Origin of the sequence: Chryseobacterium sp. KACC 21268 (assembly GCA_028736075.1) — a bacterium.
GTDB lineage: Bacteria > Bacteroidota > Bacteroidia > Flavobacteriales > Weeksellaceae > Epilithonimonas.
Map to the genome: position 1 here is coordinate 2,133,850 of CP117875.1, position 57,671 is coordinate 2,191,520.

Consider the following 57,671-nt stretch of genomic DNA (forward strand, 5'->3'; position numbering starts at 1 on the left):
TTCCCGGGATTCCATTAGCGATTCTTTTCCCAAATGCACAATTCACTTTGGTGGACAGCATTGGCAAAAAAATCACCGTTGTGAAAGGCGTTACGGAAAGTCTCGGTTTGAAAAACGTCACTGCACATCATATGAGAGCGGAACAATTGAAAGAAAAATTCCATTTCGTGGTGAGTCGTGCGGTCACACAAATGCCAGTTTTCCTCACTTGGCTGAGAGGCAAATTCGAGAAAGAACAATTCAATCCGAAGCACAATGGCGTTTTGTATCTCAAAGGAGGAGATCTTGGAGAGGAATTGGCAGGTTTACGATGTGAAATCTTCCAGCTGAAAAATTATTTCGAGGAAGAATTCTTTGACACCAAAAAAGTCGTATATCTATCAAAAGGTAATTTCAATAATTAATAAAAGAAACGATGATGAAGAAAGCACTTATTTTATCAATGATTTCCCTGTCTTTTGCAAGCTTCATTTCCTGCAACGACAATGATGATTATCCACAGATTCAAGAAGTTTTTGCCACCAAAATAGACAGCGTCAAAATCCCGATAGACACGATGACTTTGGGTGTAGCACAGGATTTTAAAGTATATTCTACATTTACCAGAACCTGCGAAGGGATTTATAGTTACGACTATCAATATACCAATGATTCTGTAAGAACGATTGCCAATTTTGGCTACAAAACCAACGAAGCCTGCTCAGACGGAACTTATGTAGATGGCAGCCGAATCAGCTTCAAACCTACAAAAACGGGTAACTATACGTTCAAATTCTTTACAGGAAAAGATGCAGCAGGCGCTAGTACTTTCCTTGAAAAGAAGGTTGTGGTTGAGTAGTATTTTTTAATTACTCTCTTAATTTCAAAAGACAATTCTAAATGAGATATTTTATTTCACTATTATTAGTAACAATTTTTTGTTCTTGTTCTAAGGAGATTAAAGAGAAAAATTATACTGACAAAGACCTTGAAATAGATTTACCTGTAGGTTGGACAATTTCGGATCAGGAGGATTTTGGAACTGGGAAATATTTTGCGATTGAAAAAAACGGATTTAATTCCAGTGGAGTAGTGACTATTTCATTTGTGGAAAGCGATCGTAATCTGGAAGAATGGATAGAGATGAATATGGATGAATTAAAATCAAGTTTTATCCTTAAGAAAGCTGATGTGAAATTTGGAAAAATTATACAAACCAAATTTCAAAATATGGACGCTCTTTCTTCAGAATATCGATTAAATTTATTAGGTGTAGGTCATAGCGGAGTCATTTATGCTTTTTCGAAAAACGGCAGAGTGTTTGCGTTTATGCAGCAGGGAGCAGACGAAGATAGTGATGACAACGAAAGTGGTTTTGCTCACCTTCAGAGTAATCTTATTATTAAATAATTTTAAACAAAATTTACGCACTTTGCGATAAATATTTTCCCAAAATCAGCAAAAAATTAATTAAATTGAGCCTTTACTTCAAAAGGCTTTTTTATGCAGTTTCTCCACAGGATTATTTCAGAATTATTAGAAAATCACAAAGACCTTTCAGTGTTGGACATCGTCTTACCCGGAAAGCGTCCAATGGTTTTTATCAAAAGAATCTTGCAGGAAAAGCAATACCAAGGCCTTCTTCCCAACTTTGTCACGATAGACGAACTCATCGCAGAACTCTCCGAAAATCTGGAAATTAAAGGAATCGCACTCTGGCTTTTCGCTTACCGAACGTATCAAAAAGTAGATACATCCGAAGATTTTTCCGGCTTCCTCAAATGGTTTCCAACCTTGCAAAAAGATTGGGACGATATGATGAAATTTTCAGAAAATGACCAAAAGATCCTCGAATGGATGTTGGACGAGGAACGCATCAAAAACTGGGGCGAAGACCTTGGCGATGAGGACAACGCAAGAAAAAGAAACCTCAATTTCTGGCGAAAAATGAACGAGTTCCTACCGCTTCTAAAATCAGACTTAAGGAACGAGAATCTCGCCACTTCCGGAATGATCTATCAGGAAGCATTTTCCAAATTAGAAGCTTTCGCTAAATCGACTCAAAATCACTTTGTTTTCTGTGGTTTCAACGCATTATCAAGAGTTGAGGAGCAACTCGTCAGAAAATTACTGCAATGGAACAAAGCCGAAACCTACTTCCAGGCCGACAAATATTACATTGACGATGCAAGACAGGAATCCGGAAAATTCCTAAGAGAAACCATCACGTGGAAAGAATTCGACCTTTACAGAAATTTCAATTGGATCGATGACCAATTCTCTCAACCAAAAAATATCAAGACCTACGAAGTCTCCGGAAACATCGTTCAGGCAAAGGTTTTACCAGAACTTCTGAGGAAAATTCCAAAAGAAGAATTGTCAGAAACCGCTTTGGTCTTGTTGGATGAGAATCTTCTGCCAGCGGTTTTGGACAGCTTGACTTCTGTTGAAAGCGTGAACATCACGATGGGTTTTCCGTTGAAGAATTTGTCGTTCAGCAACGCGATCAAGAAACTACTTTATCTACAAAAACAGCAGGAGAAAAAATCTTCCAGCTATTATTATGCCGATGTTTTACCAATCTTGGAAGAACTTCCAAATGATGAAATCGATGGCGCGATCATTCAAGATTTCATTGCAAAGATCGAGGAGCGGAATATCGTTTATATTTCCAAAAATCTATTGGCAGAATTACTTGGAAAGCTAAGCTATTTCCAGCTTCTTCAAAAACCAGGGTCAACTCAGGATTTTCTCGATCTCTTAATTAAATTCTGTTACGAATTGAAGTTCAAGGAATTGGATGATATTCAGTATGAGAATGTGGCACATTTTGAAAAGGTTTTCAAAGTCATCAAAAACCAATTGTTGCCTTATAAAATTGATATTAAAATTGAGACTTTAGAAGTGCTCATCAATCAACTGGTCAACACAGAAAGCATTGATTTTGTGGGAGAACCGTTAGCGGGATTTCAGATTATGGGACTTTTGGAAACCCGACTTTTGAACTTCAAAAATATCATCTTGCTTTCAGTTAATGAAGGAAAATTACCTTTAGGAAATACACAAAACACATATATTCCGTTTGATGTCCGCAAGAATTTCGGTCTGAATACTTTTCTCGAAAATGACAGCATCTACGCTTATCATTTTTACAGATTAATTCAAAATTCAGAAAATGTCCATCTGCTTTATAATGCATTGAGTTCTGGCGTCAACACAGGTGAAAAAAGCCGTTTCATCACACAATTGGAAATGGAAAGTCCACACAACATTGAACATATCATCATCGAAAATACTTCCGAACCAATCTCGCAAGAACTGATGAAGATCGAGAAAAATGAAGCCGTAATGCAACTTCTGAACGAATGGAAAAACCGCGTTTCAGCTTCGCATCTTGTGACTTATCTTTATAATCCGATTGATTTTTACCTTAATCAAATTCTGAAAACGCGAGAAACCAACGAGATCGAGGAAGAACTTTCTCAAAGAAATTATGGGAATTTGGTTCATTATGCTTTACAGTTTTTGCACGAACCAATCAAAGGTAAAATTCTATCAATAAATGATTTAGAAGATTTACTTCAAAAAGTAGATGAATCTATAGAAGATGCGATTGAAAAACTAAAACACCAATCGGAATTCTACGAACGCGGAATGAATTTCATTCATAAAGAAATCGCCAAAAGGGTAGTGCGCAACATTGTAGAGTACGATCTGGAATTGGTGAAAAATGGCTCGGCGTTAGAGATCATCGACCTCGAAAAAGAGATCAATTGTGATTTTTATCTTGATGAAAACCGAACTGACAAAATCAGCTTCTACGGCTTCATCGACAGAATTGACCGCCTGGACGGAGTAACTCGAGTGATTGATTACAAAACGGCGAAACCAAAAAAATTAACTGTTAGTTTAGGAAAGAATAAAGAAGAAAAATTGCCGGAATTGTTTTTTAACGACGACTACAAACAAGCTTTACAACTTTCGATCTATAAATATTGCATCACCAATTCACTCAACATTAAACCAGAAAATGTGGAAACCGCCATCTGGTCTTTCGCAGAAGTGAATAATGGTCCGCAAAAACTCAATTTCATTGATATTGAAGATTCTGAAGTGGAAGATTCCATCAGAAATCTGATTGCAGAAATTTTGAATCCTGAAGTTCCGTTTGAGGAAAAGGAGAAAGTGAGTTGGTAAAATCTAGGAAGCATTTAAAAACACAATATTTGTCATTCCGTAGGAATCTCGACTTGGTAGTTTAGATTCCTACGGAATGACAAAATGCGATAAAAAAACTATTCTTTAGAAAAATTACGGCTGACTCTTCAATTTCAAATCCGTCAATTTACTTCTCACCTTTTTCATAAAATCATCACCTGGATCCGCTTTGCCTGTGAAATATTTCGGGTCAGATTCTTTCCAAAGTTTTGAATTGCGGAAAATGCCATATTCCGAATGTCCAATAACGTATTCAATCGGATATTTTTTTGTTAAGTATCTTACCAGTTCTGCGTTGGCTTCCACTTGTTTGTCGGTCAAAGGTTGCGCTTTGCTTCCAATATTTTCGACGCCGATGGCGCAATAATTAAGGCCAATCGTGTGTCTGGCGAATAGTTCTGGATCAACCAATTGATAGATTGTTCCGTCTCTGTCGATGATGTAGTGGGAAGAAACATTGAGCGAACTCTGTTTTTTCAAAGTCGATCTTTGATTTTCAAGATGAAGATTGTTGAAATATTTGAAATTGGATTCTACCGTTCCGCCAGCTGTGTAATGCAATACGATGATCTTCGGAGTGATCTTCGGAGTTTTCTGATCCAGACCGTGATGTTCCTTCATATATTCCAAACTCAACTCAATTTTTTCTTTAAAATAATCAATTGGTTTTTGAATGATTTTGATGTTCTGAGCCTGAACCAAGAAACAAAAACTCAACATTAATATTTGGAAAAGTTTATTCATAAGTATTTTAAAATATCAATTATCACTCATCAATTATCATTGATAAAAATAATGTCCCGTGATCGTCCAACTAAACAAACAATCCTGCAAAACCTGCCCAGCGCCGATATTGTGGACAATCAGATAACGTTTCCCGTCAGGTGATTTCTTGTTAACCACAATTCCGATATGCGTTAGATTTTTCGGCAGATCCCAAGTTACGATGTCGCCAGGAACGTAATCATTGGGATTGTTTGTGATTGGTTTCACTTTTCCAAATTTAGCAAAAAATACCTGCAGGTTTGGAACTCTGCGATGATCGATATTAGAATCAGCTCTTTTCAATCCCCATTTTTTCGGATATTTTGAAAAATTCTTCACCATATCTTCGTGAACTTCCTTTTGCAGATCTATTCCCAATTTTCGGTAAGCACGAATCACAACATCGGTACAAACGCCTTTGTCAGCGGGAACATCGCCGTTCGGATATTTCAAAACGAAGTAGGCTGGGTCATAAACCACTTTATCTTTGGTCAACTCAAGCGCTGCATTGGAAAGTTTGGAAGGGAAATTCTGTCCAAAATTGAAAATTGAAATCAGAACAAATAGGAGAACATATTTTTTCATTTAGAAACTATTTTTCTTTAATATCAGCAATAAATTTGTAATCAATTTGATTACCTTCTTTTGTAATTCTCGTAATTTCAATTACATCTTTTGGTAAATTTTTATGATATTTTAGATCTCCAATCCTCCAATTGTAATATTTAACTGAATCTGATTTAGCATCATTTAATGACAGTTTCTCGTTGGGTCTTTTGAAACTTGATGACTTAATATAAATTGAATCTTGAGTATTTGCATTATGAACTTCGAAAGTTTTATTCAAATACATACAATGAACTAATAGTTTCAAATCATCTTTATTATTAACTTCTTTATATGAGTGCTGATGAGGAGCGCCGGTTATAGCTAAGAAACAGGAGTTCAAAGTGGAAATCAACAATAAAATTGTAATTATTCTTTTCATTTATGATAATTGATATAAATATAGAAACGAAAAAACCTACGAAATTATTCCGCAGGTTGCTGTTAAAAATATATAAGATTGATTTGGTCTTATCCAAAGGCATTGATGCCTGTAATATCCATTCCTGTGATCAGCAAATGGATGTCGTGCGTTCCTTCGTAAGTAATCACAGATTCCAGATTCGCGGCGTGACGCATCATCGGAAATTCTCCCATTATGCCCATACCGCCAAGCATTTGACGCGATTCTCTAGCAATGTCAATCGCCATTTTTACGTTATTTCTCTTAGCCATTGAGATTTGTGCTGGCGAAGCTTTATGTGCATTTTTCAAATTGCCCAGTTGGAAACAAAGCAATTGTGCTTTCGTGATTTCAGTAAGAAATTCAGCTAATTTCTTTTGTTGAAGTTGGAATCCGCCAATTGGTTTCCCAAACTGTTTTCTCTCTTTGGAATATTGAACAGCCGTGCAATAACAGTCGATTGCCGCCCCAATGACACCCCACGAAATCCCGTATCTCGCTGAGTTGAGGCAAGAAAGTGGTCCTTTCAAACCTTCAATATTAGGAAGTAGATTTTCTTTCGGAACTTTCACATTATTGAAAACCAATTCTCCCGTTTTGGAAGCTCTCAAACTCCATTTGTTGTGCGTGGTTGGTGTGGTGAAGCCTTCCATTCCGCGTTCCAGGATCATTCCTCGGACTTTTCCGTCTTCGCCTTTTGCCCAAATTACGGCGATGTCGGCAATTGGAGAGTTGGTGATCCACATTTTAGCACCATTCAAAAGATAATGGTCGCCTTGGTCTGTGAATTTCGATTCCATTGAGGATGGGTCAGAACCGTGATTGGGCTCCGTCAATCCGAAACAGCCGATCAAATCGCCTGATGCCAATTTTGGTAAATATTTCTTTTTTTGTTCTTCAGAACCAAATTCAAAAATAGGAAACATCACCAATGAAGATTGTACAGAAGCTGCCGAACGAACTGCCGAATCGCCTCTTTCCAACTCCTGCATTATTAGACCATAGGAAATCTGGTCAAGTCCAGGACCGCCATATTCCTCGGGAATGTAAGGTCCCAAAGCCCCAATGTTGCCCAATTCCTTCATCAACCCTGGAATATCGGTGTGATTCTGCGCTGCTTCATCAATCTTAGGCATTACAAAACTTTCGACCCAACTGCTTACAGATTCGCGGATAAGCTTGTGTTCTTCGGTCAATAGGCTGTCTATGGAGTAATAATCTGGTATGCTGGTTAATGGATAGTACGACATTGTTTTTGTTTTGCCTAAAAATAAAGCTTTTCTTGAATTACCAAAAAGTTTTGTTCACAAATAATTCATTTTCTGATTTTTTGCATTTTTCTACTTTGTTATTTTAAATTAAATGTTTCTAATGCTCATTGAGACTCATAATTATAATAAAAATAAAATCTGATAGGGGGTGGTTCCGAAGGGGGGTAACCCTGGTTCGGAACTACCCTTACTCTGGTTCGGAAATGGTTGCAACTGGTTCCGAAGTACCTGCAACCAGTTCCACAAATGGTCTCGACCATTTTACCAACCGCCTTTGGGTAGTCTTCAACCGCCCGAGACCACTTAGATAACCGCCTGCAACAAGTTATTGAAGTATCCATAGGTGGTTCTGAACCGGTTGCGACCACTTGACCAACCAGCTTTTACCACTTCGGAACTTGCTGAGGATTGTTTTTGTTGAATGGTGTTGGAATTAATGTTATTTTTATCACTGAATATATCGCTTACAAATCTCCGATAAAATTTAATTTTAGATAGCTTAATATAAAGATGAAAAAAATATTTAAATTATTACTGATTCTAAATTTTCAAATAGTATTTGCACAAAATGATTATTTTGAAAAAGGAAATGATTTACTACAAAATGGGAAATATGAAGAAGCTCAAAAAATATTTGAAATTGGGCTTAAAGAAAATCCAAAAGATTTGATGTACAAAAATCAAATTGCTTTAGCATTAATTAACCAAGGTAAAAATAATGATGCGGAAGAAACTATTAAGGAAGTTTTGAAAATTGATAGCTTGAATGTTGCAGCTCTTTGGTACGGAGGAATTAATAATTTTATGGCAAAGGAGAGCAATTTTAAAAAAGCAATTATGTATTTTGAAAAAGCATACCCTTTAATTGATAAAAGCTCTGGTCAATTTTTTGGAGTTAATTTTTTTATTGGTAAAAGCTATAGAAATCTACTTTACTCGGAAGGTCTTAGCTATGAAGAGATTGATAGAATGTTGGAGACATTAGAAAAATATACGGAATTACAACCCGACGCAGAAGATTATAAGGATACTATCAAATTCATATATTATATTAAAGAAAAAAGACCACCTAAAAATGTTAAAAAATGGGTTATTGCCAATAGTGAAAAGAAAGTGGAGGAATTATTGAAAAATGAACTTAAAGAGAATTAAAGTTATACTAAAAATGTTAGGGTAACAATCAAATACGATTTAAACAAGAAAGCTCCAATTATAATTGGAGCTTTCACTTTATTTCTCTTTCACATCTTTACTAACCTGCTTCTCCGCATTCTCAGCTTTCTTTTCCTGCGCGCGTTTGTCTTTTCGTTGTTGCGCTCGGGATTTTTTCTCAGCCCGTTTTTCCTCTCGGATGACTTTATTGGATTTTGTATTATAAAGCGCTTCCAAAATGCCTTGTCCGGTTTTGCTGAAGATTTTGATTTTCGGTTTCTCGTGTGTTCCTGTCACCACAACTGGGAAACCAATCCATCCGCCCGGTGGCAATCCAACTCGGATTCGGAAATCGAGTAGGCCATTGAAACTCGTTGTTCCGCTGATAGATGGTCTTAAAACTGACACTTTGAAAGTAAACGGGTCCACGTGAATCAAATTGTTTTTGATATTTGTTTTGATGTCAACGCCCTTCATATCAGGATTGTTGAAGGCATTAGCACCAATATCATTTCCGACGGCTGAGAGCATTTTCAGGTTTTTGACTTCGACATCTTTTAGATTCACATTTCCGCCACCTTCCAATGATGGATAAATCGGTTTCATATTCGCATCGAAATCACCTTTCAGTTTGTAATCCAAAGACACAACGCCTTTCACATCTTTGGCTGCTGTCGCCATTTCACGAATCATATCGATTTCCTTGTAAGCGCGCTGAACATCGAAGTTATCAACTTTCAAAGCGACATCGTAATTGGCTGTAATCGGCGATTCGTTCTGATATCTCGCATCGATTCCCATTCGGCTTCCAACAATATCGAAAGTTGTATTCTTAAGATAAACTTCGCCCTTGTTCACAGAAGCCAAACCAACCAAATTATTCAAACCAAGTCCTTTGAACTCAACTTTTTTGGCATTCGCTTCCAATGAAACATCCAGGTTTGTAGGAACAATCACGACGCCACTGCTTTTCGGATTTTCTTCTTTCGCATATTCTACAGCCAACGATTTGTCTTTGTTGTCACCTTCTTTCAGCGCCATAAATTCATCAATCAAAATATAATTGGACTTGAGATGGAATTTCCCATGCAAAGTTCCTTTTCGTTCGATGAAATAATTGATGGTGTTTAAAAGATAACCATTCAAAGCAAAATCGGATTTACCATAAGTCGCAAAGAATTTTCTGAACCACATTTTTTCATTTTCAAACTCGAAATTTCCTTCTTTGATGAAGAATGATTTCGGAAGATATTCCGTTGTGGCTTTGATGTTTTTTAAGATTAAGTTTCCTCGGTTATCAAGCTTGCTGTATTGTCCAGTTGTAGCATAACTTTGACGACCATTTAAAGATAAATCCGCCATTATCAAACCGCTCACATCAAATCCTTCTTTCTTGAAAACCTGATAGATTCGGCCAATATTCAGCACGCCTTTTGCTCTGACTTTATACAATAAGTCTTCGAAGTTTTGCAAATCAGCATTTACGAAAACAGGATTTCCTTCAAAATCAAATTTGAATGGGTCGAGTTTAACGCCCAGACTTTTGAAAGTCCCATCTGTATTATAAATATTTGCTAAAATATTAATGTTCTGAATTGCATTTGGATAATATTTCGTTTTCAGCCAGCCGTTTTTCAGATTCAGATAACCTTTTGTTTTTGGGAATAATTTTTTATCTAAATTGAAAATTCCGTTCGATTGAATATCCGTATTCATAAGGCCTTTCAGTTCGATATCTTTCAATCCCAAAGCAGAATCCAAGGTTGCCAAATCAATTCCACCTTTGATGTTGGCATTGATTTTCATTTCGTCCATTCCCTGCGTTTTCACAACGGCTCGGAATTTATTGTTTTTTCCTAGGTCAAAACTCAGATTTCTCAAGTCGAGTAGGAGTTTATTCGTATCAAGCGAAGGTACATCAACATTCAAATCCAGATTCAGATTGTTCATCGGCACTGGCGCGTTGCTGTTGGAAACAAAACCGTTGTTCACTTTCAGACTCGCTTTCAAATCGGGTTTCTGGTTTTTCGGCTCGCTGAATCTTCCTTTTAAACTAAAGAACAAATCGCTATTTCCCTCGATTTTCGTGTCCTTCACCCAACCTAAATATTGCGGAGGCAAAACGGACAACATATCTTTAATCGTTGTTTTTTCCGACGCCGCATTGATATTCAGATTATAACCATCCTTTAAAATACTGACGAAACCGGTGAATTTTAAAGGCAGTTCATTGATTCTCAACTCATTTTTTCTCAAGACGAAAGTCAAGGCATTGGTGTTGATTCTCGTAATCAAATCGGCGTGAAGTGATTTTTCTTTGGCGTACCAGATTCTATTTAATGCAAAATCAAGTTTGTCGATTCCAAGGTCGGTTTCGAGGTCGAAAATATCTTCACTCAATCCGCCTTTTCCTGTGTAATTAAGACCTTTTGCATTTACCAAAACATTGGCTGCGTGGTCATTGTATTTGATGTTCCAGTTTTTCAGTTTAATTAAATCTAATTTGATGGATGCCCCAGCTTCAGTCGTATCTTTCGGCTTTTCGGAAGGCTTGGAAACATAAACATTATAATTCGCCTGACCTTTGGAATTGACGAAAACATTGGCCACAGCGTCATTCACATAGATTTCATCGATTTTTATTTCGCCATCGAAAATCAAATTTTTAAGATTGATTCCAGCCGCAACTTCCTTGGCCGCGAGAAGCGTGTCTTGTTCAAAAGGTTTGGAGCCTTTCAATAGAAAATCATCCACAGAAACCGTGAGAGAAGGAAAGTGACGGAAAAAACTAAGGTGCGTTTTCTTATAATCGAGTTCGCCAGCCAAATGTTTGTTGGCGAATATCTTGACCTGATTCGAAATCTGCCCAGGAAATAGAATCGGAATAATGAACATTAGAAATAGGATAGAAGCAATCGTAATTCCCAGCCATTTTAATATTTTCAGCAACACTGTTGTGATATTTCCCGCACTCATAATCTTAGATTTTTATGATTGATTCAAAGACTGTGCTAAAAATGAATTCACAAAAAAACCTTCCCCGATTTGAGAAAGGTTTTAAGCCTTTATTGATGAATGTTTACAAATATTTTTCGATAATTGGAAGGGCGATTTCTGCCATCATTCCATAACCTTTTTCGTTGGGATGAACGCCATCCTTGGAAAGCAGAATCTCTTTGTCTTCTAAAAAAGCCGAATGAAAATCGATGTAACTCAACGCGTTTTCAGTTGCGATATCTTTAAGGATTTGATTGTAAACCAAAATGTTTTCGTTAGTTCTAATCTTTCCTGTTGTTGAGACTTTAGAATCAATTTTTTCAGAAATAGGAAGAATGCTGACAAAGTAAATATTCTCTGAATAAAGCTTTGCATCTTGAATGGCGGTTTCAATATTTGCTTTGAATTGTTCAGCGTTTACCATTTGATTTCCATCTTTCACAGCCAAATCATTGGCGCCATAACCGATGAATACGATATTTCCATCAGCGGAGTTTCTGGCTTTCATCTCGTGCGGAATCCGTTTGACCAAACCTTCCGAAGTTTCGCCACCAATTCCGAGATTGAAAAGAATCAGTTCATTCGTACTTCCTTCATTATATTTCTGTAGCGCATATCGTTTCAAAATATCGACCCAGCCACCAAAAATACCATCATATTCGCCGTAAGTAATGCTGTCTCCGAAGAATAATCCATAAATTATCTTGTTCATTGTCTTGTTTTAAATCAGTCCAAAATTAATGTAATATTCTTGTGCGATTCTATAATTTCAACCAAAATTTCGAATAAAGTTTGCCCGTTTCCAGCAATCAAATCATCCAGTTTTTGCTGAATTAATTTGATATTAAATGGTTTTCCTTGTTTGATTTTATTTTCGTAAAAAACTTTGGTTGCTTCAAAACCTAAATCCTGTTTTGATTTCTCAGAATCTTTCCAGATGATTTCACCTTGAAATCCATAAAGAATGTCATCAAAACCATCCAAAGTCCCGACTTTCCAATCTTCATCTTTCATAAAGACATTGGAAACTTCGTTGTAGAATCCCGACAAATCAGAAAAAAGGCTGCCATTGATGACAGCCGATTTCTTGTTATTTTTATTTGAAGTATTCGACTCCATTTTTGAAGATGTTGTGATAATTCGCAGTTGGTATATTTTTCATCAAACCTTCTGCAAAGCGCTCAGGATGTCCCATTCTTCCGTAGATTTTTCCACACGGACTTGTGATTCCTTCAATTCCGAACAATGAGTTGTTTGGATTGAAAGGCATTCCGTGAGCGATGTTTCCATCCAAATCTAAATATTGAGTCGCAATCTGTCCGTTCTCATACAACTTCTGAATTTCCGCTTCTGACGCCATAAAACGACCTTCACCGTGAGAAATTGGAATGGTGAAAACTTGGTCTTTCATTCCTTTCAGCCAAGGCGATTCGTCGTTTAAAACTTTCACATTCACCATTTGGGAAATGTGTCTTCTGATGGCGTTGTGAGCCAAAGTAGAAGAATTCTCATCCAAATCCTTGATTCTTCCGTAAGGCAACAATCCTGACTTCACCAACGCCTGGAAACCGTTACAGATTCCGATAATCATCCCGTCTCTGTCGAGCAATTCGTGAACGGCATTTCTCATCTTTTCGTTCTTCAAAACATTTACGATAAACTTAGCAGAACCGTCTGGCTCATCACCCGCAGAGAAACCTCCGGAGAATGCTAAAATCTGAGACGTTTTGATTTCTTCTACCCAAGCATCAATACTTTCATCCAATAATTGGTGATTGATATTGATTAATGGTAAACTGCTAACAATTGCGCCTTCTTTTTGGAATGCATTCAGCGTATCATATTCGCAATTTGTTCCCGGGAAAATCGGTGCAAATACTTTTGGCTGAGCAATTCCGTGTTTTTTAATGATAATATTTCTTGGGTTGATGGAGTTTAATTTCTCATCGATTTCAACCGTTGTTTTTTCTTTTTCGACCGTCGAGAAAAGGTTTTCAAAAGTTCGCGTATTAGCTTCGAGTAAATTTTCAATTGATAGATTTAAATTATTTAATTTTAAATCTTTAGAATTGTTAACTTCACCAATAAGTTGAAGATTAACAGAACTTAATTCTTCTGTTGATTCTATAATCAAGCTACCGATATTTTTAGCTAATAAAACGTTCTCATCAGCAATACTAATCTCAGCACCCAATCGATTTCCGAAACTCATTTTCGCTAAAGCAACGGCAACGCCACCTTCTTTCACAGTCTTCACAGAAACTATTTTTCCGGTCTTGATATTTTCGAAAATCAATTCAAAAATCGTCTTCAGATTATCATAGTTAGGAAGTCCGTTTTCCTGAGGAATATGGTCGAAGAAATAGAGTTTATTTCCAGCTTGTTTAAATTCCGGAGAGATGACATTTTTCTTTTCTCCATTGGCACACGCGAATGAAATCAACGTTGGCGGAACATTCAAATCCTGATACGTCCCACTCATTGAATCTTTACCTCCAATGGCCGCTAAACCGAAGTTGATTTGCGCATCATAAGCTCCCAAAAGTGAAGCCAAAGGCTTGCCCCATTTTTCAGCATTCTGACCTAATTTCTCAAAATATTCCTGAAAACTTAATCTTATATTTTTATAATCGCCACCCATCGCAACGATTTTCGCTACACTTTCAACGACTGCGTAAGAAGCTCCCAACAATGAGTTTTGTTTTGAAATTTCAGCATCAAATCCCCAACTTGCAAAGGAAACGGTTTCAATATCTCTTGCTCCTAAGATCGGTAAAGTCTGAGCGCTTCCTTCCATCAAAGTCTGCTGGTATTTTCCACCTAAAGGCATCGCAACCGTAGTCGCACCAATTGATGAATCAAACATCTCCAATAAACCTTTTTGAGAAGCAACGTTTTTATCCGCAAGAATTTTCAAGAAATTCTCTTCATTGAAAACCTGAGTTTCTTCTTTCACTTCATTAAGATGCGTAATCTTAACTTCCTGAATTTTAGAACAACCATTTGTATCGAGAAATTCTCTTGAAAGATCAACAATTTTATCACCTTTCCAGAACATCTGCATTCTTCCTGAATCTGTCACTTTTGCAACTTCCACAGCCACAATGTTTTCTGCTTCACAGAACTTGATGAACTGTTCTTTGTCTTTTGGCTCAACCACAACGGCCATTCTTTCCTGAGATTCAGAAATGGCGAGCTCGGTTCCGTTCAAACCTTCATATTTTAAAGGTAAAACATCCAAATTTACTTCCAAAGAATCAGCGATTTCCCCGATAGCTACAGAAACTCCTCCAGCTCCGAAATCATTTGATTTCTTAATCAGTCTCGTCACTTCAGGATTTCTGAATAATCTCTGGATTTTGCGTTCTTCCACAGCGTTTCCTTTCTGAACTTCAGAACTCATCGTGTGGATAGAAGTTTCGTCTTGTTCTTTCGAACTTCCGCTTGCTCCACCAACACCGTCACGACCAGTCGCACCACCTAAAATGATGATCGAATCACCAGCTTCAGGCTTTTCACGTCTTACCCAATCCACAGGAACGGCGCCGGTAACAAAACCAACTTCCATTCTTTTTGCTTTGTAGCCTTCATCGTAGATTTCAGAAACCATTGTGGTCGCTAAACCGATTTGGTTACCGTAAGAAGAATAGCCGTTCGCAGCCTGTTTTGTGATTGTTTTTTGAGGTAACTTTCCTGGTAATGTATGACTTACAGGTTCCAAAACATCAGCAGCACCCGTCAATCTCATCGCCTGGAAAACAAAAGAACGTCCGGACAAAGGATCTCTGATTGCACCACCTAAACACGTTGAAGCACCTCCAAAAGGTTCAATTTCTGTTGGGTGATTATGCGTTTCGTTTTTGAATAATAAATACCACGGTTCTTTTTTACCGTCGTATTCAGCTTCGATCTGAATCGTACAGGCGTTGATTTCGTCAGAAACCACCAAATTCTCCAGGTTGCCTGTTTTATGGAAATATCTTCCGCAAACGGTCGCCAAATCCATTAGAGAGATTGGTTTCAATTCGCGTCCTAAGAATTTTCTTTTTTCGATATAATCATTGAAAATAGTTTCCAATGTATGTTTAAACTGACCTTCAAATTCAATATTAGATAGTTCTGTTTCAAACGTTGTGTGACGGCAATGGTCACTCCAATAAGTATCTAAAACTTTCAGTTCAGTTTCTGTAGGATTTCTCTGTTCAGTTTTAAAGTATTCCTGAATGAATTTCAAATCATCCAATCCCAATGCAAAGCCGTGAGAATTAAAGAATTCTTCCAACTGAGCATCATCAAAATTGATAAAACCTTCGTGAACAATCACTTTTGAAGGCGTTTCTTCTGCAGGAATATTCAGTGTTGCTAAATCTTTTTCCTGAGATTCCACTTTATTGATCAAAAGGTCTTTGATTTTCACCAAATCAGCTTCTGAAATGCCTTCAAACTGCATAAGCTTACCGCTTCTCACTTTTGATTTCTCATTTCCAGTCAGTAAAGCGATACACTGCTGCGCAGAATCTGCACGCTGATCGTATTGTCCGGGCAAAAATTCCAATGCGAAATAAACTCCTTCTGCAGGATTTTCCTCGATTAAAATATCGGTAACCGGGTCCACGAAAGTACTGTTGACCACTTTTTCAAATTCACCGTCATTTAATCCAAAAATATCGTACACGTTGTACACTTTTACACTTTGGATAGACGGAACCACCCCTTTTACTTCATCAAAAATTTTTGGACTTTCTACATCGAAAATTCCTCTTTTTTCTACGAAAATTCTTTTATTCATTTTTATAGATATGAGATTTTAGCTTTCATTCTAAAATCATTTATTAGATTTATTTTATAACAAAAAAATGCAGCCGAAGCTGCACAGATTATACTTTTAGGTCAGATTCCAAACCGATCAATTCGCTGTTCGCATCCAAAATCGGCTGAACTTCATTCGCAATGAATTCCTCCGTTTGGATGGGTGCAAAACCGATAAAGTTTTTCGGATCAAGGACTTCTTTTAATTTTGATTTATCAAGCTTTAAAGTTTCATCATTCAAAATCCTTTCGATCAAATCGTTTTCTTTACCTTCTTCTTTTACTTTTTTGGAAGCTTCCATTGAGTGAAGTCTTATTACTTCGTGGATTTCCTGACGGTCGCCACCAGCTTTCACCTCTTCCATAATGATGTATTCTGTTGCCATAAAAGGAAGTTCTTCTTCGATGTGTTTGTTGATTCTGTTTGGATAAACCACGATTCCGTTCATAATATTGTTCCAGATCAACAAGATTGCATCAACTGCCAAGAACGCTTGCGGAATGGTCAATCTTTTGTTGGCTGAATCGTCCAATGTTCTTTCAAACCATTGCGTTGAAGCCACCATTGCAGAACTGGTTGTCAAAGACATAACATATTTTGCCAATGCTCCGATTCTTTCACTTCTCATTGGGTTACGTTTGTAAGCCATTGCAGATGAACCGATTTGGTTTTTTTCGAAAGGTTCTTCAACTTCTTTCAAATTTTGAAGCAAACGTAAATCATTCGTGAATTTATGAGCAGACTGAGCGATATTTCCTAATAAAGCGACCACTTTCGCATCGATTTTTCTGTCGTAAGTCTGTCCGGAAACGCCGAAAACTTTTTCGAAACCGAATCTTTTTGACAATTCTTTGTCAAGATGTTTTACTTTAGAATAATCGCCGTTGAAAAGCTCTAGGAAACTTGCTGCCGTTCCAGTTGTTCCTTTCACGCCTCTGAAACGTAAAGTCTCTAAGAAAAAATCAAGCTCTTCGATATCTAAAACTAAACTTTGTAACCAAAGTGTTGCTCTTTTTCCAACAGTTGTCAATTGAGCTGGTTGGAAATGGGTAAATCCTAAAGTTGGAAGGTCTTTATATTGAATCGAAAAATCGGCAAGATTCTTCATCACGTTCACCAACTTTTTCTTTAAAATCAAAAGTCCGTCACGGATCTGTATCAAATCTGTATTGTCTCCTACAAAAGCTGAAGTTGCTCCTAAGTGGATAATTCCTTTGGCAGAAGGCGCCACGTCACCATAAGTATGAACGTGAGCCATCACATCGTGGCGGAATTTCTTCTCATATTCTGCCGCTTTGTCATAATCGATGTTTTCTGCGTTGGCTTTCAATTCAGCGATCTGCTCGTCTGTAATTTCAAGTCCAAGGTCTTTTTCGATTTCAGCGAGAGCAATCCAAAGTTTTCTCCAAGTGCGGAACTTGTTGTTGTGCGAAAAATTAAATAGCATTTCTTCACTGGAATAGCGCTCTTCCAATGGGTTTTTGTAGGAATTCATTTCTTTCTTTTTACTTTTTTAGATACACAAAATTAAGAAAATTAACCGATTGAATAAAACGAAAATGTACATTGACGATGGATTTAACCAAATTGTAATTTTCTAATCCAACAATCGGCGGGATATTTGTATCTCAATTTTAAAATCTAGCAGAAATGGTTTCTAAAAATACATCCGAAATAAGAGTCAGTGTCACCACTGAGTACGATAACTTCAACAGTTACCCATCTGAGAACCGTTTTGTTTTCCGTTACAATATCGAAATCGAGAATCTTGGAGTTGTTCCTGTAAAGCTCCTGTCGAGAAGATGGATGATCTATGACCTTGGTTTTGGATTCACAGAAGTTGAAGGTGCTGGCGTGATCGGACTAACGCCGGTGATTGAAGGTGGCGAGAAGTTCAATTACTTTTCTAATGTGATTTTAAAATCAGGTGTTGGAAATATGGAAGGACATTATGTTTTTGAAAATGCTGAGAAAGGAACCTTCAATGTTGGAATTCCGAAGTTTAATTTAGTCTCTGAGGTTTTAAGTAATTAACATCTACTAAATCTAAAATTATTCTACAAAAACTTAATTTTCTTATTAAAAACTTCTTTGATCTCATCATTTCTAGAGATCATCAATCTTTCAAAACTCAATAATGAGATCTTCGCACAAACTTCTGCATCAGCATCAGCTCTGTGGTGATTGAAGTCGATTTGATGTTGTTCTGCCAGGCTTTTCAATCCATAGCTTTTCAGATTTTTCCAAGCTTTTTTTGCAACGCCAATACTGCACAGATAATTAATTTTTGGCGTAAAAAATCCATAATGATCCAAGCAACCACGCAGAACATTCGCATCGAAAGAGGCGTTGTGAGCAATCATTAGATTTCCGTACATCAGATTTTCTATTTCATACCAAATATCTCCAAAAGTAGGAGCGTGCCTCACATCTTCCGGGTTGATGCCGTGAACCGCGACATTGTGATAATTGAAATATGGATAAGAAGGCGGTTTGATGAGCCAAGATTTGGTTTCTTTGATCACGCCATCTTCCACGATGCAAATTCCCAGCTCGCAAGCTGAGTTTTTTTCGTGAGTCGCGGTTTCGAAATCTAAGGCAATGAAGTTCATTCTTTTATTATTTTTTTTGATCCTAAAAAATGCTTGAACATCAACCACTTTATTTGGTAATATGGATCGATCTGATGTTGCTGTCTCAGTTGTATCGACTTGGGAAGCTGAATATAAAAGTAGACGTGTGCCCTCAAAACTGCCCAAAGAAATCGCCATCCATTTTTGTAAGCCAAATAAAAAGCGGCATAACCATCAAGGTGCAATCTGAAAAACAAGATGAAAAATACTTTCGAAGCTGGAAGATTCTTCAACATCATTGACAGATTATTCCTGAAATTTAGATAGGTTTTCTCTGGATTTTCCTTTTTCAACGTGCCACCACCAACGTGATAAACTTTGGATTTTCCGGTGTAATAAATCTTCTTACCTTCATTTTTAAGTCTCCAGCAAAGATCGATTTCTTCTTGATGTGCAAAGAATCTTTCATCAAAACCATTCATTTTCCAAAAATCCTCGGAACGCATAAATAAGGAACAGCCAGATGCCCAAAAGATTTCGGTCTCGTCGTCATATTGTCCGTTATCAAATTCTATATTTTCAAAAACTCTTCCTCGGCAATACGGATAACCGAGATTGTCTATCAATCCGCCACCAGCACCAGCAAATTCAAATTTATCCTTCTGATTGTAATCCAGAATCTTCGGTTGGATCGCTGCGATATTTTGATCTTCGGAGAATAATCTTAAAATTGGAGCAATCCAATTCTCGGTCACTTCCACATCGGAATTCAGTAAACAATAGATATCTGCTTTTATGGATTTCAATCCTTGGTTATAACCTGTTGCAAAACCAGAGTTGCTCTCATTTTGAATGATTTTGACTGATGGGAAATTTGATTTTAAAAATGGAATAGAATCGTCGGTCGAAGCATTGTCGATCACATAAATCTCCGCTTCTTTGGAATGTAGAATGACAGACGGGAGGAATTTTTCCAGCCAGTTTTTTCCGTTCCAATTTAGGATTGCAATTGCGAGAGTCATCTATTCTTCGTAGGTTTTGATTGCGTCTTGGTACTTCCATCTTCTGTGCGACCAGAGCCAATTATCAGGTCTTTTGTTGATGGTATTTTCCAAAAGTTTATGGAATTTTTTCACTACCTCGTGCTCCACAAACTTCTCTCCATCGGGATAGATCCTGTGGTAGTTCACTTGATAGTAACCACGTTTCACTTTCTTCATTTCGCAATAGATAAAAGCCATATCCATTCTGGTAGACAATTTATCATAGCCGATGAAAGCCGGTGTTTTCTGATTCAAAAACTTAAGTCCATAGTTGACGTTGGAAACGTGAGGCGTTTGGTCTGCTACGAACATATAAATAGAATTTCCGTCATTAGGATTTCGGAAAATATGTTTGATGACATCATTAGCTTCCAGAGACTGGTTGTCGAATCTATTTCTGATGGTCTTTATTTTTTGTTCCCAAAATTTGTTACTCATTCTTCTGTAAACAGGATGTGAGTTTTCCTGAGGAACGATTGTTTTCAGAGCATTGAACCATTCCCAATTGAAAACGTGACCAGACAGAAGAATGACGTTTTTTCCTTCTGATTTCGCTTCGTGGAAAAGATCTTGGTTTAAGTGTTGCATCCTCACTCTGGACTCGACATTGCTGATTGTAAAAGCTTTTAGCATCTCTGCAAGATAATCGCAGAAGTTTGCGAAAAACTTTTTGGAAATCATATTAATTTCTTCATCTGACTTTTCAGGAAAAGAGTTCTTTAGATTTTCTAAAACTTCCTTTTTTCTATAGCCTACAATATAATAAGTAGTGAAAAACAAAATATCTGAAAATATATATAATATCTTCAGTGGTAATTTTGAAATTAATAATAATATATTGAATAGAAATTGATTCAAACTATGTGTTTATTGGCAAATATACTGAAAAATGGCTGGATAATTGCTTAAATTTGGTGTTGTAAAAATCAATATTTTAATAAAAATGAAAAGAAACATCTTAAAAATACTTTTTCTTGCAAGTCTTGTCACATTTTCCGCAGTCAGTGCACAAACTCAAGATAAGCCTTTGAGCAAAGAACAATTGGAAGCTAAAAAGAAAGCTGCGGCAGAGGAAAAGGCCAAATTACCGAAACCTTACCATCCTGAAGCCAATGCAGAATTGGAAATAAAAAATGCGGTTGCACTTGCTAAAAAAGAACATAAAAATGTAGTTGTACAAGCTGGTGGAAACTGGTGCATCTGGTGTTTGAGATTCAACAACTATGTGCAGCAAACGCCAGAACTTAAAAAATTGGTTGATGATAATTTTGTTTACTACCATCTGAACTGGTCGCCAGAAAATAAAAATGAGAAAATTTTCACAAGTTATGGCAATCCTGGAGAGAAGTTTGGTTATCCGGTTTTCATCATTTTGGATGAGAATGGAACACAAATCCATACGCAGGATAGTGCAGTGTTGGAAGAGGGAAGTGGCTACAGTCTTGAGAAAGTGAAAGAGTTTTTCAATACTTGGAAACCGAAAAAATCATAGGAAGTACATTTCACAAAAAAAACCATCTCGAAAATATCGGGATGGTTTTTTTATGATTTTTAAAATCTAATTAAGCTTCTTCAGAAGGAGTCTCCTCTTCAACTTTAGCTTTTGGAGCTGCTGGTTTTGGAGCCTCTACTGGAGCATCAGAAACGATGTTGAAATCAAAGTTGTACTCTACATTTCTGTGAAGTCTGATCAATGCAGTCACTGTACCAGTTCTTTTGATTGTGTTTCCAGGGATTTTTATATATTTTTTATCAACGTTTACACCAGCTTTTGCCAAAGCAGCAGCAAGGTCAGCATTGTTGATAGAACCGAATAGTCTGTCTCCAGTTCCTACTTTTGCAGGGATCGTTACAGATGTTTTCTTCAATTGATCTACTACAGCATTTGCAGTAGCTACCAATTTAGCTTCTTCTTCTTTTCTAGATTCCAAAGTCGCTTCTAGAGCTGCTTTGTTTTTAGGCGTTGCTAATAAAGCAAAACCTTGAGGTAGTAAAAAGTTACGAGCGTAACCTGGTTTTACATTTACTGTATCGAACTCAAGTCCTAAGTTCTCTACGTCTTGTTTTAGGATAATTTCCATTGTTGTTGTCCGTTTTAGAGATCCGAGTTCCGGGTTTTAAATCCGGTTTTCTCATCACTTCGTTAGAATTTAATATTAATTCAGCAACAAAAGAAGCAGGCGAACCTACTTCCTTTATTTATTTTTGTCTTATTTCAAAAGATCTGCTACGTAAGGCATCAAAGAAAGGTGTCTTGCTCTTTTGATAGCTGCAGATACTTTTCTTTGGTATTTAAGAGAAGTTCCTGTGTATCTTCTTGGTAAGATCTTACCTTGTTCGTTTACGAATTGTAAAAGGAAGTCAGCATCTTTGTAATCTACATGCTTAATTCCGAATTTTTTGAATCTACAGTACTTTTTATCAGTTTTTGTATTGATATCAAGTGGAGTAAGAAATTTTACTTCAGATTCACCTCCAGCAGAGGCTTGTTTTGCCATATCATCTATTGCCATGATTTTAAAATTTTAAAAGGTTAATAATTAAGCTTTAGCAGATTTGATTTTGCTTCTTCTTGTTACTGCATAATCGATAGCGTGTTTGTCAAGTTTAGTCGTTAAATAACGGATCACTCTCTCATCACGTTTGAAAGCAGTTTCAAGATCTGCAACTACAGTTCCTTCTCCTTTGAATTCGATCAGTGTGTAAAAACCATTCTTTTTCAATTGAATAGGATAAGCTAATTTCTTAAGTCCCCAATTTTCTTTGGCAACGATTTCGCAATTGTTTGAAGTCAATAGATCTTCAAATTTTTTCACTGCTTCCTCCACCTGAGCATCAGATAGAACGGGAGTTAAAATGAAAACAGTTTCGTAATTGTTCATAATGTTAATTTATTAATTAAAAATTCGAGTTGCAAAAGTACAACTTTTTTCTAAACTACAAACACTTAGCATAAAAAAATCCCGTCAAAATTGACGGGATTAAAATTTGATTTTAAAAATGATTATTTCTTGATTACTTTATTAGAAGTAGTAGAGCCATCTTCCATAGTTGTTGTTACAACGTAAACTCCAGAGTTGAACTTGCTGAAATCGATTTGAGATTTAGCTTCGTTGATTTCTTTTGTCAACAATTGTTTTCCAGTTACATCAAATACTCTGATAGATTTGATTTTTCCTTGAGTTTCGATGTTGAAGATATCTTTAACAGGGTTTGGATAAGCTTTGATTCCATTTTTAGAAACGTCTGAAACTGCTAGTGTTCCAATGTTTAGAGTGTAATCTTCAACTTGTCCGTACGTAGAAGTGCCACAAGGTGTAACGTTTCCTCCTAATGAACTGTCGTGCAATCTAACTCTCATACGTGTTGTTCCAATAGTAGCTGTAGCAGGAATTGTTATAGATCCTGTCCAAGGTGATACCTTTGTTGGAGTAACTAAAACTTGTTCTCCTGCATCTGCAAAGTCTTTGTCGTTATTCAAATCAATCCAAACTAAAACTTGATCATTGGAAAAAGATGTTCCTGAGAATGTAGCGGTAAAAGTGTAAGTACTTCCAGCTGTTACATTTCCTACGGTTGAAGTGAAATCTTCATAGCCTGCGGTAGCTGTTGAGCTTTTGTTGATGTCGGCAAATGTAACGTTTGTTATCTTTTCAAAACTAGTGGAAGTTGCGCCTGCCGTACAGTATGCAGGAGCTGCAGTAGTGAAAGAATAAACGGTGGTACATCCAGTAGCTGAACCAACAGTGTTTTTAGGAACTACTCTCCAGTAATAAGTAGATGATGCATCTAGATTTGTAGCTGTGTAGCTTGTTCCAGAAATGTTACCCACAAGTGTTGTTGGGTTTTCTGTTTTATCCAAATAAACATCATACGAATCAGCGGTTCCTGTCGTTGGAGCAGACCAAGATAGTGTTTGAGAAGCAAAAGCAAGATTTGTCGCACCATTTGCAGGTGAAGTCAATGTGGAACATCCAGGAGCTACAACTGGAAGAGGAGCAGTTACAACTTTGAAGTCATCAATTGCAAATCCAAACTGATCCTCAGATGTTGTCTGAATAGCAATATAAATTTGTTGTCCTGAGTACGCATTCAGATTGTAAGTGTATTCGTGCCACAGGGCATCGCTTGGAGTTGTTACAACAGCTGAAACTGCTGTGAAATTAGAAACTGCTGTTCCGGTAGTAGAAACCAAAACTTTGAATTTTTCTGCGCCATACTCGGCATCACAACCTTTAGCCCAAAAGCTTACAGAAGCTCCTAGACCAGCCGTTAACTGCACTTGTGGAGAAATTATCCAGTCATTGTTCCAAGGTGCAGTGGTTGCAGCAAAGTTGACCATCATTTTTTCTCCTGTTCTAGCACTCCAATCTGAAGTTTCAGAAGGTGTCATTGGAGGTGTAGTTGTGTTTGAATTGAAAACCTGAAAAGATTTAGCAACCTGAGTATTTGGAAATGTAATTCCTGTAAAACCATAAGTTGGTTTCAAATCAACATCTGTAAGTGTCCAGGCACCTACATTTGCAATTGCAAAATCTGTGTACGTTTCAAAACTGTCTTCAAATAGGACTGTTTGAGCATTCATAACATTGGATGTGGACAGGCCTGCCAATGCTACTAAAGAGAATAGAATTTTTTTCATAATAAAAATTTATTTTTTGATTCATTTCAAAATTATGAAAAAAAACTTAACAAACGTTAATAAATTATGATTTTAACATTTATATAATCTTAAATGTGTGTCGTGTATAACTATTTTTCACTTTTAATATCATTAATAAAATTGACTTTAAGCACCTCGTACAAAGAATGACGGCTCACTAGAACAGAAAAAATTGACGACATCATCCCGGCTAACATCAAGTGAAATATCAAAGAATGTCGGTCCGTCATTTCCAAAACCAAAATCGCTGATGTAAAAGGCGCTCGTGTAATTCCTGTGAGAAAAGCGACCATTCCTGCCAAGATCAAAACATTCGTTTCATTATCCGTAAGATTCATAATGTTCGCAAAAACACTTCCAATAGATGCGCCAGTAGAAAGCGCCGGTGCAAAAATTCCACCTGCGCCACCAGATGTAAAAGCCAAAGCCGGACCCAACATTCTGAGAATTGGAACGTACCAAGCTTCCGTTTTATTTTCTGTAAACAGAACCCTCTCTATAATGTCTTTTCCAGAACCAAGAATATCTCTATTGATGAAATAGGCAATTGTAGCAACGATGAGTCCGCAGATTACAAGAAATACGACATTGGAAAAATCGGTTTTTAATTTCTTTTTTAATCGATTGATTTTCAACATTGCCACAGAAAGCTGACTGCTCAGTATTCCACAAATGCCAGAAGTGAAAACAATCGGGAACATAATCCACAAAGTCACATCGCTCGTTTTTGGATAGCCAAGATATAAATAAGAACCAGCAAAAGATTGCGCTGTAAGTCCAGCAATGATAACCGCCGTGAACAAGGCAGTTTTGAAATAATTGATGTGCGTCTTCGACAATTCTTCCACCGCAAAAACAATTCCTCCAAGTGGTGTGTTGAAAGCGGCGGAAAGTCCAGCTGCCGCACCGGTCAAAATCATATTTTTCTTAGAAATTTTTGGCCACCAGTCGGGTAGGAGCTCATAAACTTTTCGGAACACAGAACCAGCGATCTGAATGGTCGGTCCTTCACGTCCAATTGCGCCTCCGCTAGAAACCAAAACGAAACTGGAAAGAATTTTTATAATGATGATCCTTAGACTCAATAATTTATAGATCAAATGATTGTCTTTTGGATTGGCAAGTTCTACGGCGGCCATTACCTGCGGAATTCCGCTTCCCTTTGCAAACGGCGCATATTTCTTTACCAGCCACCAGGAAAGCACGAAACCAATAGGCGTGATAATGAAGATCATCCAAAGATTCCAATTCAATATCTTATTGAGTGTGTGCTCGCCAAAAGCAAATATCTGAGCGTACAAAACTGCAATGATTCCCGTAATGATAGAGCCAATCCAAAATGGAACAGCCTGCAGAAGGTTTTCCTTCAGCCTTTCATTATGAATGTTATCAAAAGATCTCTTGAGAACTTTCCTGATGTACAGTAATAATCTTTTCATACTCAGAGCTTCAAAGTTTCTGGATTGTGCAGGCGGATGATCTTCGCGCCTTTTTCTATTAATTTCAAATGTAGATCTAAAGTTTCTTTTTCAACTTCATTGGCTTGTTTCCCCAATGGTTTGTAGATAAATGACTTCTTCGAGATTCCTGCAAGAATAGGATATTTTCCAAAACCGATGTATTCAAATTCATCAATCATTTTGTATTGGTCGTCAACCGTTTTTCCAAATCCGAAACCTGGGTCGAGGATGATGTCTTTGATTCCTTTTTGATTTAATTCTAATAATTTCTCTGAGAAAAATCGATTGATTGACAAAATGATATCATCAAACTTAATTTTCTCGTGCATCGATTCGTAACTCGGATTGATGTGCATCAATATATAAGGTAAACCCGTTTGCGAAACCACATTCAGAAGTTCAGAATCAAATTGTCCAGCCGAAATGTCATTCACCAAATCGATTCCTTCATCAAAACCAAATTTCACAACGTCAGCATAAAACGTGTCCAGCGAAATCAAACTTTCCGGAAATTCTTTTTTGATTAATGAAATCACATTTCCAATTCTTCGGATTTCCTCATCAGCCTTCAAATATTCTGCATTTGGTCGCGTAGACTGTGCGCCAATATCGATGATGCTTGCGCCGTTTTTCAGGAGGTTTTCTGCTTGTATCAGCGCATTTTTTTCAGAATTAAATTTCCCGCCATCCGAAAAAGAATCGGGCGTGAGGTTCAAAATTCCCATTAATTTTGGCTTCGACAAATCAACCAATCTGCCATTGCAATTGATTGAAAAAGGATTATCGTTTTGGGAATTGGTAACAGAAAAGTTCATTTTAAATTTTAAATAAGGAATATTTTAAAACAATTTTAATGATAAAATCGTTTTTCTAATTGGTCATCGCATAAACCGCAAAACTCGCCAACCAATTGGTCGCCACCATAATTTCCTTGAAAAATAATCGGAAGCGAATTCTCGATGAATTTCTCCCGCGTAATTTCAAATTTTTTTCTAAGTTTATTTCCTTCTGGTAAACCATTCGCAATATTTTTCATTGCCCAAGCTTTCGAAAACGATAATCCAACCAGATGAACGGTTTGATAATCGTTCAAATCACTGATGATGGGAATTTGTTCGATATTTTCCAAACTCCTTTTTTCGTAGAAATTACTCAGCCATTTTTCAAATTCTTTTTGTGGCATAATTCTGCTCATCAATTCTGCAATTTCCAGACTTGGCGAGAAGAAATCACTTCCGTCAGGCTCCAAATAAGCCGGCGTTTTTGTGTTGTTCAAATAGAAAATTTTGGCTTTGTCAGACAATTCTTTCTCGAAGATTTTATCACCCGTCTGTCTCGCCCAATCGATGGCGAAACACATTGCAAATGCGGTGTTTGGATGAACACCAGTTCTGTTTGGGTAGGTTTGTTTTGGTAAATAAGCTTTCCAAAGTCTCAGGATTTCATCTGTCAAAGGTTTCAAATTCTGATGCCAGAATTTAGCTTTCGGATGATTCCATTTTGCCAATTCTTCATCCAGTTTGAGAATCCAAGCCCAGCCGTAAGTTCTTTCAAAATTCTGTGCGACTTGATATTTTGTAAAATATTTTGCTTCTTCTTTAATTTTTTCTGATGAAAATGAGGCTTCTAAAATAGAGATGATTTGGTCTCTGTTTTCCAAATTTTGTTCAGTCCTTAATAATCTCACCAACATCCAATGTCCGTGAACAGAGCTGTGCCAATCGAAACAGCCGTAAAAACTCGGGTGCAATTCTTTCGGCGTCAGGACTGCATCTTTTTCAGAATTGATGACGTGCGCGGTTTTATTTGGATATTCTAGGTTGATGCATTTCAGAGGCATTGATGCCAGTTTGTTTGCCATTTCTGCCGTCAGTTCCGATTTTTGTTGAGCGTTGACAAAAAGTGAAGACATTAGAGAAAGTGAAATGGCTGTTTTCATTCGTGGGTTTTAATTGTTTGATGTTCATTTTCAATCGCTAAAATTTTTTTTTGATGTTTCAAAAGATGGCGATTTTATTAAGGAAAATTTGGAATCATAAAAATAGTTAATTTTTCCGGTTGGCAATCAAAATTTGAAAACAACAAAATTTGTATCTTTGACCAATTAGACAGATTTATGCACAATACATCCGCCCAGTTTGACGACGTTATCACGGTTTGCAGGGACTTATTTCAGAAAAAAATGAAGGATTATGGAACCTCGTGGCGCGTTCTTCGCCCAAGTTCTATTACCGACCAAATCTACATCAAAGTCAATAGAATCCGTACTTTGCAGATGACCGATGTGAAAATGGTGGACGAAAGTGAGGAAGACGAATTCATCGCCATCATCAATTATTCCATCATCGGATTAGTTCAATTAGAAAAAGGTTTTTCTGATGAACTGAATGCCAATCCAGAAGAAACGATGGCACTTTACAATTCCTACGCTCAAAAAGCAAAGGACTTGATGGAGCGCAAAAACCACGATTACGGCGAAGCTTGGCGCGAAATGAGAATCTCATCCATCACCGATTTGATTTATCAAAAAGTCCTCAGAACCAAACAAATTGAGGACAACAACGGCGCAACTTTGGTGTCCGAAGGTTTGGATGCGAACTACTTTGATATGCTCAACTACGCAGTATTTTGTTTAATAAAGATGGAAGTGGGAAGTCAGAAGAGGGAAGATTAAAGATTCTGTGGAAATGTAATTTGTGTGTTACGATGAGTTTTAAATTTGAAAAATTAATTATTTGGCAAAAATCAATGGATTTTGGAGAAACAATATTTCAAATTTCCAAAGATTTTCCAAAAGATGAAATGTTCAATTTGGTTTCTCAAATTAGAAGAGCGGTAGATTCTATTGCACTGAATATTTCTGAGGGCTCAATTTTACAATCCAATCCTGAGTTTAAAAGATTTTTAGGTTTTTCGATTCGGTCTTTGGCAGAAGTCGTAACGTGTTTATATAAAGCAAAAAATAGGAATTATATTTCAGAAAAAAAAATTCAAAGAATTGTATAACGAATCATATCAATTAATGAATCAAATCATTGGATTCAGAAACCAACTAAAAGATTAATCTATGCATAATATCGTCAACACCCATCTTCCATCCTCTAACTTCCATCTCTAAAATTATGAAAGCAGTTTTACGCTACATTGTCGCACTCATATTCATCGCTTCCGGATTTGTGAAAGCGGTTGACCTCAAAGGATTTTCTTTTAAGTTAGAAGAATATTTTTCGCCCATCGTTTTTGACTTGCCATTTTTGGAGAAATATGCTTTGGTATTTTCAATCATCGTGGTTTTGCTGGAGCTGGTTTTAGGCTTTATGTTATTAATGAAAATCAAGCTTAAAGAAACCATTTATGCCTTGATTGCACTTTGCGTTTTCTTTGGATTTTTGACATTCTATTCTGCTTATTTTAATGTCGTTACAGATTGTGGATGTTTCGGAGACGCTTTGAAATTCACGCCTTGGCAATCGTTTTGGAAAGATATTACGCTATTGGTTTTATTAATAATCTTGGCAGTTTTATATAGAAAAAGAGAAGAAGATGAAGTCGTGAGATTTGGAAAATTACCGTTGTTGGGCGTTTTCGTTTTGGTAATGTTTTTCGTGATGTACCGCGGACTTTTCCACGAACCGATGATTGATTTCCGAGCTTATGCAATTGGGACGGATTTGGCTTCGGAGAAAGATAAAATCAATAAAAATCCTTCGGAATATAAGACTTTTTATTCATTGAAAAATTCAAAAACCAACGAGGTCAAAAAAGTAGACCAAGACGAATACATCAATAAGGAATATTGGAAAGATACGACTTGGCAAATCGAGGAAGGAAAAACATCTTCCGAAATCGTGAAAAAAGGCTACGAATCCGAAATCTCGAAATTTAAAATCGAGGACACAAACGGAAACAACATCACAGACGAAATCCTGAAAGAGCCAAAAGTAATCATCATTTTCACTTACAAACCTAAAGAAGCCGACGCAGAATTGGTCAAAAAAACTGAAACTAAGGCTTTATCAGAAAAAGCAGAAGTAATCGGCGTAAGCACGCAACCTGATTTTTACAAGCAAGTTCCAAACTATATGATGGACGAGATTGCTATCAAAACCATCGCCAGAAGCAATCCTTTCATCTTGATTTTGGAGAAGGGAAAAGTGGTTGAAAAATTGGGCGCAAAAGATTATTTGGATTAATAATCTTAAATTTGAAATGCTGAAAACAATTAGTGACTTTTAAAATCAAAAAATAAATATTGTATTAGCCTAACATCCAAAGTCTAATATCTAACATCTATATTATATAATGAGAAAATCAAACAAACCAATCGCTGGCTATCACTTACTGATGATTTTGTCCGCAGTCGATGGAATCATAAAACCGGAAGAAGGGCTCAAAGTTCAGGAATATATGACCGAGGAATTTCCTTTCCGTCTCAATTTGGACGACGAGCTGGAAATCATCGCACAATTGACGTCTGACCAGTGGCAAGACCACTTCGAGTTTCACGCCAAATGTTTCGAAGAAGATTCTACCGAGCAAGAAAGAAAAGACTTCATCCAATTCGCAAAATCCCTCATCAAAGCGGACAACAAAGTGAGTGATGACGAGCACAAATTTTACATCCTACTGAAAAACCTTTGGAATTTAAAATAATATCAAAATGAGAAAGAACATTGTTGCAGGAAACTGGAAAATGAACAAAACCTACGCTGAAGCACAAGAATTGATGGCTCAGCTTTTAGAATACAAAAAAAACAACACCACCAACTGCGAGGTTTTCATCGCTCCGCCAGCATTGTATCTGGCTTCTGCTAAAGAAGTTTTCAAAAATGGCGAAGTGGGCGTTTATGCTCAGGACGTTTCAGAATACGCGAGTGGCGCGTACACAGGCGAGATTTCTGTGGATATGCTGGCATCCATCGACGCAGACGGAAGTTTGGTGTCGCACTCCGAGAGAAGAACGTTCCACGGCGAAACCGACAGCCACGCAAATAGAAAAGTGAAAGCCCTTTTGGACAAAGGCCTCACGCCAATCTATTGCAACGGCGAGAAGTTAGAAGAGAGAAAATCCGGAAGACATTTCGAGGTTGTAAAAAACCAAACCGAAACCGCACTTTTCACCTTATCCGCAGAGGAAATCAAAAAAGTCGTGATTGCCTACGAACCAGTTTGGGCCATCGGAACCGGCGAAACAGCCACTGCAGAACAAGCGCAGGAAGTCCACGCCTACATCAGAAGCCTGATTGCTGACAAGTACGGCAAAGACGTTGCAGACGAAATTTCCATCCTTTACGGCGGAAGTGTGAAGCCAGATAACGCCAAAGAAATCTTCTCCCAACCCGACGTAGACGGCGGTTTGATTGGAGGCGCCGCGCTAAAAATCGAAGATTTCACAAAAATCATAGAAGGATTCAATTCATAAATAAAACTTACTTTGTCAAATCGAAGATTGGGCTTAGCCAAAGTTTATCCGATTTGACAAAGTTTTTTTTGGAGCTTAATCCCGCTATCCGTTGCAATCTTTTTTGCACCACATTTGGTCATAATAAAGAAAGCGAAGTCAAAGCAAAAAAGGATTTCCACTACTATCGGGGCTAGGGGTTTTGTCATCCAAACAAATTTTGTCATCCAATAGTTAGCATTCAGATAATTATTAATTGAACCATTATTGTTTTTCTTTGCTGAGCGTCAGCGTCTTTGCGAGCCTTAAAAATATTTTCAATTAATTTTTAAAAAAAATCTTAGCGAACTTTGCGTTAATTTTTTTTTATTCAGCTTCAGCATCTCAAAAATTTATCACCTTACTATTTTTAAAATTAAAACAATATGAAAATAGAACACCTTGGCATCGCCGTGAAGTCTCTTTCAGATTCAGATGATTTATTTGCCCGACTTTTGGGGAAATCAAACTACAAACAGGAATCTGTAGAAAGAGAAGGCGTTACCACCTCTTTTTATGAACTTGGCGAAAGCAAAATAGAACTTCTGGAAGCTTCAAACCCCGAAAGTCCAATCGCCAAATTCCTCGACAAAAAAGGCGAAGGAATCCATCATATTGCCTTCGGTGTAGAAAATATCCAAGCAGAGATAGAAAGATTAAAAAAAGAAGGCTTCATTTTCATCTCCGAAGAACCCAAACAAGGTGCTGATAACAAATTAGTTGTCTTCCTTCACCCAAAATCTACCAACGGTGTCTTGATAGAATTGTGTCAAGAAAAACCCTAAAACGTTTTGTAGATAGAGAAATTTTGCTATTTTTGCAAACATAAAATTTAACCAATTTTACGAGGTCCTATAGCTCAGTTGGTTAGAGTCCCTGACTCATAATCAGGTTGTCCTTGGTTCGAGCCCAAGTGGGACCACTCGCCAAAGAAACCACTCCCACAAAGGTTTCTTTGGCTTTTTTTAAGCCTCAAGAATTCGGCAGTTAATGCATTCACGTAACATTAAACGTAACATTAAACTGTCAGCAATGAAAAAAACTAAATCAAAAAATTCACGAAAACCGCTTCGTAACGGTTGTTCACGTACTCAATTCTATTTTTCTCCGGAAAACTTATTAAGCTCAAAATCGAATGAAACTCTTGAAAAAGATTGTTTTATTGAGTGTAGATTTCACGATCCAAAATTTAAAGAAAAATATCCTTCTGGATTTCAATTCCGGAAAAGACTTAACGAATGGAAAAAATTATCCGAAAGACAAGCTGCAGCCAAATCTTATAAGGAAGAAATGGAAAAACTATTGGATTTGAATCATTACAATCCAATTACAAAAATCTATATGTCCGATGAGTCGTTGGAGTTAGGACCTCATACAGATTTTAAAACCGCAATAGAAAAAGGAAGATTAAAATTATCTGGATCCGAAAAACATTTAAATGAAGTTAGGATTGCAATGATTCGTTTTTGCAAAGGATTGGATATTATGAATTATAGTTTTATGAATATTTCATCCGTGAAAATATGGCATATCATTAATACTTTAGAAAGCTTAGAATTAGGCTCCAGCTATTATAATAAGTTCAGACAATATTTATCGGATATTTTCAAAGAACTCATTCAGCGCGGTTGTATTGAATATAATCCAGTTAGGGATATTTCAAAAAAGAAAACTAATCCAAAAATCAGAGAACTGATTTCTGCTGAAAAATTGAAATATATCGATAAATATTTAATTGAAAAGCATTACAATTTCTACAGATACAAAGAGATATTTTACAGGTCTGGATCTCGATCATCTGAAATGTTCAGAATTCAACGTAAACACGTAAATCTAGAATCTCAGGAATATATTATGCAAATCCAAAAAGGATCTTCCTATAAATGGGTTACTAAAGCAATCAATGTTCAATCACTAAAATATTGGAAAGAAATAATTAAATTATGTACATCTGATGAAGATTATCTTTTTTCAATTAATCAAGAACCAGGTTCTACAAAAGTTTCTGAAAAAAGGGTTACAAGAAAATGGTATGACTATGTTAAGAATGGTGATAATATAAAAGATGAAAATGGAAAAGTAATCACAGTTACTGAAGACTTTTATGCTTTCAAATCTATGTACCTCGATGAATTAGATGCAATTCAACATTCAGCCAAAGTCATTCCAATTGATTTTAATATCGCACAAGCTGCAGCATCACATACTAGTGATAAAACAACTTCAATATACGCAGTTAAAAGAAATCAAAGACAACTAGATTACCTAAAGAATGTAAAGACCGGAACGTAAAAAAGGCCCTGATTTATTCGGGGCCTTTTTATTATGTTGAATAAGGAGAAGAATTCTCATCAATTATAAATCTGTACTTTTCTAACTTATTAGAACTATCATTTTGATTTAAATGTTCTCTGAAATCTCTATTTAATTCATAAGTCAAAAAGTAATAAAAAAATAAAGCTTTTACTGATTTATTCATTTTCCTTTCTCCTGAAAAGAATAAACTTAATGATGACTTATCCAAAGCTATTTGAGAAACCAAATCGTTTGTATTTAAACCAAATTCTTTCATTTTATCATGAATCCATTCTGGTGTAATATCAGCAACATCAAGCGAATATCTGATAGGCAAAATTTTAGCGTTGGGAAATATTTTTTTTGCCCTTTCAATTAGTTCTTTTCTATTAAGAATATATCCATTAATAATTCTTTTTTGAGTTATTTTAACGGTGTCATTATCTAATTGTTCAATTTCAAATCCAAGCTTTTTGTAATTCTTTATCGAAACTTCAATACTCTCTTTTTGATCATTTAAATTATTCGAACTAAATTTTTCCTTGAAAGTTTCACGCATCCACTGAGTAAATCCAACCATACCAATATCAAGAAAAATCCTATTATATTCTTTTGACTGATTTAACCTATCTAAAGATTCGTGGAGTTTATCCCAATCAATTTCTGTGTTTGAATTATCAAAATTGATATATTTTTTTAAATCAGTTTTTATTTTCTCCAATTTGACATCATCCTTGATAGGTTTCCAATGTTCACTGAACTTAAACGAACAAGATTCGTTGGAAAAGTTTTCAAAATCTTTTTGTAATTGTTTGAGAGTTTCAGATTTATCAGTTATATTTTTTTTAATTGTCATGATTTTAAGATTTGTAGGTTTGAAAAATAAAAACAAAGGGGCGGGGTTTATACCCCTTTGTTTATTTAATTTTAATTTCTTCTAAATTTGTCAAATCGAATATTGCAATTTGTTTTTGATTTTTTCCAAATGCTTTTGCAAATATTTGATCTTCATTTTTGAATATTTTGACAGAATCAAAGTAAAACTTTCCATTCTCAACATTTAACCACCCACCAACTATTTTTCCGTGTTGTAAAGCGTGATTAATAACTCTCTCTAAACTTTCAATTCCGTGTGAATCTTGTGTTTCAAGGTATGCAACTGAAATACCAAATTTCACAGGTCTTAAAGTTTCTAAATTCAAAGTGAATCCATCGGGATTTTTTTGTGAGTATTCCCAAACTCTCTCAATTAATTGTTCCATTTTAGTAACTTTTTTTGTTTGTCGTTTTTTTTAAAGAACCCCTTTGCTTTTGATACATCAAAGATATTAATTTGTTTGCTAATAGCAAACTATTTTTTAAATTATTTTTAATTTTATTTTAATAATTTATTTTTGAAATTTGCAGAATGAAAATCAAAGGTACTATCCGGGAATCTGTAGAACGAAATGACAAAAGCGTTATCGTTGAATTTTTCGGTGATCCCAAAAAGCAACATTTTGAAGTGCATTGTACATTTGACCCATTTGAAGCAACAATTCAAAAATGGGATTTCTGGGAATTTAAAATCAGATGGGAAACTGAAATATTTATTGAACCTAAGACCGGCAAAAAATCCTATTTCACACATTTATTTTGTGACGAGGCAAAACCGATTCATCAGATGGGAAGAAATGTTGAAAGAAATTGGCAAGATGCCAGGAATGAAAAAGACCTCGAAGAATGAGGTCTTTGTTACTTATACCCGTAAAAAACAAGATCCCTTTTATAACTTGCAACCTCAATATCATTGAAAGAATTATTATCCATATCGCTGACTATTTTCGCTCTAATTTCTTTGATGTGATGTAAGTTTTCTTCAGGACCTTCTAATTCATCAAACAATTCTAAGATTTTTGGTCTTAGTTCCTGCATTACTTCCACGTCACTTCTTTTACAAGCGCTGACATAGGACCACAGCATTTCAGTCAGATGCTTAATATTCAATTTCCAATCTTTATACATCTTTCAAAGTTGGTAAAATTCAGACTACTGTAAAAATAAATTGTGATACAAATTGTAACAAAATTATGTTTGCATTAATAGCTGAATTTTATGCAATTTTGAAAAATGAAAGAAAGAATATTAGAGTTTTTAAAAACTCAATTTGAGATTTATGGAAACGCATCTGGAACCAACTTCTTTAAAATTTCTCAAGCTGTTGATATTTCTCGCGATGAAATAATGACATTGTTGGATGAATTACGAAACGAAAAGAAAATCAGGAAACAAGAAGGATTGAATGAACCTTTGTACTTCTTGAATAAATAATTATTAAAATAAAAAAAAACCTACAAAATGTAGGTTTTTCTTTAAATTACTTAGTGTGTGTATTTCTGACAGACACATGATGATTGTATTTTTCTATGTGTGAAATGTTTGAATTATTTTTACAATTATTCCCCCTATAGAAACTATTTTTTTGATTTTCTATTAACTTTCTCATTAACTCTGAAGGATTTACAAAAGCTTCCTTATTTTCTTTAATTAAAGTTATATTTCTCATTTTTTTTATTTTAAACAGCTGGGTTTTCTTGAGGTAATTCTGTTTCTTGATTCTCTACGTTTTCAACATTAGAAACAGTATCTAAATTAATAATTTCTGCAGTTTCTGAGTCTTCACTAACATTATCAGATTCTTCTTCTTCAGGGATTAATTCTGATATTAGTTCAGTTCTTTGTCTTCTCATTAATTTTATTAAAGATCGCTCGATTATAACTTCATCTTCATCTACCCAACGAACATTCTTAAATATGCTTTTTGCTTCATCATAGTCAATAACAAATCCATGTGATGGATAGCTTGTGATTAATGTAGAAACTAATTCATAATCATCACATAACCTAGAACCATAATCGTGAGCAATACTTATCGCTCTTTGCACTTCACCTAATTTAACTGGATCAATTTGGGCACTAATTGGAGATATGAGTCCAATTGATAATCTAGAACCTATCTCCGCAGCAGTTTTTGTTGTTATCGATCCTTGACTTCTCCTTTTTAGTCCTAAAAAGTTTTCTTCAAAGGATTTATAAAGTTGATCATTTAAAGATACTAAACTTTGAACAAAATTTAAGCCAGACATATTTGACAATTCATCATCTTTTGCAAGCTGAATATCTAATGGTCCAAATTCGCCAAAATCACTCATAACAATTTCGTCTGCGCCCAAAGCCATCAGTGTTCCCGTACTCTTACATACTCCAAATACATAAATAGTTAAGGAATCGTAGTAGCGCTTTATAGAGCGTATAATTCTATAACCAGCATCAGGATCTCCACCATAAGTAGTTAAAATCAAAGAGCATCCTTTTTTTCTATCTTCTTTATCCCTTATAATTTTTATAAATTTATCAACATTATCATCTTCTATAGTACCTACATATATATAAAAATCTTGATCTCTTTCATTTATTAGCGTGCGGAGTGTTTCATCAAAGTTCATGGTAATTTTTTATTCAAATCTAATATTTTTTTTAATATAAAATACTTTTACTATCATTATTTACTTTTAATTAACGATAATATTGTTGATTTAAACAATTTGATCTAATATTATAGTCAACAGAGGTTATAAACATTGTCCATCTTTATCTGATGATTTTTTTTCCAGAGATTCCAAACTATATCTTTCATTTTGTATTTTTATCATATCAAAAAGAATTTCACGTATAATTTTAAAAAGACGGTTTGCATCTTTGATTTTTGCAGATAATTCTTCTGGTAAAGACATAACCTTATCTGTTTTGTAACCATTTTTATTCGGTGCCAATTTCAGCACTTCCATTCCTTCTATACCGTCATAATACAAATGTTGACCATGTAATAATTGATTTCTAAATTCAGTGAGTTTAACAAAGTCCTTTCTAAATTGCGACAGTTTTGCTAACAAAGCGATATTTACTGGATCAGTTTTATCTTTTAAAATTTCGTTTACCATTGCCTCATAAACAGCCGAAAGAGGTTCTGCGGAAAACATTTTATTTCCGAAAATAACTACAGCAATTTTATCATCTCGTAATCCGTTTTCTGTCAGTAAAAACTCACAAGAATGCCTAATCCAAGTTACAACACTTTCAAAAGAGTAAACAAAATTACCCACTAGTGCAAACTTTGCTCCTATATCGTTCATATTATTTTTTCACTAATATAATAACAAAAATCGACACCTATAAAAGTGCCGATTTTTATTATTATTTATATTATTTAGTTTCCTGATATAGCGCCCTTCGCATCCATCCTTTCAAAAACTTATCCTGTTTAGGATTTTTGACCGTTATATTCAGATAATATTGAGCATTTTTTATGATGAGTTTTTTATGCAGCAGATCCTTCGCTAGTTTCTGATTGTCGGAATAAAGGCTGTCGATTTTAAGATCTTTTCTGAATGATACAATCATCAATGAGTCATATTTATGCTGATAGCCTAAATCGATTCGTAAAGTGTCGGTTTTAATAATCGGAAATGAATCGACAATTACCAAAGGTGGTTTTTCTTCTTGCGGTCTTGCTTCATTTCTTTTGCAGGATGAAACTACAAATGTCATCGATGTAAGTAAAATTAATTTTTTCATAGTAAATAAGATGTTGGATTATTGATAGCTTTGATTAGCTCACTTGTTATTTTTCCAGTCTTAGGAAGCCCCAAAACCTCTTGAATATTCTGAATACTTCTAGACTGCCCCGAATTCACTCCGAAATCATACAAAGTATCAGCAGTATTTTGATCTTCGGTTTTATCGCCTCCGACAACGTCCCAGAACTTGGTTTTGTAAAATTCCATTTTTAATCTTTCCAGTTCCGGATCATTAATCTTCTGCCCGTGTTTGATGCCATTCTTTTTTTTGAAAGCATCAACGATTGGCCAACCTTTCCAATCAGGCCAGTGGTTTCGCGCAATTCCGCAGTATGTTTCGCCTCCGGTGTCACCTTTCACGTGATTCCAACCACCTTCATTAGCGTTGGTCTTTTTGTATGCTATTTTGAAATCAGCCATCTTTTTTGTTTTTTTTGAAGTAAATAAATATGAAGGTCATTATTATTGCGATCGCTCCGAGAATGATTGCCGTAATGTAAATTCCAGTTGTTGTATCAGTTGTTTTGAGATCCTTTGCAGAATTCTGAATGCTTTTTCCTGCTTTTTTCAAGTTTTCCTCTTTAACTGCAGCTCTAGCATATTTCTCAAGAAGATTTTCAGATTCTGATTCTGAATTTGACCTTTTGGACTTGTCAGAATTTGACCTTTTAGATTTGAATTTCACATCTGCATTTCCGGTAACAGTTAAAGCTTGGATTGTATCGCCATTCTCAATATCAAATATTTCCAAAGGTTTCCCTGTTTCCGCTTTTCCTTTGATTTCAATTTCGGTCGCTGATTCTTTTTTCTGATCAGAACTTTCACTCTTTTTCACTTCCTTTTTTTGATCTTTTTCTTGAATCAAGGAATCTGACTTTTTAGTAATTTGGATTTCTGAATATTCTTCTGATTTGAATTTCTCTTTTTTTGTGACCTTTGTCCTACATCCGAATAAAACAAAGATGCTAAGGATTAGTAGTAGTGTTTTCATTATTTTGGGTTTTGAAGGTTTCTAATTCAATATTCTCCTGGAACTTTTCCAGCTTTTTCATCCAGCCGATTGGCGGAAATTTGCCGTTAGTTATGATGCTCATATTTCCCATTGCGGATCCAGCAGGCCATATGAAGACAATGAATTGTATTAATATTTTAAAATAGTCGGCGATGAAAGGAATACCTTTGAAAATCTCGTGAATCATTACGAATAATGAATATCCTGCGATACAAAAACCTATTTTGATCGTTAATCCAACTGCATTTTTTTTTAGCGTGAAATCCTTTTTTATGAAGGCGTGAACTATGGAACCTAAAATATGATCAATAGCAATAGCGTAAAAAACGAAAATCATAAACCACTGATTGACTATATACCATTTTGAAAGACCTTCAAAAGTAGTTACGAAAACAGCCGGTACAGTAGCCAGTTTAAAAGCAGAGATCACCTTGTCAGTTCCGATACCATTATGAATGATCTGGAGGTTTTTGATGATGAATTTTAATATTGTCGTGATGATTTTCATTACTTCTAATTTGAAAAGTGATTGATTGATTTCTTGCAATGATCTTCATCAATTTTATCAAGAATTTCTGCAAGTGATTTTCCTGTGTTGGACAAAGTATGATCGCGTTGATTTTTCCCTAAAGCACTTGAAATTGTTTCGCGAAAATCTCCGAATTCATATCCGTTCTCCGATCTCAAAAATCGATTCCAAAGGGATTTGTATTGGTAGTTACCGAATCGGTCCACAGCGATGGCAAAGCCGCGCCAATATCCTGAAATTCTTTTCATCGTAAAGGGTTCTTTGATGAAAACCACATACACAAATGAGATTGGTTCCAGTAGGATGAAAAGAAAAATGGAGATTAATGCAAGGATTAGATTTTTCATTATGCTGGATTTTGTTGATTAAATATATCCTTCACGATATCCAACACATCAGGATGCGATTCTTTGTTGTCAAAATATCCCATTGCATCGTCGTTACTGATGGCGACTTGAAGAATCAAATACATTGATACGGGATTTTCTTCGCGACGCTTGAAGCTTGAATATCGATTGAATGCCGGCATCAATTTATACGGTGAATTTTCATAAGTAATTTCTTTCGGAACTATCTGTATTTCGCCTTCAATTTCTATTTCTGCAGTTGCTTTAAAGTTTGGATTTGGCAAAGGATTTCCAGCCGAATCAGTAAGCATTACCATATAATCATTTGAGATCAGCCAATCTCTACCTTTACTCAAAGTAGAATGCTTAAACTCTTTCAAATGGATACCCGAATCTTTATTAATGTAATTCGTTTCAGCCGAAATATACCAGCGCTTTTCACGGAAATTATAGTTTTCTCCGATCACGCCAATCACGCGGATAAGACCGCTTCTGGGACAATCTGAAATCTGATAAACTCTATCATATTCTTCAAAATTGTATTGCTCTAAATTGATTTCTGTTTTCATATTATAAAATTGTGAGTCTTGTGAATAATATTCCTTTGCTCTCAAGGAAGGCTTTAGCAGATATAACTGCTGAATTATTAGAATATCTGGAATTGTAAAAATCGAATGTGACTTTATTTGTGACAGATGGTATTCCCGTCCAATCGAAATTATTCACCCAACCTAGTAATGTAGCATCAACGTTGGCGGTTGACATAACAGAAGTAATAAACAATGCAGCATTCGTAATTCTTCGTACATCAACTTCTCCAAGCGATGGAGGATTGGTATAGCCTCGACATAAATTATCCATATTTGTCAAAACCTCTGATCGGATAACTATTCTCCCGCGCATATTCGATAAGTAGAAACCTCCCGATATTGTGGTTAATTTCGGTGCAATTATCTGAACTTCAGAAACCAACGCTAATGGTGCGCTTCTGTAAAAATCGGTACCATTCACAAGATTTAAAAAGAATCCAGAAATAACAGATGTTAGAGGAGTTGCAACATTGGCAAATGTGTAGGAAGCCAATGTTGCATCATCTACGATGTAGCTAGATAAATTAGCGAGTGGACCAAATGCCTTAGTATTTACGAATATCCTATTGAGTTCGTTAAATCTTACGAAGGGAGCATTCCAAGTCATATTTATGGTGTCTTCAAAAGCATAACTCGAAAACTTGAAGCCTAAACCAATTTCGTAAACCCACGTCATTTTACGAGCATCCGGAGATTGATTATTAAACCTTAATTGAGCTGTCCCGATCAAGGTTATTTCGTAGATATTTGGTGTTGCGAAAGTTAAAATTCTAGCAGTAGATAAATTCGAGTTTGAAACACTGATATCTGGTCTTCCATCGCTTACCTTTAAGATGAAATTAGTCGGATAAGTCGACGCAAATGTCACATCAATTGGCAAAACAAATCGATTATCTAATTGCGCCCCATTGGTTGCTCCAGGTAGAATGTTTCGCGTGTCGATTTGAAATCTAAAAACACTTTCTTCATCGTCAAGCATTAGAAAAAAAGGAACTATGCTCATCGTTAATTGTTTTTGATTTTTATATAATCTTTATCCATAAGAGTGAAAACACAATATGAAGATTGGTTACCACTCAGAATAGTGATGTTATTTGCTCCGGAGTCTAATGTTCTAGAGGATACGAAACTAATACTACCTGTTCCAGACCTCAAAATGACACCTGATGTATTAGGATTTGCCGCACCGATATCAATTGTGCAAGTGTAATTATTGCTTCCAAGATTGATATAAATAACGATGCTATTAAATATCATTTTAGATGCTTCAACTGCCGTTTTCAATGATGACATATTGAAATTTCCAGTTGGAGTGTAAACGTATCTACTCCCGGCAGAATAATATCTTAATTCGCCGCTAGCGTCAGCAAAACAAAGAAATCCAGATTTTCGACCGAATTCATTTGGCACGGCCACCGAGCCTATTTCTGATCCAAAAACTAAGGAATTGAACTTTCCACGACCAACAACATCAAGCGTTTCCGCTGGATTTGTGGTGCCAATTCCGATTCTACCTCCAGATGACTGGTAGATAATAGAATTGATGAATTTCAGTCCGTTCCAGATTGGAACAAACAAATTTGTAAGTCCACTAAAATCGATTGATTCGAGTTTATTCCAGTGAGCCGCACTCATCGTTCCTCGCTGCGATGTAGATGCTTCTTTTACATCAAGTGGAGTAGTGGATCCATTACCAGTGAATACAGTTGAAAGATTTAGTGAAACGATTCCACCTTCACCTGACATTTTCACAATATCTATCAGATCAGTTTCAGGATCGTAAACGGCAAAAAAAGTCATTTTAGGTTTTAAAACGAAAGGTGTATTTATTCCTGAAAATCCTTTCAATAAACCATCGGAATCACTAGCATTAATTTGTATATCTGCGTTTGAGTTATTGTAAAATCTGAAAAGAAATGATCTCGAACTTTCTTCTGAAAATAAAACATTCGATATTATAGTCGGTGATGCACTGTTTTTTGGCGTTTGATTGAGATAAAAGCATTGTCTTTTATCATTGAATTCAACAATAAAAGAAGTTCCTTTGATGAATATTATTTTCTTCCAGTTGTCTTCTACTTTTTCTTTATATCCGGCTAATAGATTTGGATCGATGTATTGACCTTCTGGAGTTACTGTAATTCTTTTAATCAATAATGCTCCAGCTGGAATATCTGGATCTTTCGCTTCGAAACCTTCTTCACCTTCAGCTAAATAAAATAGATCTGCAGTTGGCAATGCATAAAGTATCACGACTTTTATTTTATCAGCTGAAACCGGTGTGTAATTTAGAATTGTAGTATCATAAACTGAATATGATACATTATTGAAGTATATTTTATTTTCGCCGGAAACATCTAAGTTAATAATGACAGTACTGGCAGTCGTTTCGATGGTGCCAATTTTATCGATGTAGGTAACATCCGATGCATTAGATATTCCGAGTTTAATTCTTAGAGAATCAATATCCTGTTGGATTAAATTTGATCCGTTTTTTTCAAGCTTCTCATCATTAATTAACGTCAGAGTTTCCGCGACTCTTTCGCAGGTATTTTCTCCGATTTCTTTTGCATCTCGGATAATTTCTATTTTGGCTTGTTTGCTTTCTACACTCATATTATCCTATTTCTGGTTCTATATATGTTGCTGAGACATTAGGAGCTGCTAATTCGTAATAGTCTGGTGTTGCACCGAAACTTAATCCTGCTTGCGATTCTGTGTATCGTCCATATATGATTGATACTGCAGTTACATTGACAAAACAATCCTGATAGATTCCAGCTGGAATATTTACTGCGACACTTTTATGAACATCAGTATTAATTGGCGTTGCATTGGTCAACGTAATTGGAAGTCCAAAAGAGAATGTACTGTAAAGAATTTTTGAGTTGTCTTTTTTTGTTGCAACCGTATTTGCAAATCCAATGAAATCATTTCCTACTACGTGTAAATCAAAAAGAGTTTCTCCATTCGAAGATGGTCTCACATTGTCGATATAAATTGAAGCTTGAACTCTGATATATTTTAGTTCATTGGAGATGATTTCAGAGTTATCTGTGAAGGTTATTATCAATCTGAAAATGTTCTCACCAACATTGAAATTTGGAACTGTAAAATCCTGATCTAAATTACTGTACTCAGTAAATGGAGTAGTATCGGATCTTCTTTGCCAACTGTATGCTAAAACGGTTTTATTTGCAAAATCAAAATCTCTAATCTTAACTTTTCCTTGTGTGAGATTTCCTGATAAATCAATTTGAGATTCATCCTCCCAAGATAAATTCACAAATGCATCAGGTTCTATAGGTTTATCCAAAACGGTGAAATTCCAATCTGTAATCTCAGAAATACCGACCCAATAAACTCGCTGAATAGGAGTGTTGCAACCTGCTTTACCTCCATCAACTAAAATGAAGTATTCACCATTTGAAAAATCATTGTCAAAATCAACAAAAAGTTGATTGTTAAAACTATTTGGTTTTTTAGATTCGACTAAATTCCCATTTTTATAAAGATGAAATCTGATTGCATCATTAAAAATAAAAATGCTTCTATTGAAAAACACAGTGAATCTTTTGGAGATTTCATCATTAAATTGAAATGTGGTATCGTCCGGATATTCTAATTTTGTAACAAATAATTCTAAGATGATCTGAGATTGTAAATCCAAATATTCATCAATAGGATTACCCTCAAAATCCAGTTGGAAAACATTCGAGTCCTGGATTCTTTCAGCTTTACTTATTTTGGAAGGTGATGATGTATGTCTTTGTTTATCGATATAGATTATGTTATGTCGCAAAGTGCTTACAAGTCTATTGAAAGTAAAGAAGTCAGAAAGATAAAATAGAAATTTATTGATTGGAGTCGTTACGGTCCGTGAGTAAAACTTATTTCCGGAAAGCTGAATGATTTCTTCGTTTTCAGTTTCCTGATCGGAATCATTTTTAAAACATCGCAGCCTGATGACCTGATAGTATGAATGTTCATTATACGGAACTCCTAATAAGTATCCTTCGTTTTTATAATAAAAGAGAGAAGTTTCTTCAACTGAACTTTCTGTACTAAAAAAAGGATATGAATAGATGCTTTTTCCGGATGAGGTAAACTTTAAGAGAACTATTCTTTCACCATAATCTTCACTGGAAATAAATTCATAAATCAATTGATTTTTGCCTGTAATTTCATTCAGAATAGGTCTGATCATGATATCATATCCGTTCTGAAATGTTTTCAAGGTTTTACCACAACTATCGACAATAGATGCAGTGATCGGAGTTTCTGTGTTGAAATTAAATGCGAAATTAGTAAACTGAAGTACAGTTTCATTAGGCAATATCTGAACAAAACCTGCAAACTTATTCAAGAATGCTGAAGTGTTGTCATTCATCAAAGCATCGGAAATGCTTTCGTAGAATTTAAGAAAAGATATATCTATCTCATAATTGCCGTAATCGTAATATGATTCTACAAATGTAATTAATTATTCAAAAGCTTTCGCAAATTTATTTTCGAAAATCATATAATCAATATAAGTGTTTCGTTCTTCCAGTTTCATTTTCAATGTTCCAGTTTTCCAGGTGTAATCTAATTCAAATGGATATCCATATATGATTTCACCAAGAAGATCACAGCACTCAATATATCCACGTCTATTTCCTTCTGGATCCAGACTATTGTAATCTGCCATCAATTGTAAAAACTTTTCAAATTCGGCATATACTTCAACCTCCTTAAATTTTGGTGATAGTATCGGACTTGGAAGATTAATGCAATTTACAGATCCCATTTCCTTGATCAGTATCCCATTAGTTTTTTGGGTTTCCAGCGGTGGATTGTTTTTGAAATATAAATTATTGATCGTTTTATCCCGGCTAAATACGCAAGCTGTAGAAAAGAAGTTGGTCCATCTTTCAAAGTTTCGTCTAATGCTATAATCCAAATTGGGATATAGAGTAGGTGATGATAGATTTTGTATCAGTTCAAAGCCTTCATCAGTTGCAGTCATATATTCCACATCCTGATAAATATAATGAATTGTAATTGCTGAGGTTTCGTTGATCGTCGGCGTGTGTCCGATTGGTTCCAAAGTCAATGTTACTTGAGTGATGGAAACGATCTTATATTGTCCGGAATTGGATCCTTCTTTAATTTCGAATAAGTCACCAACTCGCAAACCGCGCATATTCCAATTGATGACAACATCACTAGTTGAAGAATTATCACTGAAATTTGAAAGTAAAAGATTTCCTCCGGATATCGACATCTGGAGATTGGCGCTGAACTCACAAACTACGTTATCAGAAATTGGAACGATCGAATTAATGAAAACTTTATCATCATCATCGTCGGCCGTTGCTGGTGTTTTAGTTTCCAGATCAACAATTGCTTGAGCCGAAAAGCCTGATCTTACATATTTAATGCTTCGTTCAAATTTATTTTCAACCTTGGAATTTGGCAAACTCCATTCTGCGAGAGTATGGATGTCGTTTGTTGTATTTTTTGAAAGTCTATTTGTTTCGTAAGTATCATAACCAATCATCACATTATTGATCTTAAATCGATCATTCCATAATTCTTTGTACTGCTTTCCAGCAACCATTTCGAAAGATCCAAGTTTTACCGGTCTGTAAAAATCTTTGTATTCTCCAAAATAAATTTCTTTTTCGTTGATCTCGTAATCAGCACACGATTCAATGGCCATTGAATTCTCAAAAGCATCTTGGAAATTTGTTACGAAAGGGCGCGTGTATTCCAGACCTACCCACGCGGAACCGGACCAGTAACATAGTCCGAAAGGTTCGATCATTTTATTGGTATTGTAGATCAATTCTCCGATCGTAATTCCTGCAGGTTGGGTATTTGAAATTAAATTGACCTGAGTAATATTATTTTCATCGAGGAAAATCCATTTTAAACCATTCCAGAAATAATATCCTAAAGTCATAGAATCCTCTAAAGTATTGTTCACTATTTCACCAACGTAAGTTCCTTCTGGAAATGTATCGGAAATCAACTCTTTAGAATTGGAAGTATTGATTGAAAGTAAAGCGCGATTCCAGCAAACATTATTGTAATGTTCACCGCCAACATCGAACAAAGGAGCATTTACGGGAACACCTTTTATAAACTTACTGCATTGCTTTAAAACGTCGATATAACGAACGGTACTCAATACATTATCTAATGCTTTTTGAGTGGTTTTAATGTCAATAGTGAAGTTACTGATGGTGTGTGTAAAGTCAACGATATCTCCACCGGTTTTGTGCTGAATAAATGAATTGAAGAAAACCCAAATCTTTGCGCCAATTGGTAGATTTGGAATTTTAATGACTTGCTTTTCGATGTTAAAATCAAAGTTACCATCGTGAGATCCTATTTGACTTGTGAAGAAAACCTCACCTCCCATATCTCCGGTTCTTGGACCAATAGCATTTGTACTTCCAGGAATCTCGAACATATTATAACCCCAACAAACTTGGAAGTTCGTACAGGCAATTCCACCGGTAGCGGATCCGCCGCCGTGCGACCCTTGTATTTTAACGTTAAAATTTTCAATTGTGATCTCAGTGTCAACCATAAATTTAGTTGAGTTGACAAATGCAAACATATTTTTTGCTACACTGTCAGCAGCTGCCATCATTTCTTGTGCATTCGTATCCCATTGATCTTTTGTCATTGTGATGTGATGCAGTTCCGATCCTGTAGTGTTGGAGTTCGTAATCTCTGAAACTACATTGTTGGCACAAGGATTAAAATAGGAATAAAGTGTATCCTTATCAGTAGCACTAAAAACTCTTTGATTCCAGGTTTCTTTAACGCTCCAAAATGAACGTGTAAAAATTGGTAGAGATCTTCTAAGAACTTTTAAGGTTGGCGCCGGACTGATTGGTTTTCCATTTATATCTTTTGTGGAAAATAAATCTATGCTTGTAGAAAGTTGCTTTTTGTAATCTGTAATATTTGTGTTTTGGATAAGAGTACACCCAAAATAAGTATTACCATCAGTATCAGGATTTGCCATATCCAAAACACCAATTATAAATTCCGAATTGTTTTTCTTTAGCACATATTCGATTTCGCCTTCAAAACCATATTTCTTGTATGTTTCAAGAATGAAAGCAAATCCATTGTTTAGATAATTGGTTTGTTGGCCTTGTGGATTAAGGTCCTGTTTGAAGTCTACACGTTCATATCCTGTATCTGAATAGAACATTAGATTTTGTATCTCGTTTCCATAAACGATGTCACGGCCGAAACGACCTTCATTTTGTTTAATAACAAAATTAGCAACATCGAATCCGGAAGGTTCTGTAATCTGGTAAAGATCCTCTTTACCCAAACTTTTGAATCTTAGAAAATGCGAAAATGCATTAGTGTCAATTGGATTATTTATTTCTCATTGCCGTGATCGGGAATTAAATTTTATTTTTTAAATTAAAATCGATGAATAGATAAGTCATATATCTCAAAAGTATTTGACCGCTTTCCTTTGACCAATACTGAAAAAAAAAGTATTTGAGTTTAGTATTGTCTAATTCATTTAATTTGTAAATATTATAAATATTTTTTCTTAACGAAACAACTTTAACTTTTAAAATATTTCTAGATAGGAATAATACGAGATCTTCCTGAGTCAATTCTATTGAATTATTTGAAATATAGGAATTAGTACTTTTAGCTGGATTTTGAAATTGGAATTTCTTTTTTATATCATCCTCAAAAAGAATTATAAAATAATCACCAGATACTAATTTTATATCACTCCCACGTAGGAATATGTCCATATAAGCATAACCATTGTGATTGACAAAGCTTAATCCGAAATATTCTAAAGTACTATTAGATTCTACATATAATTTGAAAATTGTTGAAAAATCATTTTTAGTGAAAGATTCATCAATGCCATAACCTACCCTCGTAAATTCGATAGTTTTAGTTTCTTCAAATTCATCATAGAGCAATGAAATTTGAGTGTTATTTATCAATTCTGCAGGTAAATTATTGAAATCTAAATTTTCAAATTCAATTTTTTGTAAATCTAATTTCATATCACTAATTTAATTCTGTTAGTTTGTTGTATCTCATAGCATCAAAAAAGTCTATAAAATAACTTTGATTTTTATTTTTCAATTCAAACGTTGAATTTTCTCCACTTCTACCATTTGTAAATCTAAATTTTATTATTTTATTTTTTGATAATATTTCTTTATTTTCTTCCGAAAGTATGAAAGCAGAATTACCTGAGCAATTGTAACTGCTAAATGAATTTAATTTTAATTTATTTTTATTTTCAAATAAAAAATCTACTTCATCATTTTCAAAACAACTACCAATATTGGTAATCTCAATCATAAAATATGGTGTGCTTAAATTTTCCTCTATGACAGGTTTTATATTAATAAAACTCGATTCGTTATCATTTTTTAAAAAAAGATAATGAGAGGGTATAAATATCTTTGTTCCATCCATCTCATCAAATTTCGAAGTAATTGTTAGGATATCTTCAGAAATATCACCGTTATTTCTATTTTGAGAAAAACAGATTATTGAACAAGAAAGTAGAATAGTTAATAGTATTTTTTTCATAAGAACAATTTTCACGAAATTACGATTAATCTATATAATGAAATTACGGGAAACCGTAAGATTTAAACTTTTTTTCCTATGTGTCGAACTCTATTATAAAAGTCTTGACCTCTATTATTATTGATCGTGATATTTGTTTTATTATTTTTTATTGCTGAAACTATTTTTGCTCCCGTTTTATCAAATCTTTTTTCCATCTCATCATAATCAATTTTTGATTCTGAATTCGTGTTATTAAAATCTAATATTTGAATTCTTCTCATTGGTTCAGCGAAAGCTGTATCTCTAATCATTGCGGAAAGATCAGCCGGGATGATCTTGTCACCTTTTACAACATCAGTAAATCTTGCGCCTCCAGTACTTCCAAGCGTTTTGATATTACCATTTTTGTCAGTATGGATCTCTGGTCCTAATTCATCAACTATAGCTTTTCCCGTATAGGGAACGAAGTCAGATCCTTCAGCAAATAAGCTTATTCCAGCAATTTGAGATACGTTCTGTAAACCAGCAATAATGGCTAAAGCAGCGGCGGCAGCTCCTAATCCTGGACCGACTACTGGAATTCCTGCTAAAGCATTGTAAGATGAGTTAGCCATCTCATAAGTAGTCATCGTTGCACGCGCAATAGCAGCTGCTTTTCCTATCTCTGATTGCTCACCTACAACACTGATGAAAGTGTCAAGGCCTTGATATAATAGTTGCTTTTCTGAGTCAGCAACGATGGTGTCCATCTGGATTTTATTTGCAGATAAATCATCTTTTAACCTCTTTTCTTCCTCACTACCTTTTGTTGCTTCTTCAAGCTTTTTTTGAATAGATTTTTCTTCCTCTTTTAAGTCGTTAACCTTTTGAGCTGTAGATTCTTTGTTCTGTAGATTGAAAAATCTTTTATTCCTTTTTTCTTCATCATCAATAACCTTGAATTTATAATTGTGAAGATCCTCGTTATTTTTTTTAATCGCTTTATTTGTTTCTTCAGTCTGCTTTCTTACTGATTGTAAATATCTAAATTCATTTGCTGTCAGTTTATCATTGTATTTAATTTTCCATTCGAGTTTTTCTTCATCGATTTCAAATTCTTCCTTTAATGCTTTTAGATGTACTGCTTTTATAAGACTTAATCTTTCATTTTCTAATTTTACTAGCTTATCTGTTAAGTTTTTTATATTCTCTAAATATGATCTTTGATTGAAATCAAAAAGTTCCAATTCAAATTTTGCGAATTCGGTTTTTATTTTTTTTAATGCATTTTGTTTTTCTCTTTCAATTTTTATTTGATCCTCACTACTTCTCTGCATAATTAATTTATAATCATCAGAATTTTTTGTGATTCCAATAAGGTTTTTTTGTAATTCAAGTTGAGAAATTGCCATTTTTCGGGCGGAAATATCTTCGACAAACTTGATGTTATCTTCTGCCAAATTCCTTTCTTGTTCATAATTGGAAATCAGAGAATCTATTTCAGCTTTCTTAACATTTATTGAAAGTTCAATCACTTTTTTAGCGTGATCTTCAGCTTCTTTTTGCTCTCTTTCCCTTCTTTCTTTGGCTTTTTTTGCAGCTTCTTCACGTTGTTTTTCTAGTTTTTCACGATTAGCTTCACCTTTTTCGACGATCTTATTGTTTGCGTTAACAGTTTTTTCAGTGAACTTATTATGTTCATTCATTAATTCATAATATCCTGAAAGAGTCTCACTATAATGTGAAAATTCTTCATCTCTATTTTGAGATCTAGCTTCAGCCAAAGCCTTGAAGGCATTGAAATAATCATTTTCATTTTGATTTTTTCTTCTTAAATCTGTAAGTTCAGCCTTGGTAATATTTGTTTTTGATAGAAGGTCATTCTCAGCGATTCTTAAAGCTTCTCTAGCATTTTTCGCACGCTCGCTAAAATTTTGTTTTTCCAATTCTTCAGCTTTTTTTAATGCTCCCAAACGTTGTTCTTCTGATTTGGTTCTATCCTTTGATTGAATTATTAAAGCTTCGATTTGACCTTGTATTTTTGCATTCTGGATTGATTGACCTTCCATATTATCTTCGAGATCTTGTTGAGCTTTTTTAAGTTCAGCAGCAGCGATTGCAGCATCTTTCATTGCGCCCCCTAATCCGGAAAATGTTTCTGAAAGTGATTTTGCACCGGTAACTAAACCTATAATTGCATTTTTAACAACATTGAAAGCTCCACTAATACCCGCAATTGCTTGTTCAACGACATCTACAATCGGTGTAAATTCTTTAAAAATGTAAATCAAAGCTCCAATGGCCAATACAATAAGCGTAATTGGCGCTAGCAGTATTCCCAGTGCTACATTTAAAATTCCAGTTGCACCCGCGGCCGTAATTTCTGCGGCGGCGGCTGTTTCAGATGCTCCGGCTAATGCAATTTGTGATGTAGCTAGACCTTTCGAAGATACAGAAGATGCATTTTTAACAACTGTTTGCGTTTGAGTTGCGGCGGTTTGCGCTACAGTTGCAGTTCTGGAAGCTGTAGCAAAACCTATTTCAGCTTTTTCAGCAACTGTTTTTTCAGTAGTTGCTATTGTTGATAATTCAGATGCTCCAGCTAAAGCAATCTGAGATTCTTCAGCTACCTTGGAAGCTTTACCATAACCAAGCATATTTTTAGCACCATTAATAACTGATGTGCTAACATTGTCAACTGCACCTTTTGCAACTTGATAACCTTGTACAAAACCAGCTACGGCTTTCTCCCCATCATTTATAACACCTACGAAATTCCCAGAAGCAATATTACTTCTCAAGCTATTGATATTATCTCCTAATCCTTTGAAGTGTTCAGCTAGTTCCTCCGAGTAGCTACCAACCAAGGCTCTGTTATCACCAGCAGCTTTTGACATTGCACGATAATCATCATTGAGCTCTTTAGATCTTTTGGAAGCTTGAATAAATGCTATCTCAACATTTTTATATTCATCAGATGTACCTTTTCCGGCTTGCTTTAAAAGAACTAATTCTGCTCCCAACTCCTTTGATTCACGAGTTGACTTTGCGATATTAGCATTCAAACGTTCTAAGGCACTAGAATTTTCATCGTTTAGTTTTATATTTTCTTTGTTAAGCTGATTTTGTTTTTGAATTTGGAGATTTACGGCTGCTAATTTTTTACCTTCTTCATTCATCGCAAAAGTCAATCTGTCATTTGCAGCTTTTAATTTGTCTTTTGTAGCTACAACTTTTTTATTGTTGTTATCAACTTGTGTCTGGATTTGATTTGTTTTTTCCTGAACTTCCAGGTAATTCCTAATAGAAGCAGTACTCTTAGTGTATTGTTTAGCTTCTTCTTCTTTTGATACAGCTAAATCTAGAGAAATCTTCAAAAGCTTTTTCATTTCTTCAGTAAGCTCAGTAACTTCTTCAATATGTTTTTTTAGACCAGGAAAACTAACTTCTTTTGGCATTTTTGTGTTGTTTTTCGATTTGATTTAGGATTGCACACCATTCTGTAACCACCATTTTAAAACGGTCCACAGTATAGCCTTCTTTACGAATCATTGCCAATGACATTTCGAAATTGGCGTGACCTTCACCATCATCTTTATTGTCCTTATTCTCAGAGAATATCTTATTAATCTCATTTTTCAAAAGGGAAATTTTTAAATTGATGGTTTCCTTTTTTACTCTATATTTTTTGAGATAAAAATCAACGTCAACACCAGCATTTATAGAGATTTGAATAGCAGATAAAACATCCATTTGGCTGATGAGGTAAACTGTTTTGATTTTCTTTCCTAGCATCATCAATGAAATTTTATTGTTTGATACTTTCAGAAATTCATCAAGGATCTCAATCCATAGATTTTGGAGAATAAAGTCTGGAACTTTTGAATTAGGATTCTTTTTTAAAAAAGAGAGATCTCCGTTCATAGCCTCATTGAAATTATGAATTGGCAAAACATTACACTTGTCGTATAATTCGAAAACCTCTCTGTTAATGAAGAAACTAAGAAGCTTTTGGACGATCTTTCTTTTTGATAGGAGTTTCATTTTCTTTAATTTCATCTGTAGTTTCTACTTTTTCCTTATCGGTTTTTTGTACATACAGGACTTCTTTTCCATCCGGTGTAAAATAGCAGCATATCTTCAGATCATCGTTCAGATCAGTTTCTTTTCGTACGAAAATAGTATCAGTAGCCTTGTGAACATATACTACGTGAAGATCTCCAGTTTCTTTTGTTAGTTTTTCGGCTTCTTTCAATTTTTGTTTGAAACCGACTTTATTTTTGCAATTGCACATAACGTTAAATATTTAGATTTTTGATTAATAGATTTGAACATTTATCCTGGGCCACATCTACAACATCATCCATATTTTCACTTTGGATTCCGAAAAGATCTTCAGGATCGAAGGAAGTAACTGGACTTGAATTTTTATCGAAGAAATCGAATAAATCTTTTTTGTGAGGACTGTCAGAATCTACTGTAAAAGTCAGATCGTTATTCTTTTCATTGATGATAGATTTTGTCTGTTTGTAGAAATCTCCAGTATCATTGAAAGTATAATGAGTTCCGGCTTGCTTACGACCTCCAGATAAAACCTCTGTCATTTCTGAATATGTTCCAACAATATTTCCATTAGAATCCTGACCTTTTTCCCATTGCTTAGTTTGAAGTTCAGGAATAGTTTTATCTGTTTCTAATTCTGTTTTAAGATCAGAAACATATTTTGCAGGCGTGTAGGCCGTGACGTTCTCTATGTATTCGTAGATGGTCATTATTTTAAAAAAGCGGTAGAATAACCACCGCTTTTTTTTATTTTAATGTTAATGGATTATGGAAAAGTCAATTGCAAAACATTCGATTGGTAGAATGCTTCATCAAGAATATCGACAACATTAGTCTCATCGGCTGAATCGTAAAGATCAACTAAGTAATCTCCATTAGCCGCCGCGATCGGAATGTTATATTCTCCATTAATTTCGGTCACAACTGATGCAACAACTGAATTATCAGAAGCTTTTCTCACTCTAAATTTCTGAGCTAATCCGGAAACTTGAGATGAATTGTCACATCCTGAAACCAATTGAACTTTTACGGCTGCAGCTGCTTGAGAAACTTTCAAAATGGTTACATCTTGAATACCATTGACATCAATCAAACTATCATCAACTAAGAAGCTTCGTCTAGTATTAAATCCTGCAGTTCCGTTTTGATCCAATTGGATGTCAACTGTAAACATTGAGATTTTAGAACCTCCATCATTGAAAGTTGGATTGTTTACGGAAATATCACTAACGCTAAATCCATTCAACATCTCATCCTTATTATCAAAGAATAGTTTATCCTCAGAATCTAGAAGAAGAATTTCCCAACCCTTTTGTTTTGCCAATTTGTGCCAATTTGCCAAAAGACATTTGTTTTCTTCAAAACTTAATGTGAACTCAAAAAGACCTTGTGAAATGGTTTTTTTGATCTTGTTAGCAAATGTTTGAACGTTGTTTTTGGCAGCTGCATCAGTGAACTCAAGCATATCATTTAATGCGATTAGCTGACCTGATTTAATGAACTCAGCTCGCGCCTCAGCATCAAAAACTCCATCTGTTAATGAAATCTTTAAGCCTTTTTTCTTCAAGAATGTTTTTACAACATCCTTCAGGGAAACGTCGCACCCGTTGAACCAGGTTCCGATAGTGCTTTTCCCACAATTTAATGTATCTATCTGGATCATTATTTTGTTTTTATTTTTTTGATTAATTATTTTTAGGCATACAGTCAGGCTTAAAATATATGTCGCATTCAAAGATGATTGCATCCCATATATCAACTTGTCCACTGTCTTGTTGAGAATTCACAGAATAATTTGGAAAAAATTTCTGACTGTGAGAATTATTCTTATCCATCCAAATATATTTCTTGAATTTACCTTGAGTCATCAGCTTACAAAACTTTTCAATGATCTGATCAAGGATAAATCTTGTAGTCTGAACTCTAGTCTGGACCAACTTTTCAGAATCGTTATTGATAGCAAAAATGATTTTTAATGATTTGTACGTGTATAACTTTTTAGGAGTGTTATCAGAACTTTCCGTAACCGGATAAATTAACCAGGCTAAAGGATATTTTTCTTTTTTTCCTTGAAGCCAGATATTAAGTTCTTTTTCGGTTCCGAATGCAAATTTCACTTTTGCTGGAGTTTGCATATGATAAGGGTTCTTGATCTTTAAGACTTCACCAAAATCACTATTCAAATATTCTCCAACTGGAAGTTTATACTGATTTCCTAAATCATTAAAAACATTGTTCAAGGCTTTCTCAATCGGTTGCATTAGAATTTGTTTTTAGGTTTGATATGGGAAGGTTTCCACGTTGGGAAATCGTCTTTGTGATCTCTTAAAAACTCATACAGAGAAGTTTGATTTTTCAAACCTCCTACAACTTTCATCTGGAAAGCATTGTAAGCATCAATACGTTTCGGAAATCCTGATACAGTGAATGAATTGGCAGCGGTCAAAATAACCTGACCAACTCCTGTAGTAGAGGTCCTGTTATTGAACATAAAATGATAATATATGTAATCTGCAATGAAAGAAGATTTCAATTCGACATCGGCACCATTGAATTTGAAAGCATCCTTTTGTACGATACCTTTCCATTCTTTTTTCTTTACTACATCACCAACTGTAACCTCGTAGGAATTGCCTTCGATCAACCATTTCAAATGATCCGGAGTATCTTCTTTAAGATTATTTTCATCATCAAAGCATTCTTCCAACTCATTATAAAGTTCTTGACCAAAAACCAAAACCAGACATTGCTTTTCACAGGAAAAAATAAATTTCGAAACCTCCAACGCGATATCACCCATCTCATCGATGTTAGATATTTTAAGTGGTTCGTTTTTAAAAAATGTTAAGTCTGTGAAAAGCATATCTGGTTATTTTTTGATTAGTCTTCTAGATCAGTGTCTACTTTTGGAGTAAACTCTTTTGCAACTCCGTTGCTTACATAAAGATCTCTCATCACTTGAGAAATATTTGTAAGCTTTTGACCTTTTTTAAAGCCGCGGAAATCGCCGAAAAATTCAACATTGTACATCTTTGTCAAGTCGATTTTGTGAACTTTGTCAGCAGCTTTCTTTGCTTTTTCCTGATATCCGTTATAGACATCGGCTAATGATTTGGGACCACCTTTTTTTGTGTCCACTTTAACTTCTGGTGTATCTTCTGTTCCAGCCATTGTATTGTTGTTTTAGAATTAATTAAAATTTGATTTACACTTTTGATTTGGTATCACAGCTGAATTAGTCAGCTGTGATACCTGCTTTGATATTGGTGAACGTATCTGAAATAATTCCAGTTCTGGTAGCAACCGGGATGATTACAGCAAAGAATTTCTCTAATCTGTGAGACAATAAGTTTTTGTTACCATCATTGCCAGAATAGAATTCTGTGTAATCTGTAGCCGTATCAAGACCAGCTTTGACAGATGTTTTGAAATCGCCGACTATTAAATCATCGTTTCCTAATTCAACATCAGTTCTAATTTTTACGGAGATATCATCACCGAAATCTATTGAGTTGTTTAGGAGGTTGATGCTGCCTTTGTTTTCTAGCATATAATGTCCATCATCAGCTTTCATTGTTTTAAGATTCTCCCAGGCATATACAGACATTCTCGCAGAATTCGGAGTGTATCCTAACTTTACCAACGATGCAATGACCGCGATAATAGCATCATAGTTGTTCGGGTTTGGGTGAACTGCTTGTGCTGGAACCGGTGTAAATGCAGTAGCATTTGCTTTGATTTTAGCAATTACCAAAGCTGGAAGAACCTTATCGAAATAAGACTGCAAAGTATTCAGGAACGACGTCACAAACATTGCAAAGAATCTTCTCATTTTGGTAGTTGTTTTCCAGATTGTAGCAACTGCTTCAGCTGGTTCATCGATAGCGGCCCAAACTACAGTGGATTCAGGTTTTACAGCACCTTCAGCTGTAACGGCGATATTCACTGTAGAAGTTTCTGAGATTGAAACTAGACGATCAGCATTAAGCGGCAACATATCAATTTCATCAAGGATGTTTGATTTAGGAACCGGCTTTTTTGCGATACCCGGAATAAGCTGTGCAAAGTAATTTCCGATAATGGAAATTGTACCTGCGATACCTGCTCCAGCATTTGCATTTACACCAATTGTATCGGCTTTGATCGTTACTTTTCCATTTAAAGTACCATCTCCACTAGATTTGTGGATTGTTTCCAACTCGTCTTTCAGACCTTTAGCAATGCCAAAACCAGCATTGTCAGGATTGTTTTGAGTATCTTTGATCACTTCACCTTGAGTTTTTACAATTG

Annotated in this window: 61 protein-coding genes and 1 tRNA gene (2 of these 62 only partly in view); 17 read left to right on the forward strand and 45 right to left on the reverse strand. The window is 35.3% G+C overall.

What is annotated here, in order from left to right; all coding sequences use genetic code 11:
- The 4 genes from rsmG to PQ459_09845 form a co-directional block, all read left to right on the forward strand.
- Positions 1-404, forward strand: the 3' portion of a protein-coding gene (gene rsmG, locus PQ459_09830; GenBank protein ID WDF45197.1) for a 16S rRNA (guanine(527)-N(7))-methyltransferase RsmG. The gene continues 232 nt to the left of window position 1, outside the view; the window shows 404 of its 636 coding nt (coding positions 233-636); its start codon lies beyond the left edge, outside the window; the stop codon is at positions 402-404.
- A gap of 14 nt (positions 405-418) precedes the next feature.
- Entirely contained in the window at positions 419-838 is a 420-nt protein-coding gene (locus PQ459_09835; GenBank protein ID WDF45198.1) for a hypothetical protein, read from the forward strand.
- A 41-nt stretch (positions 839-879) separates the two neighbouring features.
- Positions 880-1,389: a hypothetical protein gene (locus PQ459_09840; protein WDF45199.1), complete on the forward strand. Its 510-nt coding sequence runs from the start codon at positions 880-882 to the stop codon at positions 1,387-1,389.
- Positions 1,390-1,482: 93 nt separating this feature from the next.
- Positions 1,483-4,176, forward strand: a complete 2,694-nt coding sequence (locus tag PQ459_09845) for a PD-(D/E)XK nuclease family protein (GenBank protein ID WDF45200.1) — start codon at positions 1,483-1,485, stop codon at positions 4,174-4,176.
- Between the two features lie 114 nt (positions 4,177-4,290).
- On the opposite strand, the gene PQ459_09850 is transcribed toward PQ459_09845, so the two are convergent.
- The 4 genes from PQ459_09850 to PQ459_09865 form a co-directional block, all read right to left on the reverse strand.
- Positions 4,291-4,941, reverse strand: a complete 651-nt coding sequence (locus PQ459_09850) for a peptidoglycan recognition family protein (protein WDF45201.1) — start codon at positions 4,939-4,941, stop codon at positions 4,291-4,293.
- A gap of 36 nt (positions 4,942-4,977) precedes the next feature.
- Complete coding sequence (locus PQ459_09855) at positions 4,978-5,547, reverse strand: DUF1287 domain-containing protein (GenBank protein WDF45202.1); 570 nt, start codon at positions 5,545-5,547, stop codon at positions 4,978-4,980.
- A 7-nt stretch (positions 5,548-5,554) separates the two neighbouring features.
- Positions 5,555-5,950, reverse strand: a complete 396-nt coding sequence (locus PQ459_09860; GenBank protein ID WDF45203.1) for a hypothetical protein — start codon at positions 5,948-5,950, stop codon at positions 5,555-5,557.
- Between the two features lie 89 nt (positions 5,951-6,039).
- On the reverse strand, positions 6,040-7,221 hold the full coding sequence (locus PQ459_09865) for an acyl-CoA dehydrogenase family protein (GenBank protein WDF45204.1): 1,182 nt from the start codon (positions 7,219-7,221) through the stop codon (positions 6,040-6,042).
- A gap of 531 nt (positions 7,222-7,752) precedes the next feature.
- On the opposite strand from PQ459_09865, the gene PQ459_09870 reads away from it, so the two are divergent.
- The gene (locus tag PQ459_09870; GenBank protein WDF45205.1) at positions 7,753-8,394 is read left to right on the forward strand and encodes a tetratricopeptide repeat protein; all 642 of its coding nucleotides are present in this window, start codon (positions 7,753-7,755) and stop codon (positions 8,392-8,394) included.
- Between the two features lie 78 nt (positions 8,395-8,472).
- On the opposite strand, the gene PQ459_09875 is transcribed toward PQ459_09870, so the two are convergent.
- The 5 genes from PQ459_09875 to purB form a co-directional block, all read right to left on the reverse strand.
- Entirely contained in the window at positions 8,473-11,370 is a 2,898-nt protein-coding gene (locus PQ459_09875; protein WDF45206.1) for an AsmA-like C-terminal region-containing protein, read from the reverse strand.
- Positions 11,371-11,473: 103 nt separating this feature from the next.
- The gene (locus tag PQ459_09880; protein ID WDF45207.1) at positions 11,474-12,103 is read right to left on the reverse strand and encodes a GDSL-type esterase/lipase family protein; all 630 of its coding nucleotides are present in this window, start codon (positions 12,101-12,103) and stop codon (positions 11,474-11,476) included.
- A gap of 14 nt (positions 12,104-12,117) precedes the next feature.
- Positions 12,118-12,510 (reverse strand): ribonuclease inhibitor, encoded by a 393-nt coding sequence (locus PQ459_09885; protein WDF45208.1) that lies wholly within the window; start codon positions 12,508-12,510, stop codon positions 12,118-12,120.
- Positions 12,488-16,180, reverse strand: coding sequence for a phosphoribosylformylglycinamidine synthase (locus PQ459_09890; protein WDF45209.1), 3,693 nt, complete (start codon positions 16,178-16,180; stop codon positions 12,488-12,490). The genes PQ459_09885 and PQ459_09890 overlap by 23 nt, the downstream gene beginning before the upstream one ends.
- A gap of 88 nt (positions 16,181-16,268) precedes the next feature.
- A complete protein-coding gene (purB, locus tag PQ459_09895) occupies positions 16,269-17,696 on the reverse strand; it encodes an adenylosuccinate lyase (GenBank protein ID WDF45210.1) in 1,428 nt (475 codons plus the stop codon).
- A 155-nt stretch (positions 17,697-17,851) separates the two neighbouring features.
- Between purB and apaG the strand changes: the two genes are divergently transcribed.
- A complete protein-coding gene (apaG, locus tag PQ459_09900) occupies positions 17,852-18,235 on the forward strand; it encodes a Co2+/Mg2+ efflux protein ApaG (protein ID WDF45211.1) in 384 nt (127 codons plus the stop codon).
- Between the two features lie 23 nt (positions 18,236-18,258).
- Here apaG and PQ459_09905 read toward each other — a convergent pair whose 3' ends face one another.
- The 3 genes from PQ459_09905 to PQ459_09915 are packed head-to-tail and all read right to left on the reverse strand — an operon-like array spanning position 18,259 to position 20,675.
- Complete coding sequence (locus PQ459_09905) at positions 18,259-18,813, reverse strand: 3'-5' exonuclease (GenBank protein WDF45212.1); 555 nt, start codon at positions 18,811-18,813, stop codon at positions 18,259-18,261.
- The gene (locus PQ459_09910) at positions 18,810-19,796 is read right to left on the reverse strand and encodes a glycosyltransferase family 2 protein (GenBank protein ID WDF45213.1); all 987 of its coding nucleotides are present in this window, start codon (positions 19,794-19,796) and stop codon (positions 18,810-18,812) included. The genes PQ459_09905 and PQ459_09910 overlap by 4 nt, the downstream gene beginning before the upstream one ends.
- A complete protein-coding gene (locus PQ459_09915) occupies positions 19,797-20,675 on the reverse strand; it encodes a lysophospholipid acyltransferase family protein (protein WDF45214.1) in 879 nt (292 codons plus the stop codon). It abuts the gene before it with no gap.
- Between the two features lie 85 nt (positions 20,676-20,760).
- Between PQ459_09915 and PQ459_09920 the strand changes: the two genes are divergently transcribed.
- Positions 20,761-21,309 carry a thioredoxin family protein gene (locus tag PQ459_09920; protein ID WDF45215.1) on the forward strand — a complete coding sequence of 183 codons (549 nt, stop codon included), beginning with the start codon at positions 20,761-20,763 and terminating at the stop codon, positions 21,307-21,309.
- Positions 21,310-21,379: 70 nt separating this feature from the next.
- Here PQ459_09920 and rplI read toward each other — a convergent pair whose 3' ends face one another.
- From rplI to PQ459_09955, 7 genes are all read right to left on the reverse strand, one after another.
- The gene (rplI, locus tag PQ459_09925; GenBank protein ID WDF45216.1) at positions 21,380-21,898 is read right to left on the reverse strand and encodes a 50S ribosomal protein L9; all 519 of its coding nucleotides are present in this window, start codon (positions 21,896-21,898) and stop codon (positions 21,380-21,382) included.
- A 129-nt stretch (positions 21,899-22,027) separates the two neighbouring features.
- Entirely contained in the window at positions 22,028-22,330 is a 303-nt protein-coding gene (gene rpsR / locus PQ459_09930) for a 30S ribosomal protein S18 (GenBank protein ID WDF45217.1), read from the reverse strand.
- Positions 22,331-22,357: 27 nt separating this feature from the next.
- Positions 22,358-22,699, reverse strand: coding sequence for a 30S ribosomal protein S6 (gene rpsF, locus PQ459_09935; GenBank protein ID WDF45218.1), 342 nt, complete (start codon positions 22,697-22,699; stop codon positions 22,358-22,360).
- A 122-nt stretch (positions 22,700-22,821) separates the two neighbouring features.
- Positions 22,822-24,459 carry a GEVED domain-containing protein gene (locus tag PQ459_09940; protein WDF45219.1) on the reverse strand — a complete coding sequence of 546 codons (1,638 nt, stop codon included), beginning with the start codon at positions 24,457-24,459 and terminating at the stop codon, positions 22,822-22,824.
- Between the two features lie 110 nt (positions 24,460-24,569).
- A complete protein-coding gene (locus PQ459_09945; GenBank protein ID WDF45220.1) occupies positions 24,570-25,919 on the reverse strand; it encodes a chloride channel protein in 1,350 nt (449 codons plus the stop codon).
- Between the two features lie 2 nt (positions 25,920-25,921).
- Positions 25,922-26,755 carry a dihydropteroate synthase gene (gene folP, locus PQ459_09950; protein ID WDF45221.1) on the reverse strand — a complete coding sequence of 278 codons (834 nt, stop codon included), beginning with the start codon at positions 26,753-26,755 and terminating at the stop codon, positions 25,922-25,924.
- Between the two features lie 35 nt (positions 26,756-26,790).
- A complete protein-coding gene (locus PQ459_09955; protein ID WDF45222.1) occupies positions 26,791-27,879 on the reverse strand; it encodes a DUF2891 domain-containing protein in 1,089 nt (362 codons plus the stop codon).
- A gap of 177 nt (positions 27,880-28,056) precedes the next feature.
- On the opposite strand from PQ459_09955, the gene PQ459_09960 reads away from it, so the two are divergent.
- The 8 genes from PQ459_09960 (at position 28,057) to PQ459_09995 (ending at position 33,672) form a co-directional block, all read left to right on the forward strand.
- The gene (locus tag PQ459_09960; protein ID WDF45223.1) at positions 28,057-28,614 is read left to right on the forward strand and encodes a DUF1599 domain-containing protein; all 558 of its coding nucleotides are present in this window, start codon (positions 28,057-28,059) and stop codon (positions 28,612-28,614) included.
- Positions 28,615-28,646: 32 nt separating this feature from the next.
- Positions 28,647-28,946 carry a four helix bundle protein gene (locus PQ459_09965; protein ID WDF45224.1) on the forward strand — a complete coding sequence of 100 codons (300 nt, stop codon included), beginning with the start codon at positions 28,647-28,649 and terminating at the stop codon, positions 28,944-28,946.
- Positions 28,947-29,062: 116 nt separating this feature from the next.
- Positions 29,063-30,133, forward strand: coding sequence for a DoxX family protein (locus tag PQ459_09970; protein ID WDF45225.1), 1,071 nt, complete (start codon positions 29,063-29,065; stop codon positions 30,131-30,133).
- Between the two features lie 109 nt (positions 30,134-30,242).
- Entirely contained in the window at positions 30,243-30,593 is a 351-nt protein-coding gene (locus PQ459_09975; GenBank protein WDF45226.1) for a TerB family tellurite resistance protein, read from the forward strand.
- A gap of 7 nt (positions 30,594-30,600) precedes the next feature.
- Complete coding sequence (gene tpiA, locus PQ459_09980; GenBank protein WDF45227.1) at positions 30,601-31,362, forward strand: triose-phosphate isomerase; 762 nt, start codon at positions 30,601-30,603, stop codon at positions 31,360-31,362.
- A gap of 404 nt (positions 31,363-31,766) precedes the next feature.
- Positions 31,767-32,165: a methylmalonyl-CoA epimerase gene (gene mce, locus PQ459_09985; GenBank protein ID WDF45228.1), complete on the forward strand. Its 399-nt coding sequence runs from the start codon at positions 31,767-31,769 to the stop codon at positions 32,163-32,165.
- Positions 32,166-32,228: 63 nt separating this feature from the next.
- Positions 32,229-32,302, forward strand: a tRNA-Ile gene (locus tag PQ459_09990).
- 110 nt (positions 32,303-32,412) lie between these two features.
- A complete protein-coding gene (locus tag PQ459_09995) occupies positions 32,413-33,672 on the forward strand; it encodes a hypothetical protein (protein WDF45229.1) in 1,260 nt (419 codons plus the stop codon).
- 31 nt (positions 33,673-33,703) lie between these two features.
- Here PQ459_09995 and PQ459_10000 read toward each other — a convergent pair whose 3' ends face one another.
- Entirely contained in the window at positions 33,704-34,531 is an 828-nt protein-coding gene (locus PQ459_10000) for a hypothetical protein (protein WDF45230.1), read from the reverse strand.
- Positions 34,532-34,592: 61 nt separating this feature from the next.
- Positions 34,593-34,937 (reverse strand): hypothetical protein, encoded by a 345-nt coding sequence (locus PQ459_10005; protein WDF45231.1) that lies wholly within the window; start codon positions 34,935-34,937, stop codon positions 34,593-34,595.
- Positions 34,938-35,083: 146 nt separating this feature from the next.
- Between PQ459_10005 and PQ459_10010 the strand changes: the two genes are divergently transcribed.
- Positions 35,084-35,401 (forward strand): hypothetical protein, encoded by a 318-nt coding sequence (locus tag PQ459_10010; GenBank protein ID WDF45232.1) that lies wholly within the window; start codon positions 35,084-35,086, stop codon positions 35,399-35,401.
- Between the two features lie 8 nt (positions 35,402-35,409).
- Here PQ459_10010 and PQ459_10015 read toward each other — a convergent pair whose 3' ends face one another.
- A complete protein-coding gene (locus tag PQ459_10015) occupies positions 35,410-35,637 on the reverse strand; it encodes a hypothetical protein (GenBank protein ID WDF45233.1) in 228 nt (75 codons plus the stop codon).
- 147 nt (positions 35,638-35,784) lie between these two features.
- Between PQ459_10015 and PQ459_10020 the strand changes: the two genes are divergently transcribed.
- Entirely contained in the window at positions 35,785-35,985 is a 201-nt protein-coding gene (locus PQ459_10020; protein WDF45234.1) for a hypothetical protein, read from the forward strand.
- A gap of 245 nt (positions 35,986-36,230) precedes the next feature.
- Here PQ459_10020 and PQ459_10025 read toward each other — a convergent pair whose 3' ends face one another.
- The 23 genes from PQ459_10025 to PQ459_10135 form a co-directional block, all read right to left on the reverse strand.
- Positions 36,231-37,160 carry a hypothetical protein gene (locus PQ459_10025; GenBank protein WDF45235.1) on the reverse strand — a complete coding sequence of 310 codons (930 nt, stop codon included), beginning with the start codon at positions 37,158-37,160 and terminating at the stop codon, positions 36,231-36,233.
- Between the two features lie 126 nt (positions 37,161-37,286).
- Positions 37,287-37,847: a hypothetical protein gene (locus PQ459_10030; protein WDF45236.1), complete on the reverse strand. Its 561-nt coding sequence runs from the start codon at positions 37,845-37,847 to the stop codon at positions 37,287-37,289.
- A 70-nt stretch (positions 37,848-37,917) separates the two neighbouring features.
- Positions 37,918-38,289: a putative peptidoglycan-binding domain-containing protein gene (locus tag PQ459_10035; protein ID WDF45237.1), complete on the reverse strand. Its 372-nt coding sequence runs from the start codon at positions 38,287-38,289 to the stop codon at positions 37,918-37,920.
- On the reverse strand, positions 38,286-38,711 hold the full coding sequence (locus tag PQ459_10040) for a glycosyl hydrolase 108 family protein (GenBank protein ID WDF45238.1): 426 nt from the start codon (positions 38,709-38,711) through the stop codon (positions 38,286-38,288). The genes PQ459_10035 and PQ459_10040 overlap by 4 nt, the downstream gene beginning before the upstream one ends.
- Positions 38,704-39,282, reverse strand: a complete 579-nt coding sequence (locus tag PQ459_10045) for a hypothetical protein (protein WDF45239.1) — start codon at positions 39,280-39,282, stop codon at positions 38,704-38,706. The genes PQ459_10040 and PQ459_10045 overlap by 8 nt, the downstream gene beginning before the upstream one ends.
- The gene (locus PQ459_10050; protein WDF45240.1) at positions 39,257-39,811 is read right to left on the reverse strand and encodes a hypothetical protein; all 555 of its coding nucleotides are present in this window, start codon (positions 39,809-39,811) and stop codon (positions 39,257-39,259) included. The genes PQ459_10045 and PQ459_10050 overlap by 26 nt, the downstream gene beginning before the upstream one ends.
- A gap of 5 nt (positions 39,812-39,816) precedes the next feature.
- Positions 39,817-40,179: a hypothetical protein gene (locus PQ459_10055; GenBank protein ID WDF45241.1), complete on the reverse strand. Its 363-nt coding sequence runs from the start codon at positions 40,177-40,179 to the stop codon at positions 39,817-39,819.
- Positions 40,179-40,748 (reverse strand): hypothetical protein, encoded by a 570-nt coding sequence (locus PQ459_10060; GenBank protein ID WDF45242.1) that lies wholly within the window; start codon positions 40,746-40,748, stop codon positions 40,179-40,181. Before PQ459_10060 ends, PQ459_10055 begins: the two co-directional genes overlap by 1 nt.
- 1 nt (position 40,749) lies before the next feature.
- Entirely contained in the window at positions 40,750-41,772 is a 1,023-nt protein-coding gene (locus tag PQ459_10065; GenBank protein WDF45243.1) for a hypothetical protein, read from the reverse strand.
- Positions 41,773-41,774: 2 nt separating this feature from the next.
- The gene (locus tag PQ459_10070) at positions 41,775-43,385 is read right to left on the reverse strand and encodes a hypothetical protein (protein WDF45244.1); all 1,611 of its coding nucleotides are present in this window, start codon (positions 43,383-43,385) and stop codon (positions 41,775-41,777) included.
- Between the two features lies 1 nt (position 43,386).
- Complete coding sequence (locus PQ459_10075) at positions 43,387-45,159, reverse strand: hypothetical protein (GenBank protein ID WDF45245.1); 1,773 nt, start codon at positions 45,157-45,159, stop codon at positions 43,387-43,389.
- 93 nt (positions 45,160-45,252) lie between these two features.
- Complete coding sequence (locus PQ459_10080; GenBank protein WDF45246.1) at positions 45,253-48,111, reverse strand: hypothetical protein; 2,859 nt, start codon at positions 48,109-48,111, stop codon at positions 45,253-45,255.
- A gap of 76 nt (positions 48,112-48,187) precedes the next feature.
- The gene (locus tag PQ459_10085; GenBank protein WDF45247.1) at positions 48,188-48,820 is read right to left on the reverse strand and encodes a hypothetical protein; all 633 of its coding nucleotides are present in this window, start codon (positions 48,818-48,820) and stop codon (positions 48,188-48,190) included.
- A gap of 4 nt (positions 48,821-48,824) precedes the next feature.
- A complete protein-coding gene (locus tag PQ459_10090; GenBank protein WDF45248.1) occupies positions 48,825-49,358 on the reverse strand; it encodes a hypothetical protein in 534 nt (177 codons plus the stop codon).
- A gap of 62 nt (positions 49,359-49,420) precedes the next feature.
- Positions 49,421-52,777 (reverse strand): hypothetical protein, encoded by a 3,357-nt coding sequence (locus PQ459_10095; protein WDF45249.1) that lies wholly within the window; start codon positions 52,775-52,777, stop codon positions 49,421-49,423.
- Positions 52,761-53,363: a hypothetical protein gene (locus PQ459_10100; GenBank protein ID WDF45250.1), complete on the reverse strand. Its 603-nt coding sequence runs from the start codon at positions 53,361-53,363 to the stop codon at positions 52,761-52,763. Before PQ459_10100 ends, PQ459_10095 begins: the two co-directional genes overlap by 17 nt.
- The gene (locus PQ459_10105) at positions 53,320-53,613 is read right to left on the reverse strand and encodes a hypothetical protein (GenBank protein WDF45251.1); all 294 of its coding nucleotides are present in this window, start codon (positions 53,611-53,613) and stop codon (positions 53,320-53,322) included. The genes PQ459_10100 and PQ459_10105 overlap by 44 nt, the downstream gene beginning before the upstream one ends.
- 4 nt (positions 53,614-53,617) lie before the next feature.
- Entirely contained in the window at positions 53,618-54,091 is a 474-nt protein-coding gene (locus tag PQ459_10110) for a hypothetical protein (protein WDF45252.1), read from the reverse strand.
- A 56-nt stretch (positions 54,092-54,147) separates the two neighbouring features.
- On the reverse strand, positions 54,148-55,044 hold the full coding sequence (locus PQ459_10115; protein WDF45253.1) for a hypothetical protein: 897 nt from the start codon (positions 55,042-55,044) through the stop codon (positions 54,148-54,150).
- 22 nt (positions 55,045-55,066) lie between these two features.
- Complete coding sequence (locus PQ459_10120) at positions 55,067-55,642, reverse strand: hypothetical protein (protein ID WDF45254.1); 576 nt, start codon at positions 55,640-55,642, stop codon at positions 55,067-55,069.
- Positions 55,642-56,244, reverse strand: a complete 603-nt coding sequence (locus tag PQ459_10125; GenBank protein WDF45255.1) for a hypothetical protein — start codon at positions 56,242-56,244, stop codon at positions 55,642-55,644. Before PQ459_10125 ends, PQ459_10120 begins: the two co-directional genes overlap by 1 nt.
- A gap of 17 nt (positions 56,245-56,261) precedes the next feature.
- Positions 56,262-56,552: a hypothetical protein gene (locus tag PQ459_10130; GenBank protein WDF45256.1), complete on the reverse strand. Its 291-nt coding sequence runs from the start codon at positions 56,550-56,552 to the stop codon at positions 56,262-56,264.
- 64 nt (positions 56,553-56,616) lie between these two features.
- On the reverse strand, positions 56,617-57,671 hold the 3' portion of the coding sequence (locus PQ459_10135) for a hypothetical protein (GenBank protein ID WDF45257.1). The gene runs 226 nt beyond the window's last position; 1,055 of the gene's 1,281 nt are visible here — the last part of the coding sequence; its start codon lies off the right edge, out of view; it ends in the stop codon at positions 56,617-56,619.

Bases quoted from the DNA above. Each gene is read 5' to 3' on its own strand.
- mce (WDF45228.1), top strand. From the start codon at position 31,767: ATGAAAATAGAACACCTTGGCATCGCCGTGAAGTCTCTTTCAGATTCA.
- PQ459_09965 (WDF45224.1), top strand. From the start codon at position 28,647: ATGAGTTTTAAATTTGAAAAATTAATTATTTGGCAAAAATCAATGGAT.
- PQ459_10000 (WDF45230.1), bottom strand. From the start codon at position 34,531: ATGACAATTAAAAAAAATATAACTGATAAATCTGAAACTCTCAAACAA.
- PQ459_09905 (WDF45212.1), bottom strand. From the start codon at position 18,813: ATGAACTTCATTGCCTTAGATTTCGAAACCGCGACTCACGAAAAAAAC.
- PQ459_09860 (WDF45203.1), bottom strand. From the start codon at position 5,950: ATGAAAAGAATAATTACAATTTTATTGTTGATTTCCACTTTGAACTCC.
- PQ459_09875 (WDF45206.1), bottom strand. From the start codon at position 11,370: ATGAGTGCGGGAAATATCACAACAGTGTTGCTGAAAATATTAAAATGG.
- PQ459_10045 (WDF45239.1), bottom strand. From the start codon at position 39,282: ATGAAAACACTACTACTAATCCTTAGCATCTTTGTTTTATTCGGATGT.
- PQ459_10005 (WDF45231.1), bottom strand. From the start codon at position 34,937: ATGGAACAATTAATTGAGAGAGTTTGGGAATACTCACAAAAAAATCCC.
- PQ459_09910 (WDF45213.1), bottom strand. From the start codon at position 19,796: ATGACTCTCGCAATTGCAATCCTAAATTGGAACGGAAAAAACTGGCTG.
- PQ459_10050 (WDF45240.1), bottom strand. From the start codon at position 39,811: ATGAAAATCATCACGACAATATTAAAATTCATCATCAAAAACCTCCAG.
- PQ459_10120 (WDF45254.1), bottom strand. From the start codon at position 55,642: ATGCAACCGATTGAGAAAGCCTTGAACAATGTTTTTAATGATTTAGGA.
- PQ459_09960 (WDF45223.1), top strand. From the start codon at position 28,057: ATGCACAATACATCCGCCCAGTTTGACGACGTTATCACGGTTTGCAGG.
- PQ459_09845 (WDF45200.1), top strand. From the start codon at position 1,483: ATGCAGTTTCTCCACAGGATTATTTCAGAATTATTAGAAAATCACAAA.
- PQ459_10065 (WDF45243.1), bottom strand. From the start codon at position 41,772: ATGAGCATAGTTCCTTTTTTTCTAATGCTTGACGATGAAGAAAGTGTT.
- PQ459_10055 (WDF45241.1), bottom strand. From the start codon at position 40,179: ATGAAAAATCTAATCCTTGCATTAATCTCCATTTTTCTTTTCATCCTA.
- apaG (WDF45211.1), top strand. From the start codon at position 17,852: ATGGTTTCTAAAAATACATCCGAAATAAGAGTCAGTGTCACCACTGAG.
- purB (WDF45210.1), bottom strand. From the start codon at position 17,696: ATGAATTCCTACAAAAACCCATTGGAAGAGCGCTATTCCAGTGAAGAA.
- PQ459_09995 (WDF45229.1), top strand. From the start codon at position 32,413: ATGAAAAAAACTAAATCAAAAAATTCACGAAAACCGCTTCGTAACGGT.
- PQ459_09870 (WDF45205.1), top strand. From the start codon at position 7,753: ATGAAAAAAATATTTAAATTATTACTGATTCTAAATTTTCAAATAGTA.
- PQ459_10100 (WDF45250.1), bottom strand. From the start codon at position 53,363: ATGAAACTCCTATCAAAAAGAAAGATCGTCCAAAAGCTTCTTAGTTTC.
- PQ459_09885 (WDF45208.1), bottom strand. From the start codon at position 12,510: ATGGAGTCGAATACTTCAAATAAAAATAACAAGAAATCGGCTGTCATC.
- PQ459_09850 (WDF45201.1), bottom strand. From the start codon at position 4,941: ATGAATAAACTTTTCCAAATATTAATGTTGAGTTTTTGTTTCTTGGTT.
- PQ459_10075 (WDF45245.1), bottom strand. From the start codon at position 45,159: ATGAATGACAACACTTCAGCATTCTTGAATAAGTTTGCAGGTTTTGTT.
- PQ459_09970 (WDF45225.1), top strand. From the start codon at position 29,063: ATGAAAGCAGTTTTACGCTACATTGTCGCACTCATATTCATCGCTTCC.
- tpiA (WDF45227.1), top strand. From the start codon at position 30,601: ATGAGAAAGAACATTGTTGCAGGAAACTGGAAAATGAACAAAACCTAC.
- PQ459_10030 (WDF45236.1), bottom strand. From the start codon at position 37,847: ATGAACGATATAGGAGCAAAGTTTGCACTAGTGGGTAATTTTGTTTAC.
- PQ459_10130 (WDF45256.1), bottom strand. From the start codon at position 56,552: ATGGCTGGAACAGAAGATACACCAGAAGTTAAAGTGGACACAAAAAAA.
- PQ459_10115 (WDF45253.1), bottom strand. From the start codon at position 55,044: ATGATCCAGATAGATACATTAAATTGTGGGAAAAGCACTATCGGAACC.
- rplI (WDF45216.1), bottom strand. From the start codon at position 21,898: ATGGAAATTATCCTAAAACAAGACGTAGAGAACTTAGGACTTGAGTTC.
- PQ459_09865 (WDF45204.1), bottom strand. From the start codon at position 7,221: ATGTCGTACTATCCATTAACCAGCATACCAGATTATTACTCCATAGAC.
- PQ459_10060 (WDF45242.1), bottom strand. From the start codon at position 40,748: ATGAAAACAGAAATCAATTTAGAGCAATACAATTTTGAAGAATATGAT.
- PQ459_10110 (WDF45252.1), bottom strand. From the start codon at position 54,091: ATGACCATCTACGAATACATAGAGAACGTCACGGCCTACACGCCTGCA.
- PQ459_09920 (WDF45215.1), top strand. From the start codon at position 20,761: ATGAAAAGAAACATCTTAAAAATACTTTTTCTTGCAAGTCTTGTCACA.
- PQ459_10070 (WDF45244.1), bottom strand. From the start codon at position 43,385: ATGAGTGTAGAAAGCAAACAAGCCAAAATAGAAATTATCCGAGATGCA.
- PQ459_10085 (WDF45247.1), bottom strand. From the start codon at position 48,820: ATGAAATTAGATTTACAAAAAATTGAATTTGAAAATTTAGATTTCAAT.
- PQ459_09975 (WDF45226.1), top strand. From the start codon at position 30,243: ATGAGAAAATCAAACAAACCAATCGCTGGCTATCACTTACTGATGATT.
- PQ459_09840 (WDF45199.1), top strand. From the start codon at position 880: ATGAGATATTTTATTTCACTATTATTAGTAACAATTTTTTGTTCTTGT.
- PQ459_10040 (WDF45238.1), bottom strand. From the start codon at position 38,711: ATGGCTGATTTCAAAATAGCATACAAAAAGACCAACGCTAATGAAGGT.
- PQ459_10125 (WDF45255.1), bottom strand. From the start codon at position 56,244: ATGCTTTTCACAGACTTAACATTTTTTAAAAACGAACCACTTAAAATA.
- PQ459_10105 (WDF45251.1), bottom strand. From the start codon at position 53,613: ATGTGCAATTGCAAAAATAAAGTCGGTTTCAAACAAAAATTGAAAGAA.
- PQ459_10015 (WDF45233.1), bottom strand. From the start codon at position 35,637: ATGCTGTGGTCCTATGTCAGCGCTTGTAAAAGAAGTGACGTGGAAGTA.
- PQ459_09855 (WDF45202.1), bottom strand. From the start codon at position 5,547: ATGAAAAAATATGTTCTCCTATTTGTTCTGATTTCAATTTTCAATTTT.
- PQ459_09945 (WDF45220.1), bottom strand. From the start codon at position 25,919: ATGAAAAGATTATTACTGTACATCAGGAAAGTTCTCAAGAGATCTTTT.
- PQ459_09940 (WDF45219.1), bottom strand. From the start codon at position 24,459: ATGAAAAAAATTCTATTCTCTTTAGTAGCATTGGCAGGCCTGTCCACA.
- rpsF (WDF45218.1), bottom strand. From the start codon at position 22,699: ATGAACAATTACGAAACTGTTTTCATTTTAACTCCCGTTCTATCTGAT.
- PQ459_10090 (WDF45248.1), bottom strand. From the start codon at position 49,358: ATGAAAAAAATACTATTAACTATTCTACTTTCTTGTTCAATAATCTGT.
- PQ459_09890 (WDF45209.1), bottom strand. From the start codon at position 16,180: ATGAATAAAAGAATTTTCGTAGAAAAAAGAGGAATTTTCGATGTAGAA.
- PQ459_09835 (WDF45198.1), top strand. From the start codon at position 419: ATGAAGAAAGCACTTATTTTATCAATGATTTCCCTGTCTTTTGCAAGC.
- rpsR (WDF45217.1), bottom strand. From the start codon at position 22,330: ATGGCAATAGATGATATGGCAAAACAAGCCTCTGCTGGAGGTGAATCT.
- PQ459_10020 (WDF45234.1), top strand. From the start codon at position 35,785: ATGAAAGAAAGAATATTAGAGTTTTTAAAAACTCAATTTGAGATTTAT.
- PQ459_09955 (WDF45222.1), bottom strand. From the start codon at position 27,879: ATGAAAACAGCCATTTCACTTTCTCTAATGTCTTCACTTTTTGTCAAC.
- PQ459_10035 (WDF45237.1), bottom strand. From the start codon at position 38,289: ATGAAAAAATTAATTTTACTTACATCGATGACATTTGTAGTTTCATCC.
- folP (WDF45221.1), bottom strand. From the start codon at position 26,755: ATGAACTTTTCTGTTACCAATTCCCAAAACGATAATCCTTTTTCAATC.
- PQ459_10010 (WDF45232.1), top strand. From the start codon at position 35,084: ATGAAAATCAAAGGTACTATCCGGGAATCTGTAGAACGAAATGACAAA.
- PQ459_09880 (WDF45207.1), bottom strand. From the start codon at position 12,103: ATGAACAAGATAATTTATGGATTATTCTTCGGAGACAGCATTACTTAC.
- PQ459_10095 (WDF45249.1), bottom strand. From the start codon at position 52,777: ATGCCAAAAGAAGTTAGTTTTCCTGGTCTAAAAAAACATATTGAAGAA.
- PQ459_10025 (WDF45235.1), bottom strand. From the start codon at position 37,160: ATGAACTTTGATGAAACACTCCGCACGCTAATAAATGAAAGAGATCAA.